This window comes from Sphingobacterium spiritivorum ATCC 33861, from assembly GCF_000143765.1.
GTDB lineage: Bacteria > Bacteroidota > Bacteroidia > Sphingobacteriales > Sphingobacteriaceae > Sphingobacterium > Sphingobacterium spiritivorum.
Genome location: NZ_GL379770.1, coordinates 1,817,646 through 1,875,316, shown reverse-complemented (window position 1 = coordinate 1,875,316; position 57,671 = coordinate 1,817,646). Strand labels below are relative to the sequence as shown.

At 38.7% G+C, this 57,671-nt stretch carries 49 protein-coding genes (1 of these 49 only partly in view); 36 read left to right on the top strand and 13 right to left on the bottom strand.

Going from position 1 to position 57,671, the window contains the following annotated elements:
- The 8 genes from HMPREF0766_RS08235 to HMPREF0766_RS08200 form a co-directional block, all read left to right on the top strand.
- Window positions 1-1,429, top strand: partial view of a TonB-dependent receptor gene (locus HMPREF0766_RS08235; protein ID WP_002995568.1) — the final stretch only. Its footprint begins 1,976 nt before the window's first position; the window shows 1,429 of its 3,405 coding nt (coding positions 1,977-3,405); the start codon falls outside the window, past its left edge; it ends in the stop codon at window positions 1,427-1,429.
- A gap of 12 nt (window positions 1,430-1,441) precedes the next feature.
- On the top strand, window positions 1,442-2,872 hold the full coding sequence (locus HMPREF0766_RS08230) for a RagB/SusD family nutrient uptake outer membrane protein (protein WP_002995567.1): 1,431 nt from the start codon (window positions 1,442-1,444) through the stop codon (window positions 2,870-2,872).
- A gap of 18 nt (window positions 2,873-2,890) precedes the next feature.
- A complete protein-coding gene (locus HMPREF0766_RS08225; protein WP_002995566.1) occupies window positions 2,891-5,284 on the top strand; it encodes a PDZ domain-containing protein in 2,394 nt (797 codons plus the stop codon).
- 652 nt (window positions 5,285-5,936) lie between these two features.
- Window positions 5,937-6,482, top strand: coding sequence for a sigma-70 family RNA polymerase sigma factor (locus tag HMPREF0766_RS08220; protein WP_115388702.1), 546 nt, complete (start codon window positions 5,937-5,939; stop codon window positions 6,480-6,482).
- Window positions 6,483-6,574: 92 nt separating this feature from the next.
- Window positions 6,575-7,696, top strand: a complete 1,122-nt coding sequence (locus HMPREF0766_RS08215) for a FecR family protein (RefSeq protein WP_037460027.1) — start codon at window positions 6,575-6,577, stop codon at window positions 7,694-7,696.
- Window positions 7,697-7,880: 184 nt separating this feature from the next.
- Entirely contained in the window at window positions 7,881-11,372 is a 3,492-nt protein-coding gene (locus tag HMPREF0766_RS08210; RefSeq protein ID WP_002995560.1) for a TonB-dependent receptor, read from the top strand.
- Window positions 11,373-11,443: 71 nt separating this feature from the next.
- Window positions 11,444-12,958 carry a RagB/SusD family nutrient uptake outer membrane protein gene (locus HMPREF0766_RS08205; RefSeq protein ID WP_248676717.1) on the top strand — a complete coding sequence of 505 codons (1,515 nt, stop codon included), beginning with the start codon at window positions 11,444-11,446 and terminating at the stop codon, window positions 12,956-12,958.
- A gap of 579 nt (window positions 12,959-13,537) precedes the next feature.
- Complete coding sequence (locus HMPREF0766_RS08200) at window positions 13,538-14,185, top strand: LuxR C-terminal-related transcriptional regulator (protein WP_002995556.1); 648 nt, start codon at window positions 13,538-13,540, stop codon at window positions 14,183-14,185.
- A 19-nt stretch (window positions 14,186-14,204) separates the two neighbouring features.
- Here HMPREF0766_RS08200 and HMPREF0766_RS08195 read toward each other — a convergent pair whose 3' ends face one another.
- The 7 genes from HMPREF0766_RS08195 to HMPREF0766_RS08165 all read right to left on the bottom strand — a co-directional run bounded on the left by HMPREF0766_RS08195 (window position 14,205) and on the right by HMPREF0766_RS08165 (window position 20,859).
- The gene (locus tag HMPREF0766_RS08195) at window positions 14,205-15,701 is read right to left on the bottom strand and encodes a carboxypeptidase regulatory-like domain-containing protein (protein WP_002995553.1); all 1,497 of its coding nucleotides are present in this window, start codon (window positions 15,699-15,701) and stop codon (window positions 14,205-14,207) included.
- A gap of 1 nt (window position 15,702) precedes the next feature.
- Complete coding sequence (locus HMPREF0766_RS08190; RefSeq protein ID WP_236590495.1) at window positions 15,703-17,064, bottom strand: CsgG/HfaB family protein; 1,362 nt, start codon at window positions 17,062-17,064, stop codon at window positions 15,703-15,705.
- A gap of 82 nt (window positions 17,065-17,146) precedes the next feature.
- On the bottom strand, window positions 17,147-17,572 hold the full coding sequence (locus tag HMPREF0766_RS08185; RefSeq protein ID WP_002995548.1) for a curli production assembly/transport component CsgF: 426 nt from the start codon (window positions 17,570-17,572) through the stop codon (window positions 17,147-17,149).
- A 113-nt stretch (window positions 17,573-17,685) separates the two neighbouring features.
- Complete coding sequence (locus HMPREF0766_RS08180) at window positions 17,686-18,447, bottom strand: CsgE family curli-type amyloid fiber assembly protein (RefSeq protein WP_002995546.1); 762 nt, start codon at window positions 18,445-18,447, stop codon at window positions 17,686-17,688.
- A gap of 14 nt (window positions 18,448-18,461) precedes the next feature.
- Window positions 18,462-18,893: a hypothetical protein gene (locus tag HMPREF0766_RS08175; RefSeq protein ID WP_002995545.1), complete on the bottom strand. Its 432-nt coding sequence runs from the start codon at window positions 18,891-18,893 to the stop codon at window positions 18,462-18,464.
- A gap of 94 nt (window positions 18,894-18,987) precedes the next feature.
- Window positions 18,988-20,004, bottom strand: coding sequence for a hypothetical protein (locus HMPREF0766_RS08170; protein WP_002995543.1), 1,017 nt, complete (start codon window positions 20,002-20,004; stop codon window positions 18,988-18,990).
- A gap of 150 nt (window positions 20,005-20,154) precedes the next feature.
- Window positions 20,155-20,859 carry a hypothetical protein gene (locus HMPREF0766_RS08165; RefSeq protein WP_002995541.1) on the bottom strand — a complete coding sequence of 235 codons (705 nt, stop codon included), beginning with the start codon at window positions 20,857-20,859 and terminating at the stop codon, window positions 20,155-20,157.
- Window positions 20,860-21,819: 960 nt separating this feature from the next.
- Between HMPREF0766_RS08165 and HMPREF0766_RS08160 the strand changes: the two genes are divergently transcribed.
- The 15 genes from HMPREF0766_RS08160 (at window position 21,820) to HMPREF0766_RS08090 (ending at window position 40,490) form a co-directional block, all read left to right on the top strand.
- Window positions 21,820-24,237, top strand: coding sequence for a TonB-dependent receptor (locus HMPREF0766_RS08160; RefSeq protein WP_002995540.1), 2,418 nt, complete (start codon window positions 21,820-21,822; stop codon window positions 24,235-24,237).
- A 236-nt stretch (window positions 24,238-24,473) separates the two neighbouring features.
- The gene (locus HMPREF0766_RS08155; protein ID WP_002995537.1) at window positions 24,474-24,932 is read left to right on the top strand and encodes a DoxX family protein; all 459 of its coding nucleotides are present in this window, start codon (window positions 24,474-24,476) and stop codon (window positions 24,930-24,932) included.
- A 238-nt stretch (window positions 24,933-25,170) separates the two neighbouring features.
- A complete protein-coding gene (locus tag HMPREF0766_RS08150; protein ID WP_236590496.1) occupies window positions 25,171-25,563 on the top strand; it encodes a hypothetical protein in 393 nt (130 codons plus the stop codon).
- 112 nt (window positions 25,564-25,675) lie between these two features.
- Window positions 25,676-27,061, top strand: a complete 1,386-nt coding sequence (locus HMPREF0766_RS08145) for a TolC family protein (RefSeq protein ID WP_002995531.1) — start codon at window positions 25,676-25,678, stop codon at window positions 27,059-27,061.
- Between the two features lie 10 nt (window positions 27,062-27,071).
- The gene (locus HMPREF0766_RS08140; protein WP_002995529.1) at window positions 27,072-30,251 is read left to right on the top strand and encodes an efflux RND transporter permease subunit; all 3,180 of its coding nucleotides are present in this window, start codon (window positions 27,072-27,074) and stop codon (window positions 30,249-30,251) included.
- 20 nt (window positions 30,252-30,271) lie between these two features.
- Window positions 30,272-31,396 (top strand): efflux RND transporter periplasmic adaptor subunit, encoded by a 1,125-nt coding sequence (locus HMPREF0766_RS08135; RefSeq protein ID WP_002995527.1) that lies wholly within the window; start codon window positions 30,272-30,274, stop codon window positions 31,394-31,396.
- Window positions 31,397-31,589: 193 nt separating this feature from the next.
- Complete coding sequence (locus tag HMPREF0766_RS08130) at window positions 31,590-33,074, top strand: hypothetical protein (protein ID WP_002995524.1); 1,485 nt, start codon at window positions 31,590-31,592, stop codon at window positions 33,072-33,074.
- A 27-nt stretch (window positions 33,075-33,101) separates the two neighbouring features.
- Window positions 33,102-33,734: a hypothetical protein gene (locus HMPREF0766_RS08125; RefSeq protein WP_002995523.1), complete on the top strand. Its 633-nt coding sequence runs from the start codon at window positions 33,102-33,104 to the stop codon at window positions 33,732-33,734.
- A gap of 56 nt (window positions 33,735-33,790) precedes the next feature.
- Window positions 33,791-34,372, top strand: coding sequence for a hypothetical protein (locus tag HMPREF0766_RS08120; protein ID WP_236590497.1), 582 nt, complete (start codon window positions 33,791-33,793; stop codon window positions 34,370-34,372).
- A 116-nt stretch (window positions 34,373-34,488) separates the two neighbouring features.
- Window positions 34,489-35,016 (top strand): hypothetical protein, encoded by a 528-nt coding sequence (locus tag HMPREF0766_RS08115; RefSeq protein WP_002995519.1) that lies wholly within the window; start codon window positions 34,489-34,491, stop codon window positions 35,014-35,016.
- A 41-nt stretch (window positions 35,017-35,057) separates the two neighbouring features.
- Window positions 35,058-35,921 (top strand): DUF4303 domain-containing protein, encoded by an 864-nt coding sequence (locus tag HMPREF0766_RS08110; protein WP_002995518.1) that lies wholly within the window; start codon window positions 35,058-35,060, stop codon window positions 35,919-35,921.
- 52 nt (window positions 35,922-35,973) lie between these two features.
- Window positions 35,974-36,531, top strand: coding sequence for a DUF4303 domain-containing protein (locus tag HMPREF0766_RS08105; protein WP_002995515.1), 558 nt, complete (start codon window positions 35,974-35,976; stop codon window positions 36,529-36,531).
- Window positions 36,532-36,600: 69 nt separating this feature from the next.
- Complete coding sequence (locus HMPREF0766_RS08100; protein WP_002995513.1) at window positions 36,601-37,341, top strand: DUF4274 domain-containing protein; 741 nt, start codon at window positions 36,601-36,603, stop codon at window positions 37,339-37,341.
- A gap of 30 nt (window positions 37,342-37,371) precedes the next feature.
- Window positions 37,372-37,827, top strand: a complete 456-nt coding sequence (locus tag HMPREF0766_RS08095) for a hypothetical protein (protein WP_236590498.1) — start codon at window positions 37,372-37,374, stop codon at window positions 37,825-37,827.
- A gap of 182 nt (window positions 37,828-38,009) precedes the next feature.
- Entirely contained in the window at window positions 38,010-40,490 is a 2,481-nt protein-coding gene (locus HMPREF0766_RS08090; protein WP_002995510.1) for a toxin-antitoxin system YwqK family antitoxin, read from the top strand.
- A 106-nt stretch (window positions 40,491-40,596) separates the two neighbouring features.
- Here HMPREF0766_RS08090 and HMPREF0766_RS08085 read toward each other — a convergent pair whose 3' ends face one another.
- The 3 genes from HMPREF0766_RS08085 to HMPREF0766_RS08075 form a co-directional block, all read right to left on the bottom strand.
- Window positions 40,597-41,076 carry a nuclear transport factor 2 family protein gene (locus tag HMPREF0766_RS08085; protein WP_002995508.1) on the bottom strand — a complete coding sequence of 160 codons (480 nt, stop codon included), beginning with the start codon at window positions 41,074-41,076 and terminating at the stop codon, window positions 40,597-40,599.
- Between the two features lie 155 nt (window positions 41,077-41,231).
- Complete coding sequence (locus HMPREF0766_RS08080; protein WP_002995505.1) at window positions 41,232-42,104, bottom strand: cation diffusion facilitator family transporter; 873 nt, start codon at window positions 42,102-42,104, stop codon at window positions 41,232-41,234.
- 212 nt (window positions 42,105-42,316) lie between these two features.
- On the bottom strand, window positions 42,317-42,697 hold the full coding sequence (locus tag HMPREF0766_RS08075) for a hypothetical protein (RefSeq protein WP_002995502.1): 381 nt from the start codon (window positions 42,695-42,697) through the stop codon (window positions 42,317-42,319).
- Window positions 42,698-42,890: 193 nt separating this feature from the next.
- Here HMPREF0766_RS08075 and HMPREF0766_RS08070 point away from each other — a divergent pair, with 193 nt between their 5' ends.
- The 6 genes from HMPREF0766_RS08070 to catB all read left to right on the top strand — a co-directional run bounded on the left by HMPREF0766_RS08070 (window position 42,891) and on the right by catB (window position 46,527).
- A complete protein-coding gene (locus HMPREF0766_RS08070; protein ID WP_236590499.1) occupies window positions 42,891-43,553 on the top strand; it encodes an Imm19 family immunity protein in 663 nt (220 codons plus the stop codon).
- A 46-nt stretch (window positions 43,554-43,599) separates the two neighbouring features.
- Window positions 43,600-44,052 (top strand): hypothetical protein, encoded by a 453-nt coding sequence (locus HMPREF0766_RS08065; RefSeq protein ID WP_002995497.1) that lies wholly within the window; start codon window positions 43,600-43,602, stop codon window positions 44,050-44,052.
- Window positions 44,042-44,614 carry a hypothetical protein gene (locus HMPREF0766_RS08060; RefSeq protein ID WP_002995494.1) on the top strand — a complete coding sequence of 191 codons (573 nt, stop codon included), beginning with the start codon at window positions 44,042-44,044 and terminating at the stop codon, window positions 44,612-44,614. Before HMPREF0766_RS08065 ends, HMPREF0766_RS08060 begins: the two co-directional genes overlap by 11 nt.
- Before the next feature lie 34 nt (window positions 44,615-44,648).
- Window positions 44,649-45,134 carry a hypothetical protein gene (locus HMPREF0766_RS08055; protein WP_236590500.1) on the top strand — a complete coding sequence of 162 codons (486 nt, stop codon included), beginning with the start codon at window positions 44,649-44,651 and terminating at the stop codon, window positions 45,132-45,134.
- Window positions 45,135-45,187: 53 nt separating this feature from the next.
- Complete coding sequence (locus HMPREF0766_RS08050) at window positions 45,188-45,751, top strand: hypothetical protein (RefSeq protein WP_002995489.1); 564 nt, start codon at window positions 45,188-45,190, stop codon at window positions 45,749-45,751.
- A gap of 143 nt (window positions 45,752-45,894) precedes the next feature.
- Window positions 45,895-46,527 (top strand): type B chloramphenicol O-acetyltransferase, encoded by a 633-nt coding sequence (catB, locus tag HMPREF0766_RS08045; protein ID WP_002995486.1) that lies wholly within the window; start codon window positions 45,895-45,897, stop codon window positions 46,525-46,527.
- Window positions 46,528-46,587: 60 nt separating this feature from the next.
- Here catB and HMPREF0766_RS08040 read toward each other — a convergent pair whose 3' ends face one another.
- From HMPREF0766_RS08040 to HMPREF0766_RS08030, 3 genes are all read right to left on the bottom strand, one after another.
- Window positions 46,588-48,456: a M60 family metallopeptidase gene (locus HMPREF0766_RS08040; RefSeq protein WP_002995484.1), complete on the bottom strand. Its 1,869-nt coding sequence runs from the start codon at window positions 48,454-48,456 to the stop codon at window positions 46,588-46,590.
- Window positions 48,457-48,786: 330 nt separating this feature from the next.
- Window positions 48,787-49,308, bottom strand: coding sequence for an NADPH-dependent FMN reductase (locus HMPREF0766_RS08035; RefSeq protein ID WP_002995482.1), 522 nt, complete (start codon window positions 49,306-49,308; stop codon window positions 48,787-48,789).
- A gap of 118 nt (window positions 49,309-49,426) precedes the next feature.
- Complete coding sequence (locus tag HMPREF0766_RS08030) at window positions 49,427-50,503, bottom strand: hypothetical protein (protein ID WP_002995480.1); 1,077 nt, start codon at window positions 50,501-50,503, stop codon at window positions 49,427-49,429.
- 364 nt (window positions 50,504-50,867) lie between these two features.
- Between HMPREF0766_RS08030 and HMPREF0766_RS08025 the strand changes: the two genes are divergently transcribed.
- The 7 genes from HMPREF0766_RS08025 to HMPREF0766_RS07995 all read left to right on the top strand — a co-directional run bounded on the left by HMPREF0766_RS08025 (window position 50,868) and on the right by HMPREF0766_RS07995 (window position 57,662).
- Window positions 50,868-51,167 carry a hypothetical protein gene (locus HMPREF0766_RS08025; RefSeq protein WP_002995478.1) on the top strand — a complete coding sequence of 100 codons (300 nt, stop codon included), beginning with the start codon at window positions 50,868-50,870 and terminating at the stop codon, window positions 51,165-51,167.
- A gap of 3 nt (window positions 51,168-51,170) precedes the next feature.
- On the top strand, window positions 51,171-51,809 hold the full coding sequence (locus HMPREF0766_RS08020; RefSeq protein WP_002995477.1) for a hypothetical protein: 639 nt from the start codon (window positions 51,171-51,173) through the stop codon (window positions 51,807-51,809).
- A 44-nt stretch (window positions 51,810-51,853) separates the two neighbouring features.
- A complete protein-coding gene (locus HMPREF0766_RS08015) occupies window positions 51,854-52,540 on the top strand; it encodes a hypothetical protein (protein WP_002995475.1) in 687 nt (228 codons plus the stop codon).
- Window positions 52,512-53,684, top strand: coding sequence for an outer membrane protein assembly factor BamB family protein (locus HMPREF0766_RS08010; RefSeq protein WP_002995473.1), 1,173 nt, complete (start codon window positions 52,512-52,514; stop codon window positions 53,682-53,684). Before HMPREF0766_RS08015 ends, HMPREF0766_RS08010 begins: the two co-directional genes overlap by 29 nt.
- 9 nt (window positions 53,685-53,693) lie before the next feature.
- Window positions 53,694-54,278, top strand: a complete 585-nt coding sequence (locus HMPREF0766_RS08005) for a hypothetical protein (RefSeq protein WP_002995471.1) — start codon at window positions 53,694-53,696, stop codon at window positions 54,276-54,278.
- Window positions 54,279-54,755: 477 nt separating this feature from the next.
- Window positions 54,756-56,204 (top strand): DNA/RNA non-specific endonuclease, encoded by a 1,449-nt coding sequence (locus tag HMPREF0766_RS08000; RefSeq protein WP_248676715.1) that lies wholly within the window; start codon window positions 54,756-54,758, stop codon window positions 56,202-56,204.
- Between the two features lie 45 nt (window positions 56,205-56,249).
- A complete protein-coding gene (locus tag HMPREF0766_RS07995; RefSeq protein ID WP_002995468.1) occupies window positions 56,250-57,662 on the top strand; it encodes a fimbrillin family protein in 1,413 nt (470 codons plus the stop codon).
- Window positions 57,663-57,671 lie beyond the last annotated feature (9 nt).

Sequence of the window (57,671 nt, the reverse complement as noted above, 5' to 3'; positions counted from 1 at the left end):
TTCTAATATACAATCTGCTATTACAAAGGCACTTCCTTCTTCTACATTTGGAGACAACAGATTACTCTCTTATATGGCGCGGGCGAATTATTCCTATGCAGATAAATATTTTTTTACGATATCCGGCAGAAGGGATGGTTCATCCCGTTTTGGAGCAAATAACAAATATGCTTTTTTCCCGTCAGCTGCAGTTGCCTGGACAGTTTCTAAGGAGGATTTTTTAAAAGATAACACTACCTTATCTCTCCTGAAAATCAGAACTTCCTATGGAGAATCCGGTAATCAGGCTATAGCTAACTATCAGACTTTGGCAAATGTGTCTGATAGGGATGCAATATTTAATAATCAGATAAATACAGGGTTTATTCTGGCTGCACTTGAAAATGCGAATCTGAAATGGGAAACAACCCGCCAGTATGATATTGGAATGGATATGGGATTGTTTAACAACAAAATTCAGATCGTAGCCGATTATTATAACAAGCGTACTAAAGATCTGTTGTTGAATGTCACTTTGCCTGGATCCGGTGGATTTGGCTCTGTATTGCAGAATATTGGAGTGGTACAAAATAAAGGCTTTGAATTTCAGATTTCTGCTCAACCACGATTGGGTGAACACCTGAGGTGGAATCCTTCTTTTAATATCTCCCTTAACCGCACAAAAGTTCTGGATATGGGCGTAGACGCTTATGGTAAACCGGTTACATTCAAAGAGATCGGAACTGGTGGCAACTGGTTTCCGACTATCGTGGGTCAGTCTATGATGCAATTGTACGGATATACGGTAGAAGGAGTTTATCAGACTGATCAGGAAGCCGTTGCTAACGGAGAACCATCAAAGAAAGCCGGAGATTACAGATTTAAGAACTGGGATGGACAGGGAACCGTTAATGATCAGGATGACCGTACAGTTCTGAGCCGGTTGGAGCCTAAGTTTACGTTTGGTTTTAATAACGGGTTTACCTATAAGAATTTTGACTTTTCATTTTTGATGGTAGGTAGTTACGGAAATGATATTGTAAATGAATTCAGAAAATACAATATCTCACTTAATGGTAGTTGGGCACCTACTCAGGAAGGTTTTGACAATCGGTGGAAAGGAACAGGGCAGGGCAATACATTTGACAAACCCAGTGCAAAGAGTGGTAGTCCGATTCGGGATTATGCAAACTCTCTATGGGTAGAAAACGGATCGTATCTGCGTCTTCGTGATATTACACTGGGATATACCTTACCTTTAAGCGTCACAGACAGGCTGCGCATTTCAAAGGTTAGAGTATATGTAAGTGCACAAAATTATCTGACCATAACCAATTATAGCGGTTTTGATCCTGAAGTTTCCTGGGCGTCAGCATCAGTAAACGGATGGGACAGAGGTAATTATCCTGCTACTAAATCAATTACGGCTGGTATTAGAGTGGATTTTTAAAATTTTAAGAACATGAAAACGATATATAGCATATTTATATTACTTTTTACACTTCTGGTACAGAGTTGTGAAAGTACTTTAGTAGAAAAGCCTCAAACGATTTTAAGTCCGAATCAGTTTTTTCTGAATCCCGGAAACTATGAGGCCTCAGTAAAAGGTATCTACAGTGGCTTGCCCATGTATATTCCTTTTACATATGAAATGATTACAGATCTTTATGCAGCTCCTTCTGCACAGGCAGAACAGGCTTTACCGATTTATAACAATCAGCCTACACCGTCTTATTATAATGCGCGTGATGCATGGAACGGCCCGTATGCGGTAATCAAAAATGCCAATTTTATCTTAAAGTATCTTCCTGATGCTCCTTTGAGCAGTACGCAGGTCACAAATCTGACGGCTGAAGCCCGTTTTTTGAGAGGATATGCTTTCTTTCAACTGGTACAGTTGTTCGGTGATGTGCCGATGCCTCTGAAAGTGGCTGAAGATTATAGTAGTCTGCGCTTACCCCGTACGCCTCAGGCAGATGTATACAGTCAGATTCTTCAGGATTTGCTTTTTGCAGAAGCCAATCTTCCGGATAATGCTCCACAGCAAGGTCGTGTATACAAACTTGTAGCTACTGCTTTGCTGGCCAGAGTATACCTGACAATGGCCGGTAATCCGCTAAATCAGACACAATACTATGCAGATGCACTGAAAAAATCTACGGATGTCATCAAATCCGGTAAGTTTACACTGGTGGCAGATTATGCTAATGTATTTCATAAGCTTGCGTATACCACAGAATCTATCTGGGATAAACAATATGTAGCGGACCGGGGAGGTAATTTCCTGCATGGCAGCTCTTGTACAGCTCCCGGATTTACACCTACACTAGTGCCTTCAGATAATTTTATCAATAGTTTTCCGAAAGGAGACAGGCGGTTGTCTTGGGGAATTATGATTAATTACCCGGCTCCCGGCGGACCATTGGCGAGACCATTTTTCCATAAATTCGTAGATGAATCATTGATAGACAGGGGAGTATTGCCATCGGGATCACTTGTGTCTTATGCCATTCCTTTAGTGCGTTATGCTGAAATGTATCTGATAGCCGCAGAAGCAGAGAATGCGGTTAACGGACCTGCACAAGCGTATCAATATATTAATGAAATACGCAAAAGAGCGCGGATAGATAAAAATGATCCTACAAATGTCCCAGACTTGCAAAATCTGAGTAAAGAGCAGTTTCAGCAGGCAGTATGGAAGGAGTGGGATTGGGAGATGCATCAGGAAGGACTATCATGGATGATCATGAAGCGTACAAATACATTCAACCGTATACAAATTCAGCGAGGTAATACCCTGACAGTTCCTGTAGGGCCGTATAACCAGACATGGCCTATTCCGATAGAAGAGATAACGAATAATAATATCCCACAAAATCCTTTGTATCAATAAATATTTTTAACTTTAAGTATGAACTACGCCTTAACTTTTATTGCCCGCTTGTTAGTATTATATATAGTATGCACTGCCGGAGGAGCTGTGGCAGTAAATGCGCAACCCGCAAAAATTAAAAAAATATATGTAGCCAAATCCGGCCGGGATAATAATCCCGGTACAATAGCACAGCCTTATGCTACTCCAAATGCTGCATTGCAGGCAGTATCAAAGTTGAAAAAGAACGGATATAAAGGAACTGTTGATGTCATTATCAATGAAGGAACTTACTATTTGGATCGATCTCTGGATTTGAGTCATGAAGAATCCGGATCACAGCATGCTCCGCTAACGATCCAATCTGCTAAAGGTCAGCGGGTAGTCCTTAGCGGGGCAATACCTTTACTCCTGCAATGGAAACCTGGACAAAACGGGCTCTGGACAGCTCAGGTGCCTGAAGGAATCCGTTTCCAAAGTTTGTATGCAAATGGTAAACAGCTGATCCGTGCAAGATACCCAAACTACGATCCTTCAATCCTTCCTTTCAATGGCTATGCAGCCGATGCTATCAGCCCAGAACGTGTCAAAAACTGGAAAAATCCGGAGGGTGCAATTGTACATGCTCTTCATATAGGCAGATGGGGGGGATTTCATTACAAGGTGACAGGAAAGGATGCCAATGGGAACTTACAATTAGAAGGTGGACTGCAGAATAACAGACCTAGCAAGATGCATGAGACATACCGGTATGTGGAGAATGTATTTGAAGAGTTGGACGTAACCAACGAATGGTATCTGGATGAAAAGACATCTACCTTATATTACATGGCTCCCAAAGGCACAAATCCGGCACAGCAAAAACTGGAAGCTTCGATACTGGAAAATATTATTACCCTGTCCGGAAGTAAAGCAAAGCCGGTTCACGATATTCATGTGAAGGGTATACAATTTGTCCACACGGCTCCGACATTTATGAAGACAGCTGAACCTTTACTGCGTAGTGACTGGACAATATACAGACAAGGGGCTGTACTGATCAGCTATGCTGAGCGTTGTCAGTTGTCAGGATCAGATTTTTATGACCTGGGCGGTAACGCTGTATTTGTTAGTGACTATAACAGAGAAGTCATTATTGCTGATAATCTGATAGAGCGGATAGGTGCAAGTGCGATCAGCTTTGTAGGTAATCCGGATGCGGTCAGATCACCTGCATTTCGTTATGAGAAGTTTGTCCCGGAGACAGAGATAGACACAGTAAAGGGGCCGAAATCAGATAATTATCCTTCGGATTGTGAAGCAAGTAATAATCTGATCCGAAATATTGGTCTTATCGAGAAGCAGGTAGCCGGCGTGCAAATATCCATGGCATCGGCTATTCGTGTGCTGCACAATACGATCTATGAAGTACCACGGGCAGGAATTAATATCGGAGACGGGACATGGGGTGGACATGATATTGCACATAATGATGTGTTCCGTACCGTACTGGAGACCAGTGATCACGGAGCATTCAACTCATGGGGAAGAGACCGGTTCTGGCATCCGGACCGTAAGGAAATGAACAGACTGGCTGCCGCACATCCGGAATGGGTCACTTTGGATGCTGTCACGCCCACATTGATACGTAACAATAGATTTCAATGTGATCACGGATGGGATATTGATCTGGATGACGGATCTACAAATTACCAGATTTATAATAACATATGTCTGAGTGGCGGTTTGAAACTCCGGGAAGGATTTTACAGAAAGGTATACAATAATGTCATACTCAATAATGGATTTCATCCGCATGTATGGTTCAAAAATAGCCATGATGTATTTCGCAATAACATTGTGATGCAATCCCATCAGGATATTCAGGTCAACTATTGGGGTGATACTGTAGATTATAACTACTACACGAATGTAGCGGATTTGAAGAAAGATCAGGCCAAAGGTGTAGATGCACATTCCGTATTGTTTGACGGAAAATTTGCTAATTCAGCAACAGGCAACTTCAGTGTAACGGATCGTATTCCTGTAGGTTTCAAGAACTTTAATACTTCCGATGTCGGTGTTACAAGTCGAAGACTGCTTGCTAAAACTGTGAAGCCCGAAATACCACAAGTGAAAATACAGAAAGAAGAGCTAAAAAATCAGATCGTAAAATGGGGTGGAGGGGAGTTTAAGTCAATCGAGACATTAGGCGAACAATCAGCTGCGGGACTTCCTGAAATTGCCGGTGTATTAGTTGTAAAATTAGATGAAAACAGTACCGCTTTCAAAAGCGGACTTCGGATTGCTGATGTTATTGTCTCCTGTCAAAAAGAAACTACAAATACTGTTGCAGATTTTAACAGGATAGTCAAAAGAGATACATATGCCGGACAGCTAAACATAAAAATTTACCGGAATCAGGTTAAGCAGGATTTGGTACTTAAGTTGTGATATAATGAGTTGAAAGTTGAATAAAATCATAAAGTTTGATTTATTAGCTGACTGTTATTACAGTCAGCCCTTATAATAAAAGGCACGTTATTTAATCTGAAATAACGTGCCTTTTTTATGCTCTATGGATGGATTATCGGTGTTTTTTTTATTTATTAGCTATCTGAATATCTGTAAGATTATTGATGAACACTTTATTGGATATAATATCAGTTCTATAATAAACTCACAAATGGCAATTTGACAAAATACTTTATTTGATCATAATCTTAGTGCATACTGGTGGTAATATCTTACTTCAAAATCCAGATAGAATAAGTTAATTCAGATGTTACATTTTTACTTTTTCCTGATTTTATTGTAGTTTGATTTCTACATTTTTAAAATATTTAATCCTTTTGGGCCTGAGTGTATATGCCTCGGTTCTTATCCGTTTAATACTGTTGGAAATAGTGTCTATATATACCTATGCTGCTTTTAAGCTATTATTCTGCTGTAATATGATCTTCTAATACAGTCTTTTGGCTTTGCTTTTTACATTTCCTGATTAAAATATTATACAACCGGTTGCATATGTCTGTTGTTCATGGATGTAATATTTTGTTATTTCGAAATTATTAAATGAGGGAATAATTTTTTAATGGAAGTGGACATGGCAGCATTTGAAAATTGGGATGACCATAGGTTGATGACCGAGTTGAAGACTAATAGTGAATTAGCCTTCAATGTTATTTATTTTCGATATTCCATAATACTCTATCGCTATGCTTTTAATATTCTCCGGGACGAGGATGAGTGTACCGATGTTGTTCAGGAAATATTTGTTTGGTTGTGGGAGAACAGGGAGAATCTGCATATTTCTAATCTCAAGTCTTATTTGATGGCGGCTGTAAGATATAGAATGATAAGGGTGATAGCAACGAGTAAGCGTAAGGAAGAAATTCTGGCAAGATCGATTTCCGGTACAGCTTTACACGCAGATGATTTTCTTGAAGTAAAGGAACTAAAAAATTTTATTACCGACTTTACAGCTTCTTTACCACTGCGTGCGCGGGCAACTTTTCAACTTAGCCGGGAGCAGTATCTGAGTAATAGGGAAATTGCTTTAGAATTAGGTGTTTCAGAAAAAACAGTTGAAGCACAAATGACAATCTCCCTAAAAAAACTCAGACTGTATCTGAACAGAATGTTTGGATAAATTATTTTTTTAATTGTCTTAGGGGATGCTCATTCCTTATGTCTCTTACATTATATAACCAAAGTGCTGATCAAACTGTAAGGCATAAGATCATGACCGATAAGAACAAAATCAGAGCTATCATTTCCAGAATTCATAAAGGAGATTATTCGGATGAAGATCTGCTTCAATATAATGCCTGGTGTAACAGACAACAGGATGTTGACGAAGAGAGTGATCTTTCGGATAAAAGTGAGCAGATATTCAGGTCTGTTAAAAAAAGAATTAACGGAAGAAAACATCGAAATATTGTTGTCCGGACAGCAGCTGTTGCCGCCTCTGTTTTATTCTTCTTTTTACTGCAGTTGCTTTTGAAAAATGATAAAAATATTGATTCCGGAGGCAGCATAGCAATGATCCATGAGCATCAGATACCGAAAGGATTTCGTAAAGCTGTGTTGACATTGTCTGATGGAGATACCATAGATCTGATCAAAGACAGAGCACAGAATCGATTCATTCAGGATAATAGTATAACTTCTGTTTCCCCAGATAATATTGTCAGGATTTACGATACGCAATCAGACACTGATCGAATGGAGGTAAGCTATAATACGCTGGCTACTTCAAGAGGTCAGCAGTTTAAGATCATATTGTCTGACGGAACGAAAGTTTGGCTTAATGCAGCTTCCTCAATCCGATATCCGCTTAGTTTTTCACATCAGAAAGAAAGGAAAGTGGAACTGATGGGCGAAGCTTATTTTGAAGTAACGAAGAGTGAACAGCAACCTTTTATTGTGACTTCCCGTAATCAACAGGTAAAGGTTCTGGGGACACACTTTAATATCAATAGTTATCCGGATGAACCTCTTGTCAAAACAACATTACTGGAGGGTGCGGTAGAGGTGAATCAAGAAATTGTACTTAAACCGGGAGAGCAATCCCAGGTAGACAAGACCAATTATGCTAGTAAGATCAGAGTCGATCCGGAGATAGTCACTTCCTGGAAAAACGGATACTTTGAGTTCAGGAATGAAAATATATATGAAATTATGAGAAAGGTGGTACGGTTTCATGATATACAAGTCGCATATGAAGGCATTATCCCTTTAGATGGAATGAGCGGACAGATTCGTATGGAAGATGATATCGTAAAAATATTAGATATTCTCGGCTCTACCAGTCTTCTGAAGATTACACAAGATGATAACAGAGTTAACATCTGTAAATACTGATAAATAAACACACAACACACTTCACACTAATTATTCTAAAACTAAATTTAATCTTATATGAAACATAAAGACTAATCCCAATTCCAGGTAATGACCGTAGAAAAAGTTGTTTTCCGGTCTTAAGCATTCGCCCAGATGCAAGAGAATGCGAGTTAAATATCCAATTTTTAAATTATAAACCATTATGAGGAATCCTATATTTGCCCAAAAAGGACAGTATCTTAATTTGTCATTTACAGGCACACGTTTTTCAGGAAAGAAATATCTTATGAGCGTAATTGTCGTTACATCAGCGCTTCAGCTAACTGCAACTGCAAGTGCACAAAAGATATCACTTAAAGAATCAAATGCTTCGCTTGAAAAAGTCGTTAAGAGTCTTAAAACTAAAACAGGTTATGATTTTTTCTATGTAAACAGTCATCTTGAGGGAACTAAACCTGTTAATATAAATGTTAAAGACGGATCTATTAAGGAGACGCTTAATGAACTTGTAAGAAATCAGCCACTTACCTATGAGATAAAGGGTAGTACGGTCGTTCTGCGACGTAAGGAAAAGGCTGCTTCAACTATTGCTTCTGTAAAACAATCAAAGTCAGAAGTGGTTACGGGGATTGTTAAAGATGAAAACGGAAAGCCTCTGCCTAATGTCGTAGTACGTGTAAAAGAAAGTAATAAGGTTGTGCAGACGGACGCTTCCGGAAAATTTACTATTGAAGTGTTATCCGGACAGACATTGATCATTCGTCATGTGAGTTATCAGACTAAAGAGATTACTTATACAGGCGATTCTCATCTTGAGATATCGTTATCTGCAGCTAGTAATGAAATTTCTGAAGTTACTGTGATCGGTTATGGAGCTATTAAATCAAAAAATGTTACCGGTGCTATCGCAAAGGTTGAGGCAAAAGATCTTAATTTAAGCGTTGCTTCCAGTTTTCTGCAAACTTTACAAGGAAAAGCAGCCGGAGTACAGGTTATTCAGGAAACAGGTCAGCCGGGCGCAGGTGTGAAGGTGCAGATCCGGAGTAATCCATCTTCTGCTAATGCAGGTGTACTGTATGTACTGGATGGAGTACCTATAAATGATAATGCAGGGCAACCTAACATGGCCGGAGGAATAGGCTCCAAATATGTATCCGGTGGCGTAGATAAATCACCGTTAAACTTTATCAATCCCAATGACCTCGAGTCTATACAGTTTCTGAAAGATGCCAGTGCGGCTTCTATTTATGGTGCACGTGCCGGAGCAGGGGTTGTATTGTTGACAACAAAAAAAGGTAAAAATGGAAAGTCAGCACTTGAGTACTCTGGTAGTTACGGAATTCAAAATGTCGATAAAATGTATGAGGTCTTCGGCACTAAGGAATATATGCGACAACGTAACCTGCTGAAAGAAGAAGTCTGGTATATGAAGAATGGTGTAGGACCATATTATGGCAATAAAGATGCATCTGCTGTAAAAGATCCTTTTGTACCAATCTATACACAGCAACAGATTGATAATGCGGTCGATGCACAAACCGCTACAGAGGCTATTATCCGCAGAGGCTACACGCAGCAGCATAATATTTCCATGTCCGGAGGTAATGACAAGACTCACTATTTTGCATCGGGAAATTACTTTGATCAGCGGGGTGTACTGATAGGTACTGATTATAAACGGTACAATGGTCGCATAAATCTGGAGCATCAGGTATCTGATAAGGTGAATATAGGAGCGAATATCATAGTGTCCAACTCCCTTGCTAATAATACCGTCACGAATGGACAATTTGAAAATGGCGGTATAATTACTGCAGCTATTTACTGGTCTCCGGATGTACCGCTGCGCGATGATAAGGGTGGTTATCCGATAAGCCCATATTATGGAGCTATTCCTAATCCGCTGTCTTATGAGACGGTTACGGATCTTACCAAGTCAAATAGGGTGCTGACCAATGCATATGGAGAGTGGAAGATTATGGAGGGATTGAAAGCAAAAGCCAGTTTCAGCTATGATCAGTCAAATGCGAAACGCTCTAATTATTTTCCCAGAACATTTCTTTACGGTAGTCAGTCTAATGGCGCGGCGTCTATCGCCCAATCCGAATCACAATCCAAACTATTTGAATATACGTTGAATTACGATAAGAATATAGGTGAATTACACCATTTGAACGCTGTTGCAGGATATTCTTTCCAAAAAACAAACTGGGAAGGATTTAATGCCGGGAATCAAAATTTTCTATCGGATTTAGTTAGCTATTTCAACTTGTTCTTCGGACAGTCTGACAAACCCGTGGTAGGTTCATATAAAAGTGAGACAACCTGGGCTTCTTATTTTGCACGGGCTATCTATACTTACAGAGACAACATTACTTTACAGGCATCTGTGAGACGAGATGGGTCATCCATTTTTGCGAAAAACAAAAAATGGAGATATTTCCCTGCAGTATCTGCAGGGTGGGTACTATCTGATGAGAACTGGCTAAAAGACGCTACGGTTGTTTCTTTCCTAAAATTGCGTGCCGGATATGGCGAAACCGGAAACAGTTCTTTCGGTTCTTCAGCATTTGAACAATATTTATCAGGAGTAAATGGTTATTTCGGACCCAATAACGTAAGTTCAGGCCTTATAAAAACGCGGGATGCCAGCCCAAATCTGACCTGGGAAACTGCTGGAGAATTTAATGTAGGTACCGATTTCGCTCTATTAAACAACCGACTATCCGGTTCGGTAGATTATTTTAATAAAACCATTCGTAACCTGATTGTATTTATTCCTTACTCTAAGGGATTTATTATTGAAGGTGTATTTGGAAATGCCGGTAAGACCCGATCTACAGGATATGAGATCAGTCTGGAATCCAAAAATATACGGGAGGAAGATGAAGGTGGATTTAGCTGGTCTAGCCGTATAAATCTTTCTCATTACAAGAATTACTGGGTAGAGCGCACGGATATGGCTTTAAAAAGTCTTAAGGCATACGAGATCGCGACAGGCAGTAATGCCTTATACAATCCCATCTATGGTTTTGTAGCTGATGGTTTCTTTACTGGTAAATTTGGTGAAGCACCTGCGCATATGCCGGGAATGCTGCCGGGAGGAGTAATTATTAAAGATATTAATGGATTTGATACCAACGGTAAACTAACAGGACAGCCGGATGGAAAAATCACTGATGCAGATAAGATGTTATTAGGTAATGCTGAACCAACACTCAACTTTGGTTTGGGAAATACCTTTCATTATAAGGGATTTGACCTGAATATCTACCTTTCTGGTCTGAAACAAAAACGATGGTCTCCTGTTCCCGGAATTCGTGCAGGGGATGGAAGTATGAATGGCTTCGGATGGAATGCTATGCCTACACCAGAACCAGTCTGGAGTATTTTTAATACTGATGGAACAATGCCTACTTCGCTCAGCGATCCCTCTTATGGAGGATATCAGGGGGCATCCACATACTGGTTGATAGACGCTACTTTTCTTCGTGCCAGAAATATCACTTTGGGTTATTCATTTCCTAGCAACTGGATCAGTAAGCAAAAGGTGTTTTCCAGTTTGAGAGTTTCCTTTGATGTACAGAATGCTTTTACAATTACAAAGTATCCTGTTTTTGATCCGGAACTAAGAATGGATAACTTTTATCCGATGGTAAGAAGTTATGTCTTTGGTCTAAATGCTTCATTCTAATTAAAACATACAACGTGTTAACAGTCAGCAGGGTCAATCCTAATCACTATTTATACGTTTAAAATATATAAATGATGAAAACTAAAATTAACAGATACAGATGTTTCGCGGTATCCTGCCTTTGCGTCGGATTATCATTATTTAGTAGCTGCGAAAAAGGTTTAGATTATGTCTCCTATGGTGACTTGAATAATGTAGTAATGACCCCCGAAGGTATTGGTGCCGCAGTAACGACAGCTTACACAGGCTTGGTTGGTGGTACAGACTGGCAGGGAGGCTGGACTTCAGCATCTCTCTCCTGGCGTGCACAAAACTTTATTTCTACTGATGAGGGGGATTGTGCCTGGGGAGGAGACTGGCAGAGAATGCCTGTGCTTAACTTTTCTCCGGATTTTGCCTGGGTGACAGACCATTATGGTCGCTATCTACCGTTTATTTCACGTATTGCCATTACATTGGATGATATGGAAAAGGTCGCAATGGATGAAAATCTTAAAAAGCGTTATACAGGTGAACTGAAAGCACTCAGGGCGAATTACGCCATGATGCTGTATTTTGCTTACGGCCCCTTGACTATTATTACGGATGCGAAGATAGCTGCTGATCCTAAAGCAGCTCCTGTTCCCAGACCATCCAGTGCGCAGATGGTCAAGCAGATAGAAGATGATTATCTCGCAGCAGCAGCAGTACTCCCGGATAGATGGACAGGCGGAGACTACGGACGGTTTTCTAAAGCGGCTGTATTAACAGGTCTTATGAAATTGTATATGCATGAAAAACAATGGGACAAGGCTGTGGCCGCCGGCCAACAGATAAAAAGTATGGGCTATTCTCTTCAGCCCAATTATCAGGATTTGTTCAACATCAATAATAAAGGAGGAGCTTCTCCGGAAATTATACTTCCTATTGTATGTACGGCGACAGGAGGCGATCAATATACAAATATGTGGCTTGCTCATGCTTTACCAGCCGATTATAAAGATCCGTCAGGAATACCATTAACTGCCTGGGGAGGATATAAGATGCGCTGGACGGCATATGATAAATTTGATAAACGGGATAAGCGGCTTACACTAATATTGGAAAAGTATCCTATTGGCAAGGATGCCAATGGAAATATTATCTACAAAGATGCACGTGCTATAGGAGATCGTGGAGCTGTTCCGATGAAGTTCGCTCCGGATCCGTCTAAGATCAACTCGCAGAACAGTGCCGTAGATTTTCCGGTATACCGCTATGCGGATGTCCTGCTGATGCTGGCTGAAAGTATAAATGAAGATAAGGGAGGACCTACAGAAGAAGCATATACGGCAGTCAATCTGGTCCGTCAGCGTGCAGGTCTTCCGGATCTTCCTTCCGGCTTAAATAAAGCGCAGTTTCTGGAAAAGATACAGGACGAACGTTTGTTTGAGTTGTGGGCAGAGGGCTGGCGCAGAGATGATCTGATCCGTTGGGGATTATATATCAAAAGGGCGATAGATCAGGGATCTACAGTGGCTAAACCAGAGTTTGTACTTTATCCGCTGCCACGTGAAGCTATTAATCAAAGTAATGGGGTGATCAAGCAGAATCCCGGCTATAATTAGAAGAACTGTTCGAATCTAAACTTGAGGACAGCCTGCAGGCTGTCCTTATTTTTTTTATGTGCTAATGAATACCTTTTCTTAATAATTTTTAGATTGTGGCCATTTTTCTACATTTTAGGGGCAGTATTTTTCTTCGTATTAAATTATATATATTGTATATTGTGCTGGGAATGAATAACCAATATATTCGAAAAATATAAGGTTGCAAAGGTTTAAAATTAATTTTTCTGATAGCTGACAATCAGTGTTGGCTTTATGTCGTCCAGTAATAATTTATAAAAATTTTAGAGTACTGCTTTTCTTTACTTAAAGAATGTAATTTGTTTAAATTTTTATCGCTTTATTCTTTATTTTTCAATTCAAATCAGAATTATATTTTTGATTGGATTTTACATGTAAGAAACGATTAAGCGAATTTTCAGATTGAATTATATTTTGTTAAAATATTTACACTAACTATAGTATCGTTTTTAGCCTAAACAATTGCTATTAATTTATTCTTTATTATAATCAGGATCCGGGAATATTCCTTATGAGTAGATGTTGTGGTTTAAGTCATTAATATTGAAATTATAAGAAATGAAAATTTTCATTGTAGATCAACAATGTATTGCTATTGAGGGAGTCGCTAATGTATTGCGAAAAAATGGCTGGGGTAATATTGCAGGATTTGCAAATAATGTTGCCGAAGCTGTATTATGGCTTCAACAGAATGAGACTGACCTCATCATCACAGAGACAAGATTTTCAGATGGCAGTGTCTGTGAGCTTATTAAGTATGTCAAAGAAAAGTTACAACAGACTAAAATACTAATTCTGAGCGGAGAAAATAGTGTGCGTAAAGTAAATGAACTCTTTCGTCAGGGGATCAGCGGTTTTATAGATAAGCATAATAATTGTCAGGAAATCCTGCATGCTATCGCGTGCATCCAAAAGGGGGAAGTCTACATGGGAGAGGATTTACGCAGGCGTATTCTGGAAAGGTTTTCATATTCTTCAAATGATGCAGAACCTAAAGATGTGGCGACTATTCTGGGAAGACTTACTAATCGTGAAATTCAAATTATTCAGCTTATTTGTGATGGACACAATAGTAAAGTTATTTCGGAAAAATTATTTATCAGCTTTAACACTGTAGAAACACATCGGAAGAATATCTTTCAAAAGCTTAATATTAAAAATTCCCTGGGGTTACTTCGCCTGGCCATACAATACGATCTTATTTGAAGGAGTATATACTTCTTTGCTATTCCCAATCCGGCATCCAAGCATTTGTAAATAATAACTTTCGGGATGTTTCGTTTGTGATTGCAATCTTATAAATATCTTTCTGAGAAATTCCGTCATTGGAGGTCTGTGTGAAAATAACCTCTGCTTCGTTCGGCGAGAATCTGGCATCAAGATCATTGTATCCGGCAGGTATCTTTGTAAATGCTGATAAATCTGTTTTTGTATTATCAACTAAGTTATAGAGAAAAATATGGCTTTTCAATTGTCTGTAATCCTGACTTTCATATCCTGATATATCATGCGTATAGAGTATTTTGTCTCCGCTTACTGAAAAATTTATACCTCCTGCAGCTCCTTTTACATTCTCCAATATACTATGTTGTACATTTCCTAATATATCAATAACATATATCTTTGTTTTGTATCCATCTATATCGTTGGTTTTCAGTGCTATTTTGGAGCCGTCATTACTCCAGTCGCATTCTGATATAAAGCTTCCGTCTGGTGTGCGGTAAATCATCTCCGTACCACTTCCGTCCTTATTTACCCGATATAGTTTATCAAAATTCGGATACACTATTTCTTTACCATTTGCACTCCAGGCAAAATCCAGTTCAGTAATATTGAATCCTGCAATCGGGATAGTCGTAACTCTGGATAGTGCTGAGCCATCGGCTTTAGTTGTAAAAATATGCGCATTACCATCTGTGACCCGGATAAAGGCGAGCACTCCGGCAACATTACTTTTTCTGACTCGTAGTGAATTTGTTTGGTTACTTGTCAGATTAAAAGACTGATTGTTCTCATCAGATGAAACGATCAGATAATTATCACCCGATTTTCTGACATAATGAAATCTGTTCTGAGGGGTCTCCGAAGTAGTTAATTTATATGAAGGACTGAATACTTCAGCGTGAATACTGTCAGACGCAACAACCTGCCAAAAATAACTCGTACCATATTCCAGATTTTCCAGTTGATATGATTTATCTTTAATATTTTTAATATCGCGGATGTCTCCAGATTTATTGTTCTTGATAATCAATCTATAGCTGAGACTGTCTTCATCAGGATCTGTACAATTCCATGTCAGTTTGACACTAAGAGGTAAATTTATTGCGTTATCAGCCGGACTAATGAGTTGCGGTACTGTTGGAGGAGAGTTTAATGACTTGTCATCTTTCATTTCGAAAACCAGACTCACCGATTGATCTGCGTTTGTAAGGTTGGCTCCCTTTATTTCTGTTACATAGCCATTCAATTCTGCTTTTATTGCATAATCACCCAAAGGCATACCCTTAATTTCAAATGTCCCGTCAGAAGCAGAGAAGACTGTCTGTGTGGTTGGCGACGACGTAATTTTTACATTAGCAAGAGGTTCATTTGTTTTGAACTTTACGACCATTCCCTTGACGGTGGCGGTTACAGTTTTTTCAATGAGTTCTTCGCTGCAGCCTGTGCAGTAAAAGTAAATGATGAATATTGCCAGGCCGAGTTTTAGATATGTTTTCATGCTACTTAGGCTTATTTTTTTTAGTTTTTGTATCGAAATAGTATTGAATACCAATTCCGAAACGGAATATATTGTCTTTTCTTTTTCCGCCGACATAACCGTCCAGATTGTCTTTAAATCCGAAGTCGTACCCTCCGAATCCACGGATACCAAAGCTATGGTGCGGAAGATATTCAATTCCGGATCCGACATTAAAAAAGGGATAAACAGGGCTTAGATACCGACTACTGAGACCAGTCAATGCAAATCCGCTATAGATATAAGGGGACAGGTTATCATCCGGCATAAAAATATATTCCATATTGATATCCGTACTGTTAGATTTTTTCTTAAAAATTTCTTTATTTTCCAGATAAAAAGCCGAATGCGCTATTCCGAGACTGAGCCTGTCGTTAATAAACAGCCGTATACCTGCCTGAGGGCCTATCCGCGTCCGACTATTTTTATAATCACCTTTAAGGGTATGACCGCCGGCTCCAAGATAGAGCCCTATATTACCTCTTTTGGGATTTAATATTCTTCCGTCTATCCTGAGATTATCATTGAGTTGTTTTTCCTGCAGGTAAGATTCAAGAAGGTCGTTGAATTCAATTTTCTGCTGATCATTTACCATCCACAAATTCTCCTTATATCCTTCCATAATCAAGGAATACACCGCTTTCTCTATTGCTTCTTTTACAGCCAGATGCACAGGTTCATTTTTAGTAAACCCTATTTCGGCCTCCAGTAAACGTTCGGGATCGACGTAGCGGAAGAAAGAAGCGTTTACTGACTGTGATAGTATAGTTTTGGAAGTGTATACAGTCTTGAGTATCATGCCGTTATTGGTAGATACGGCCCGCAGATATACCGAGATACGATCCTGACGGTATTGAGTGCCGCCTCCTATGCCAAAGTAACGGGCACCGACTCCGCCTGTCACAAGATTAAAATCATAGGAAATAATACCTCCTTCGATAATCAGCCCTGCAAATAGAAGAGGGGGGAATATCGGGGAAGTCGCAGTGTTTTGATTCTGCAGATTTGCATATTCCTGCCGTGTTGATTTAATGATCTGCCGCTCATTGAGCAGATCACTTATATTTTCACGTTCAATGGTTGTAAACCACCTGGAATCTTCCAGCGCTTTGAGCAGGATGGATGTAGTACCTTGCGGAATAGCAGTACTCCAGTTTGATATATTATCGGAGGCTTTATATTGTCCGGTCTGATCTTTGAATTTGTATACGGCAACTACTGTTTTTTCTTTGGGGACAGGAAGCGTTCTTAACATTCTGGTATAGGGAGTCACTTCTCCAAATGTAGAAGGCTCCTGCCTGGTAGGCGCTTTTATTAATGCACTGCAACCAGATATAAAAAGCAATATAATAGGAAAAAAATATAGACTTTTTGTGTGTTTACATTTAACATGCATATGCTATGAGGCATTAAAAGTAAGAATGTGTTTATGGTATATTGGGAATATTTATGACTGTTTGTTCTCCTGTATTGATATCAATGATGTTTATATTGAGCCCTCCGTAATATTCAGCTATGGTGATATTCATTGTGCCGAGTGAGTAAACACCCGGTTTCATCGGTTTTTCGCCTGTTTCATCTCCGAATAAATCTCTTGAGATCTTATTCAGGATTTGCCTGTTGAGGTTATCTGTAAAACTTCCTATAGCTGAAGCCGGCTTATATGATGGTTGTTTATAATCATCAAATTGATTTTGGGCATTTGCAGAACTTAGTAACCATTGATAGTTAAATGTGTCTCCTCCGAAAGCAGGATTAACAGGCTTATATACAAATTGCTGAGCATAAACCTCCTGTTTCCCCATGCCGTATAATCCTAGTATTAAGATTAAAAAATGAGTATATTTTTTCATGTGTAATTTGTTTTTTCATGTTTAATACCTGAGCTACATCTATAAATTCTTTTAAGTAGCAGAATTATCGTGTTGGTAATAACCCTTAGATGCTTTTATTGTATATGAACCAGTTAAATTCCTTTGTTTATCAGATTTCTGTTTTTATTATAATTGCTGATTTGCTGTAGGCAGAGTTGCAATTGCAAATTGAGATATTCTTCGTTAGGTATCGCTCTCAATGTAAAGATGGTCAGATCTTCTACTTCTATACTGATGATTCCATTATTGCTAAAGGAAGGTAATTCTCTGAGTGTAATTGTAAACGTATATTTTTCACTAAGTTGACTGTATTGGTTGAAGAGCATATCAAAAAATTCTTTTCCTATTTTGCTCTTTGTATTGTCTACCATAATACCTTTAATGGTATAATCTTCTTTGGCAGCTCTCTTTAAATTTGCCATATTGGTAGTTTGGATTAAATTTTGCGTTTGTGTATTAGGTTCAATATTTATAAAAACCGAATCTTTCGAGATTAGTATATTTTCTTTTTCATTTCTTATAAAAAGATAGATTTTTAACTGATCCTCTTGTGTAATATTTAGGGATATCCCTGAAAGAAGTTTTTCCTGATTTGGTTGAATAACAAATTTTCCTTCTTGCTTATTATTAGATAAATTTCCTGTTTTGGATTGTTTGATTGCAATCAAAAGGTAATTAAGGTCATAAATAATATCATCGTTGTTAATCGCTTTCGCTTCTATATTCAGTAAGTCTTCCGTCCGCTTCGTATCTATTGCAGCTTTAATATCAGTTACATTCGTATTGGGCTGCGCTGAAAGGATAGCGGAGAGACAATTGAAAATGATCAGTTGAATGACTTGTTTGATATTCATGCTGTTACCCTTTGCTATTTATTTAGCATCTGCAGAGTTTTATTATGCCCTGAAATCTCTACAGACATTCTGTCTGAAATGGAATTACTACCAACTATTTCGATTGTATTATTTTCCCCGAATATTGAAATATACATACGAGCAGGATTTGAATATTGACTATCCTGATAGTAAATGTTGTTTCCATTACCTTGCTGATGGCTGATTAGAACATCATTTTCCAAATAGACAGTTGTCGTGTTACTTAGCCCGTTTTGTATAATTATGGCTTCTGCATTCAAAGGATTTGACTCATGAGGCAGTATATTCAGTAACTCCATAACATTGGATGCGTTAAAATTCTCTATACTGTGTTTTTTGTTTTTTTCCTGTGCATATAAATCACTTATTCCGGAAAAAGAAATACCTGCGGATAACAATGCTACCAGATACATAGATTTTGGCATAATTTCTACAAGGCAGGAAAGACTGATGAAATATTAGAGTATAGCTATACAATAGATCATCAATCTTTCCTTTAGTTAGTGTTAAAGAATAGTGTTAGTTGCTTTGGAAGATAGTCATCATATTTCCCATACCTGTCTGAATGCCCATATGATAATTCTGATCCCCCAATTGTGTCACATAGGATGAATTAGCTATACCTGTTTGAAAGTCAAATGCAGAATTTGTATTTCCGGTTTGGCTCTGTGAAATCAGATTCAGCGAACCTGTCTGTGAAGCAACTGCAATATTTCCGTTTCCTGACTGATCCTGTAAGTTGAGATTTAAGAATCCGTCTTGTACTGATGTAGCATTATTTGCGTCTCCATTTTGAGTTTGGATGGATGCATTCGCAATACCATCCTGAGTAATAGCCGCACCATTATTAGTACCTGATTGTGTTTGTAAAGCAAGGTTGGCTACTCCGTTTTGCATGGACTGCGCTGATTGACCATCACCTGACTGTGTCTGGATTGTTGCGTTTAGTGCACCTGTCTGGTTTGCATAAGCTCCATTATTGCTACCTAATTGTGTCTGGACAGTTAAGTTCGCAATACCATTTTGAATAGAAGCAGCAGTGTTACCCATACCAATCTGATTTTGTACTGTCAGATTGAGTGAACCATCCTGATCGACAGTCGCAGTGTTTGAAAATCCCAACTGATTTTGAGCGCTGATGTTTAAAAATCCGTTCTGATCTGTTGCGGCATTATTAGACATCCCTATTTGATTTTGCCGTCCTATATTAGAAGACCCATCCTGATTGACAGTCGCAGTGTTAGTTATTCCTAATTGATTCGTGATGTTGGAATTTGATGCCCCCAGCTGAGTTACATCAATACTGTTGCCCAGCCCGATACTGTTTGATTCATTCTTGTTGTTTGAGCCGTTTTGATTTGTTTTTGCCAGATTTTGCGCACCTAGCTGATAAATCGTATTGTGGTTTTGAAGGCCTACTTGCGTGACTTGCGCATTGTTTGCGATACCAGTCTGGGTTGTGTAGTCCTGATTCCCTTGTGCTGCAGCAAAACTTACACTTGTAAGCGCACATGCTGTAATTAATAGCTTTCTCATAACGTTGTGTGTGTTTGGTTTTTGTTTTTTTCAAAACTATAAAACAAACTCTGTTGACAATATCACCGGTTTAGTGATATTGAAATATCACATAAAAAAGTGATGCCGTCAAATGAGCCTGAGAAGAATGCTTATAAATAACAGAAACGCTTATCGCCAGTTATAAAATGTACGTTTTTTGAAAGTATAGCTTACCCCCAGTGAGACTGTCAATGTTCCTTCTCCCCGGCGTCCACCAACCTCTCCATCAAAACTGTCCCCTACGAAATTACCACGCACATCAGCAGTGAAGTGTAAATTCTCCGTAAGAACGAATGTATTCAGTACACCTAGATTAGGACTTATTTTAGTAGCCTTAGGTTCATTTGCGGTCATCATTATTCCAATACCCGCATAAGGCACAAAGGAATATATACGTTCATTGTCATAGCCATCTATGACATTGTTCATGTTGACCAATATATCTGCGTGCGCATATAGGTACTTGAATTCTTGTTTTTGAAGCCTTTCTGCTGCATTATACACCTCTCCGGTTGAGTGGCTTCCATTCTGTGTGAGTCCTTTGATCTGAAAACCATTAATACCTGCACGAATACCTGTATTTGCATTAATCCACTTGCCAGCATACAAATCGAAATTTGGAGTGATTCGTTTGCCAAAAGGGAGCTGTTTGTTATGATCTCCGAAATATATCTGCCCACCTACACCTGCTCCGGCAAACCAGGGGTTATAAAAAGGGCTGTTTTTCCGTTGTTGGAATTTTGGTGTTATGGTAACAGGATCTGTTGTTGATGCGTAGATTTGTGTCGCAACCGACAACAATGAAACCAAAAGAATAGAATACTTTCTTCTCATGTTAGTGAATTTAGTGTGGATTTAGTTTTTGCTTAGGGGTGTTCTAAGTTAACTTTGTCCAGTGCGTTAGTGTGCTGTAAAATTAGTTTCTTTAATTTTCGTGATAACATTTTTTTAGGAAAATCTTTAAAGAAGTAGCTTTTAGGCTACAAAAGATAGAAAGAGTCACTTTTTTATCTTTTAAGAATGAAAAGAAAAGTCAGCAAGTTGAATTTTCATTAATCAAAAGAAAAAGAATAAAATGAGATACTGGTTCGTTGGATAAGAAAACAGTAATTAAACAGTCCCGTTAGCTATTTCAGGATTCTTCTGAAATACGAAATATAAAATAAAAGTTGCAATAAGAAGATTTCGTTTTATATTTGCGTTGTTTTTAATCAGTCTAAATAATTGGGTTTGATCTTGTATATGTGGTTTTTATCTACACGTTTATCTGAATAATAAATCCAATAGCTTATAAAAATAACGCCATGCACAAGACGGCAATCTTTTGCATGGCGTAAAAACTACTATCAGCGGCAACTGATTGTAGTTGATCTACTCAGCAAGCTGAGCAGATCACTCCCGATACTTTAACATATGGAAGAATCTGCAAGATAGAGAAAAATAAAAAATTAAACTATTTCTTATTCAAATATCTTCTTGTCATTTCTTTTCATAAAGAGTTGAAACAATAAATACATACAATATTCAACATATTATGAAATACTTACCTCTATTATCTCTTCAAATCTCTTCTGAGAGAGGAGTTGCTCTGTCTCTGCAGAACATAAGCGCCTTAAAAAAAGGTGCCTCAAATCCGTTTCGATAATATATTAATTCCGTTTGTCAGTCCATGTACAGATTGCCATACTTCTGTATCTTTTCGGGTATGTCAGTTTGTCAATGGAGATACTAAACTATGCTCAACATTTAATTCACATAATATAAACAACCACACACACATAATTCAGCACACTCATGAATAAACTATTACGTTTGTTATTTTTTTGTCTCCTTTACCTGAGCGGGTCAGCATCTTATGCTCAAAGCCTGTTTTCAGTTGAAGGAATAATTTTAAATGAAAATGATCAGCCTGTTTCAGGAGCTACGATCAAACTGGATCCTTCAAATCTGGCAACAACATCAGATACCGAAGGTCATTTTAAAATTGCCAATGTGAAATCAGGCAATTATGAATTACAAATAAAAGCCTTTGGATACAGTAAGTATCAGTCTGTTTTACTGGTTAAAAATCAATCACTGGATCTGGGACAAATCAAATTATCTTCAAAATCAGAATCTATTGATGAGGTCTCTGTTTACGGACGATATTATCAGCAATATAAACTGGACAGTATTTCAGGTTCACTCCGGTTAAAAACACCTATTCTGGAATTGCCTCAGAATATACAGATCATATCGGCGGATCTTATGGCGGATCAGCAGGTGTTTGATATTGTAGATGGTATTACACGCAATATCAGCGGTGCGACACGTCAGGGACACTGGGATAATCAATATGCCAATCTGAGAATGCGCGGATCAAAAATTCCTGCCTTTAGAAATGGTATGAATATAGAAGCTTCCTGGGGGCCTACAGCTGAAGATGCATCTATGATAGAACGTATCGAGTTTGTAAAAGGTCCTGCAGGCTTTATGCTGGCAAATGGCGAGCCGGGCGGATTTTATAACGTGGTGACCAAAAAACCTTCAGGTCACACGAAAGGATCTGCAAGTTTCAATATGGGGAGTTTCAGCACATACCGCGGCGCGCTGGATTTTGATGGTAAACTCAGTAAAGATGGTAAATTGTTGTACCGTCTTAACGTAGCCGGACAGCAGAAGGATTACTTTACCAAATACAACTACAGCAACCGTATGGTAGTTGCACCGGTATTGACCTATAAGATTGATGATGTGACTTCACTGACAGTAGAATATACTTATCAGGGATCTACTTACCTGACAAATGGTAACTATACCTTCTCTCCAAAACAATATGCAGATCCGGACATTGCCAACGATTTCTTCTATGGTGATCCGTCCTTTGAACCGAGTAAGATCAAAGATCACAGTGCCTATGTGTATTTTGACCACCAGTTAAATAAAAACTGGAAATTACATGCTCAGGTTGCTTATTTCAATTTCAATATGATTGCAAACAGTACCTGGTTAAATTATATGAAACCTAACGGTGATATGCCGCGCAATCTGAGTATTGCTGATGAGGCAGGAGAGAACAGATTTGCTCAGTTTTCATTCACAGGAGAGGAAAAGACAGGAGGAGTAAGACACCGTTTGCTATTCGGAGGGGACTTTGGAAACAAAAAATTCTGGGGTGACTTCAGAACATTACTGGATTCTATTCCGTTTGCATCCCTTAATGTATACGATCCTAAATACGGTATTCCTGGAGCTGTATTACCAGCTATAGACAGGTCTAAGAGTGTAAAATTGAGAGCCGGAGGAAGTAACTACGTCTCTTCTGTCTCTTACACCTCATTCTATGCACATGATGAGCTGGCCTTTTTCAATGATCAGCTTCGTCTTTCTTTAGGTTTACGATTCACAAATGCGGAGACTGTGGGTAAGACTAATGCCGCTGACGTGAAGGACAATGTATGGAGTCCGCGTGCAGGATTGAGTTACTCCATCGACAAATCGATGAGTGTATATACCTTGTATGATCAGTCATTTGTTCCTGTAGCGGGTGTAGATTGGGAAGGAAATGCATTTAAGCCGATCAGAGGTAATAACCTAGAGGCAGGGGTAAAGAAAGAGTGGTTTGGAGGTCGTTGGATTTCGACAGTAAGTGCTTACTCTATCAGAAGAGAAAATTCATTGGTAACAGATCCGGATCCGAATCACGTTGTTAACGGACAGACTTTCCAGGCACAATTAGGTGAAACAAAATCTAAAGGGATTGAACTGGATATTACCGGAGAAATCTTAAAAGGATTAAATGTCAATGCCAACTATGCACTGACCGACTCTAAAATATCGAAAGCAAGCGACGAATCAACAATAGGAAACATTACACCAAATACAGCAAAACATACAGCTAATACCTGGTTGCAATACCGTATCCAAAACGGAACATTGAAAGGATTTGGGCTAATGGGAAGTGTTCAGACAATGTTTGACAGAGCTGTAGGTACTACAAAAGAATCAAACTTCAAAAACTATGTACGCACAGATGGTGGTCTGAGTTATCAAATGGGAAAATACAATATTTCCTTATTGGTGAACAACCTGCTGGACAACAGAAAGCTACTGACAGCAGGATCTTTTTCAAAGGCAAATGCTGCAACTCTTGCTAAGGGAGGAGTGGACTACTATACTTACATTGTAGAAGCAAAGCGCAATATGAGACTTGGTGTCACCTACAAATTTTAAGCAAAAATAGTAGATTTCCAATTAATTAACCCTGCAGCGTATCAATGAAAGTTGATACGCTGTATTTGTTTTGGTGAGTATTACATTTTAAAATTTCTGACTAGTAGCGGAATGTAAACTTTCAATTGTACTTCTAATAATATCTGCAACATTTGACTTGATTATTTGTTATCAATGTAATATACTCTTCGGGAATCATATCCCTAACAGGGTGGTACAAACTTATTATAAAGCTTATGAAATTACTAATCCTTTTATTTACCGCCTTTTTTATCGCTTTGTTGGGTTCAAAGTTTATGTATGGATTTTGGGATTTTGTGTTTGCCGGAAATCTGGGCATGAGTGTATTTATCATCTTTACGGGATTATCACATTTTAGATTTCAAAAGGGAATGGCTATGATGATGCCCGATTATATACCGGCAAAAATGTTTTTTGTGTATCTCACCGGTATTCTGGAAATCGCTGCCGGTATAGGGCTGATGATCCCGCGGTTACGTGCGTTGACAGCTTTATTACTTATTATATTTTTGGTAGTGGTGTTTATAGCCAATGTCAATTCTTCCAGGAAGATGATCAATATTTTCAAAGCCGATTACACAGGTCCCGGCATGAATTATCTGTATGCGCAAAGGCTTCCTATGCAATTGATCCTTATTGGGTGGACCTGGTATTTCGGACTTTATTTAAAATAACATATTCCAAAGAATATAGTAGAGGTTAACAAACATATTATTGATTATAACAGGTTGATCTTGAATACAATGTTCGTTCATAAAGACTGCAGGATAATCTGGTGTTTATAATATGTCTACACCAAAATTCGTAGTTTTCTGTATGTAAAATAGCATAAAACAAATACAATTGTTTGCTTCCCTTACTTAATAAAACTACTTTTGTTTATTGATGAACAAGATAATACCAAATATTTCAATGCATTATAAGCGATATTTTTTCGTATTCGCCGCTATACTTTTGGTATTACTAACCTCATGTGTCGTCAAAACAAGTATCAAAAATCTGGCAGGTATTCCTGTTAAAACAGAACAGAGTATACCTAAAGGCACCCAAAATTTTTCTGCAAATGCAATAGAAAAATGTGCGCAATCCGATGCTTCAGATAAGCAAATCGTTCAAAAGAAATCTTTTGATGCGAACGATTTACTGCCTGCCGTTATCTTTACGATTACGTGTCTTTTTCTATACGCCTTACAACCTGTAAGCAAAGAAAGTAAGCACCCGCTTTATAGTGATAGCGGGAAAATCCACAGTTCTATTCCTATCTTTCTCGAATACCGGAAACTTATTCTTCATTACACTTGCTAATTCCCTTTTTTCCTGTTGACCGCACCTGTTCAATGGGTTGTATTTCTATTGATTTCATTTTAAAATAATCTATGGTCGCCCTTTGCGACCTGTCCAAAATTTGTAGAGTAATATGATAAAACATATTATGGCGACCGCATTATTCTGGTCGGCCGTTGTTGTTATGTTTCCAATACATGCACAGCAACAAAAGGAACATACTTTAGGCAGCCTATGGTCTGAAGTTGAAGAAAATTATCCGGGCGTTAGTGTAAGAGCTTCAGCAATTGCTGCTGCAAAGTTCAACCAACGAGCCGTCAAAGGCAATATGCTCCCACAGATAAATGCGCAGGCACAGAATACATACGGAACTTATGAAGGAAGTGCCGGAGCATTTTTTCCACAGGCAGGTTTTTTCAATGTAAGTGGTTCAGCTATACCACTTGGCGGAAGTTCTGTGGCCGCCAATACCTTTGGTTCTGCTACTATCCAGTGGGAAGTATTTTCCTTCGGAAAGCTTAGCAAGCAGAATGAGGCTGCAGGAGCGTTATATCACAAATCGGTCAGTGAGAAAGATGCGTATTTGCTCAACCTGAAAAAAGCGTTATCTGAACGGTATATCATTCTCCTGTATAATAATGCCAAGCTGCAGTGGGTAGAAAAGAACGCCAAACGCCTCAACGATATACGCAAAATAACTTCCGCCATGTCCGCTTCCGGCTTGCGACCTGCAGCAGACAGCCTGCTCGCTTCATCCTCGTATGTACAGGCTATGGGTGAACATGATAAATGGAAGGGCTTTGTAAAGGCCGCTTATATCAAGCTGTTGGATTTGTACGGTCATGATACCATTAATTATACCGCATCGGCCAACCGATTTGAGAACATGGCAGAAAATAGATTCGGCAAAAGCAAGATTATAAATGTCTCGCACCCTGTTTTAGATGCTTTGGATAAGCAATCTGAGTATTACATGTTAAGCGGAGAAGCACAAAAAAAATCTTCTTTACCTTCCATCAACCTGCTGGGCGGATATGCGTATCGGGGCACTGGTATCAGTCCGAACGGAACGGTATCAGGAGCCTGGAAAGATGGATTTAACAATACCACCAGCAACTTTTTGGCAGGTATCGGTATCACATGGAATCTGACCAGTCTGTATACAAATCGTATGAAAGGTCAGCAGCTTTTTAAAGAAGCGGAAAGCAGCAGATTTTTACATGCACAATATGAACAGGCTATGCAGGCTGATTTATCCGCTGCGCAGGCAAAAATCATTCAGCAGTATAGCCAACTTCAGAAAACAAAGCTTGCTGTGCAGCAGTCTAAGGATGCATACCATATGTATCAGGCAAGGTATAAAAGTGGATTAATCACCTTGAGCGAACTGTTGCAGATACGCATCTTACTCGAACAGGCGGAGAACGCCCATATTGAGGCTTCCCGTGATTACTGGGTATTGCTGGCTTACGAGGCAGAACTGACTGCTGATTTCGACTTTTTGTTTAACAACCTTTAATTAATCGTATATGAACATAATAAGATTTGCGTTAAGAAAACCTATTGCGATTATGGTTGTCGTACTGGCAATAGCTTTCTTTTCCTACAATACCATAAAAAAAATAAACATAGATATATTTCCCGAAGTGGAATTACCTGCGATGTATGTTGCTATGCCGTATGGCGGATTATCACCGGCATATATGGACGGCTTTATGGCAAATGAGTTCCAAAAGGTTCTCCTGTTTGTGAGCGGTGTCAAAAATATTGATTTTAAAAGTGTACAGGGCCTAACCCTGATGAAGCTGACCTTTTATCCGGGGACGAATATGGCACAGGCTGCCGGGGAGGTGTCCACATCCGTTTCCCGGGCAATGGGCTTTTTGCCACCCGGAGCCGTCCCACCGATGGTGGTACGTTTTGACGGAAGTTCGCTTCCGGTAGGTAATCTCGTTTTTGAAAGTGATCAGCGTTCTGTTAATGAAATACAAACATTGGCATTGACCAAAATCAGGCCGATGTTTGTACAAATTCCGGGTATTACCTCTCCTGCACCTTTCGGTGGCAATGTGCGTTCCATCGTTATCAACATTGACCCCGACGCTATGCAGGCGAACGGGTTAAGTCCCGAAGATATAACGGTTGCCATTACCAGAAACAGTCTTCCGTCACCTGCCGGAAATATCCGGATAGGAGAGGAAAACCTGATGGCACCCATTAATTCCATTGCGAAGGGACCGGAAGAGCTATTGAAAACCCCTGTCAAAACAAGTGCTAACCGCACCATATATGTAGGCGATGTTGCCCGTGTAGAAGACGGCGCAGACCAGACCGTAGGTTACGCTTTGATAAACGGCAAACGTTCGGTTTACCTGCCCATTATTAAAAAAGCAGATGCTTCCACACTGGATGCTGTGGAAAACCTGAAAAATGCCATTCCGATGCTGAAAGATCAATTGCCCGAAGATGTAAAGGTCAGCTATGAATTTGACCAATCCAGCTATATCGAACGCTCTCTTTCCAACCTTATCCACGAGGGGATTTTAGGAGCGGTTTTCACGGGGTTGGTCATATTATTGTTCCTGGGCGATACACGGGGAGCTATCATTGTTGTATTTACTATTCCGATTGCCGTTCTTTCCGCAGTTACGACCTTGTACCTTTTCGGGCAGACCATCAATATCATGACCTTGAGTGGTCTTGCTCTGTCTATCGGTATTCTTGTCGATGAAGCTACGGTAACGATAGAGAATATACATCAGCATATGGAAATGGGCAAGCCCAAACAGCGGGCGATTGTGGATGCTTTGTTGGAAATCTCTATTCCTAAATTGCTGATATTGCTTTGTATTCTTGCGGTATTGACCCCAGCCTTTATTATGACAGGCATTCCAAAAGATATGTTTATGCCTTTATCGATGGCAGTTGCCTTTGCCATGATAGCTTCCTTTCTGGCTTCGCAGACTTTTGTGCCTATACTGGCAAACTGGATGATGAAGAACAAACACAACTCAAAAACCATTTCAGCAAGAAAACGGGCATTCTTTGACAAATTCCGTGTCAATTATTCCTACAGTATGCGTAAATGGTCAACCAAAGCCGTACCGCTTTTTATCGTGTATGTGTTGGTTGCTTGTGTTATCACAGGTTTACTTTTGACTGTTGTGGGTACAGATGTAATGCCTGTGTCCAATAATGGTGATTTTCAGTTACGTATACAGGCTCCACAGGGAAGCAGAATTGAAAAAACAGAACAGATTGTCAAAGATATTACCAATGAAATCAAAGCCGAACTGCCTGAAAACGGACTGAATATTACTTCCGCATTTATCGGGATGCACCCCGCAGGTTCGCCCATCAACCCGATATTCCTTTTCAGTAATTCTTCCCACGAAGCGGTATTGCAAATATCCGTTAATCAGAAGGTGTACGGCGGATCAATGGAAGAATTTAAAGAGAAAGTTCGTAATAAGATAACTGAGAAGCATCCTGAAGTTGCTTTTAATTTCGAACCGATGGAGCTGACCGAAAAGATCATGGGACAGGGCGCAATGACACCGATTGAAGTTAAAGTAGGCGCAGGTCAGGTAAAAGGTGCTTTTACACATGCCTCAAAGATTGAAGCTAATCTGAAAAAAGTTCCGTATCTGCGGGATATCCGTATTGCAGAACCCATTACTTATCCGAATATGGAAATTGAAGTAAACCGTGACCTTGCCGGACAGTTCGGACTGACAATGCAGGATATTACCCGCAGTCTGGTTACGGCGACCTCATCTACCCGTTTTACGGACAAAAACCTTTGGATTGACCCGAAATCGGGATTGGTATTCCAGACTCAGGTACAGATACCGGAAGGTATGATGTCGGAAGAAAGATTGCGGTCACTTCCTTTGAAAGCGGGAAGCCTTCGTCCTGTACTGGAAGATGTAGCGACTATACGCAGGGTGACGGCTCCGGCACAGGTAAACCGTAAGGGGCCGAACCGTTATGTAACCATTGTTGCCAATGTATACGGGAAGGATCTGGGTACAGCTTCCCGGGCAGTGAAACAAGCCATTAAAGATGCAGGAGTACCGCCGCGTGGTACGACTATCTGGACAGAGGGAACATTACAATTGTTGAATGATACATTAGGAAGTCTTCTGGCTGGTTTGGGTGTGGCCATTATGGCCATATTCCTGATGCTTTCGGCTTATTACCAATCATTCAAAGTTCCTTTGATTATCCTTTCAGTGTTGCCTGCCGTAATTGCAGGCAGTCTGATTATCCTTTTCTTTACAGGCAGTACGCTCAATCTGCAATCTTATATGGGTATTATTATGTCACTCGGGGTATCGGTTTCCAATGCGGTACTATTGGTCAATCAGGCGGAATATTACCGTAAAAAATTACTCTTGAAACCAGCCAACGCTGCAAGACTTGCCGCTTCCTCAAGGCTAAGACCTGTACTGATGACTGCTGCAGCAATGCTTGCCGGAATGTTGCCGATGGCAATGGGTTTAGGCGAAGGAGCAGAGCAGGTAGCCCCTTTGGGCAGGGCGGTTATCGGTGGTCTGATTGCATCTACCATAACCATCTTATTACTTGTACCACATTTCTTTTCTTCCCTGATGTCAAGGACTAAAGTTATTAGCCCGTCATTAGACCCTGATGATTACGAAAGCAGGTATTATGCAGAACAGTCCGGTAAACAAACGATATCATAAACTTTAAAATTAGCATTACAATGTATCACAGCATTTCAATAAATAGAAAAAAAGCAGCTCTATTGGCATTGACCATATTATTGGTATTGTTACTTTCGGCTTGTTCGCAAAAAGAACAGGAAAAGACACAAGCGAAAAAAGAGTATGCAAAATCCATGAATTATAAGACAGCACATGTACAGGTTATTAATCCCGAATATGAAATATCCGTTCCGGCAGAACTGAAACCCTATGAGCAGGTCTCCGTGTATGCAAAGGTTACCGGATTTGTACAACGGTTGTACGTAGATAGAGGGGACAGGGTTAGGAAAGGTCAGCTTTTGGCCGTATTGGAAGCTCCCGAAATGCAGCAGCAATACCTTTCCGATAAATCTAACGAGCAAAAGGTTTATAGCGATTACCTTTATGCAAAACAGGCGTATGACCGATTGATAACGGCTTCCAAAACAACCGGAGCCATTGCAGATATTGAACTCGACAGGGCTAAAAGTGTAATGGAAAGTGCCAAATCTACTTATGATGCTTCCAAAGCAGGCACAGCTCATTCATCGCAATTACAACAGTATCTGCGCATCACCGCACCGTTTGACGGTGTGATAACCCAAAGGAATATTTCAGTTGGTGCATTAGCAGGAGCAGGAAGCAATATACCCTTGTTTATGATAGCGCAGAGTAATAAGCTCCGCCTGACGTTATCCCTGCCCGAAAAGCACGCATCATCTGTTCAGCAGGAGATGAACGCTACGTTTACGGTCAGCTCTCAGCCGGGTAAAACATTTGACGCCGGACTTTCCCGTACCTCGGGACTGCTTGACCAGCAAGACCGGTCGCTTACACTGGAGTTTGATGTAAACAACCCGTCGGACGAACTGCAGGGAGGAGATTATGCACAGGTCAAACTGAAATTAAAACGTAAAAACCCTACTAATTGGGTACAGACAAGAAGTATATTAAATACACAGTCGGGAACCTATATTTTGACATTAAATAACGATGAAGTAAAACGGATTGCTGTACATGAAGGTATTCGTTTAGATACACTGACGGAAGTTTTCGGTAATCTGGATCCGGAGGACAAAATTATCATCAAACCATCGGAAGAGATTAAGGAGGGAAGAATAATAAAACAGGACTCTTTGAAGTAAAGCAGGCAATAATATGTAAAAGAAAAACATCCTTACCAGCATTATGGTAGGGATGTTTTGTTTGAAATCAGTGTCAGATTGTTTTTGAAGGTATTCGTATGATGAATGACCCAAAATATGGCTGATAACAGGGATTGTTTTATTCTTCACTTCTCTCTAATATTGAAAAGTACGACGAGTAGAGATTTGAAGAATGAAAATAACAGTATTGTATATCCTTTTTATGCTGACTTCAGTTACCGCCTGCACGCAGGAAATAAAAGACAATTCTTCATTAGTTTCTACAAAAATGAAGACCATACATACGGTTCCTTATCTCACCCGGGAGGATAATTTTATCTATGTAGATAAAACAAGTTTGAAACCTGTTATCGAACAGAAATTCAAGACTGCATCGTTATTTACACCTACAGGCTTTGCAATTGTAGGAAATGAAAAGGGGGAATCTTCAATCATAGACGAAACAGGAAAAATAGTTTTGCATTATTCCGCTGATGAGATCAATATCGATGTTATCAATGGTCTTACATTTTATAAAAAAGAAATTGAGTACGAAAAGAAAATGCCCGTCTGGAAATGGGACTGGAATATCATGGGAAGTGGTGTGAAGAAAGAGCAGACTTACCATAAAGTTGAGATTGGTGTTTTAGAAACCAAACAAGTCTTACTTAGCGAGGATGTTCCATACCTGGAAGATGAGTATTCCCTGAATTTTGTTTCAGTAGATGAAAACCATGTTTTTTGGAATAGAAGTCTTTACGAAATCAAAAAAGGACGCCTAAATAAAATTGAGAATAACATTACTGAATTATTAGAAGATAAACGCTTTATTAAAGCTTCAAATGCAACATTTTCGGTATATGAATTGAATCAGAAAAAAGCAATTTATAATAGTTTGAAAGGTACCGAAGCCCTTTCATTCAGATTTGGAAATGAAACTATAACATTGAAAGAAGTAAACAAAGAGCGCTTTGAACCAGAAGTTCCTAAGCTCCTGTCAAACAGCAAAACCAATGATGTATATGTTTTTCCGCAATATGAAAAGGCATTTCCTAAACAAATTACAAAGGCTACGGCTTCACAGATCAATTTCATTAAAAAGACCTCTTTGGTTTATTCTATAACCAATTCTCCTTACTTTCTGTTGGGGGTTTTTAATTACGATAATGATGTCTGGGCGTACGACTGGCTTTATATAGATACAAAAGGAAATGTTGCAGATACTATAGACCCCTATAATTTTAAGGTCTTGGATCAGGTTGGATATCTGGTTTGGCCGGACAGAAAAATGATTTTACCCAATCAGTTCAATAAAAAAAACTGGAAGTTTGGGAAAATAAGTTATTATCAGGGGATGAATGATTTATATCTTATCCGGATTGAAGACGAAAAAGAAGTGAGAACAATGGGCTTGTGGAATAGCAAAACAAAGGCCTGGGAGATAAAACCTGAACACAATGATATTTCGGTTTTGGATACCGAAAAAGAAATCTATGCCCTTCAAAAAGAGAAAGATGGTCTGTATACACTTTATGATAATAAGAATAAAAAGAATATAGGATCGAATGCTTATAAATCCATTAATTCGGATGGATTAGTCAATGCTAAGCTCCACGAAGGCGAAACCATTTACTATTATATAGATATTTATTCCGGAAGAGAATACAAAGAAAATTAACAATACATTTCAAAAAACTCTAAAACTATGATTTTTAGAACGCTATTTGCTGTTGCAGTCTTTATGATGTCATTCTCATCTTTTGCACAAATAAGAACAGGAGTTTATTTTTCTTCTGATAAAAAATACAATGAGATTATTGAAGAACTTGGAATTCCGGTGCCGGGAAATCCGGTGATGATTGTCACATCCTTTGTTCCAAACAATGGAAGTTATGTCTGGTATCTGAATGAAAGCAAAGCTAAAGCAGGCTCTTCTTTAGTAGATAATCCCAAAGATTTACATGCAGGTATTTTTCTGGAAGATCACGGCGGATTAATTCCGCAAATAATTTTTAAAGACTTTGCAAAAGGTCTTGCACAGCCCCGATATCTCATTAATTTCTGTGAGGTTGACGATGCGGATAAAAACGAGTTTCCGGAGTTTTACCTTACTTATTTTGAAGAATCAGACGGGTTAGATGCCAAACCCCTGAAAGTGATTGTGTATACCAATACGGGCGGAAAAAAACTTTCAAAGTCCAAGATTACAGGATGGATTCCTTTTCAGGAGGAAGATCAGTATCGTGAAGAAAGAGATGCAAATTTCAAATTATTGCCCAAAGCGATAAGACTGAAAGCTGAAAAAATATTGAAAAATGCTAAAAACGGACTGAATTAGCCTATATATAAATGATAACCACATCAAAAAAATTACCCATACTAAATAAAAGATCAATGAACAAAAAATATCTGTCAATTTGTCTGTCTCTGTTTTTGTTAAGCTCATGCAATCAAAAAAACAAGGACAATCCTAAATCACCGATGAATGATTCGTTGCAAAAGACGGTAGATTCTGTGATTATTCAGAAAGAAAGCGCTTCATTATCCAATCAAAAGGATACTGCTGAAGAATGGTTGAAAAACATATTCAAAACAAAAGAATCTGACCGATATTTCCCGGATTACAACATAGAAGAAAAACTATGTACAAAAAGGTTTCAGGAATTTATAGCTGAATCAGGTGAACTATATGGTCCTTCCAACTTAACAGACGCAGAATATCCTGCTGCTGAAAAGAAATATATAGCCAAATGGTCCGGAATATATCCTATTGAAGAACGCGAAATGTGGCTTTTTGGAAGAGGGAATGGGGATATTGGAGAACTAAAGCAATTAAAAATAAATAAGGTTAAAGAGGGGATATACGATGTGTTTATTGATTATGGAAACGGAATAAAGACGCAAAATGAAGTTACGTTAGTTTCTGAAAGCGGAGCCTACAAAATTGATTACTGTAAAACTAAATTTTTAGAATAGGAGAACCTTTATGCCTGACAGCTGTTAGGTATAAACCAAAAACCACTATTATCAGGGATATTCTCATCCAGCAGCTTTGGTTATCTTTAATTCAAAGATTATTTAAAAATAAGACAGTGAAATATTGCATCATTTTAGCTTCTTTTTTGGTACTGTCTGGTTGTAAAACCAATGCTCAGAAACTGAATGTTACGACTATTTACTCAGAGACCGATCGGGTTACAAAAGAAGTTCCTGAAACAGGCGCAGTACATACTTATACAACCCGTAAAGAAGTTACAAAGCGCCTTAATCCTATGATTGTTATGACTTCCAAAAATGCTGAAATACTGAAATTCCGGATACAGGGAAATATCAGTTCCGGTGGACTTAACATTAATAAGATCAGGAAAATTCGTTTTGAAAAAGGACAGCAGAACGGTAATAACATAACGCTGAGATACTTTGCAGAAGTCAAAAAGATTCCAGGTAAAGAAGGCTCTGATGTAGTGGGTTATAATTATACAAAAGATGAAACCTATAAAATCCCGGGCGACGTTAAAATAATAAAAATTGAATTGTACGAAGACCGAATCAAGAATACATCTGGTACAACCCCAAAGCTTATTGCTGAACAAACCTTTAATTTCTTTGCAAAAATATAAACAACTGGGGACTAATTCGAGGAATATTAAAGTAGAAAAACATGAGTAAAAGCAATAATAAAATAAAATTGAGCGAAGAAGAGGCTTTAAAAATAATTGTTGATCTCGATCAGATTGTCGTTTCTCTCGATAAAATAAAAAGTCATTTTGCAGAAGACAGCGATTTTCAGAAACATGACAAAATACTTAGTGATTATATCATAAATGAACAAGTTAATCAAACACTGGCACAAATCAGAGGATTGTTATCCTCCAAATTTTCACTGATTGTTGGTGAGGATGACATGGATGATCTGGAAAGAGCTTGCAGCACCAATAGATATTGGTGTCCGGAAAGTAAAGAAACTGCTGTTCCGACAAACCCTGAGAATTGGCATGAAAGAAATCTGCCGGTTTTATCCGGTTCAATTATAAATGAATTCGATTTTTTCTATCAGCTTTTCCGGAAGAACAAACAGAGCATGTATGCTTTTGCCCTGATACTGGACGATGATTGCCTTTCCGCTTATTCAGCCGTTTCTACAATCGAAAGCTTAAATAAAATCCATAAAAATAAAGAATGGGATGCTTCTGAATGGTGTTTCTGTGTTAGCCAGGGCGCTGTAAAAGAAGGTGTAGACACTTTTACCAGACTGCTTTTGGATCGCTATAGAAAGGATATTGTTCCGTTATTTCAGCAAGGCTTTGACTATGCACCCGAACGGCAAAAAAATCTGCAGTTATTTACAGATGCTATGCGCATTGCCAAACAGGAACTGGTGAAAAAATATGGAAATGAAATAGAAGAAATGGCTTTTTACCTCAGTATACCGGGAGAGCCAATTGTAGAAAAGAACAGTGTATTAGCCATCAATAATGAAGGCAACACGAAAGTAAAAGAACTATTGGATAGTCTATATATTTAGAACGGAGTAGGGGGCCATAATGTTAATGATAGCCTGTTAAACAGAGATTATAATGAATTTAGATTTTGAGAAATTAGCCATACAGATTGAGGCTGCAACCCGAAAAACATTTCAGGAAATGGTCGCTAGTCATGCCGGTGAGAATATTTATGCTTTTGCATTATACAGTGACGGGGGTGCTATGACAGTATGTCCGTCAATCAATACAATGGATTTTTTAGCCACCAGACCTCAGGACGACTTGACCTATTATACATTTGAGCCAGCAGAATGGTGCTACGAAGGTAGCAGACCTGGCGATGGATTCTCTGCAATATCCCATCAACTGTATGAAGCAATTGAAGAGGATCAGGAAGAGGTAGATGATGATGATAATGACGAGGAATTCGAAGAGTTTCAGCAAACCTTGTATCAAACCTGTTTTGACGTTTTACTCAAATTAAAACAGGAAAACTTCTTTAAAAATCTTGTCAGAAAAGATATTTTCCTAATGTTTTCCGTCACTGATTATGAGTTTGACCGAAATAAGCTGAAAGAGATGATTATTTTACTGAATGATAATCCGTATCAGCAGGAATATCTGGACTGGATGAAGACATGGCGCAAATAAAAGAAAAAACGCTATACGAATATTCCACAAAATGGAAAACATTCATATAGATAATACAAAAAAGAATTTATGGATCAATTAGGAGAGCTCATTAATGATAAAACCTCGGAAGAATTACATTACCTCGCCACCCGTCACAATTGGGACAATGGTGTGAAAGTTTTACAACGGATTACAGAAAGTTCTGCTTGCAGTGAAGCGACCGCTCTGGAGTTATTCTGGCTGGCACAGCCACAGGATTTTCAGCAATATAAATTGGATATAACGCTAAAGGACGAATACCAGAACGAGGTGTTTGTGTTGCTGAAAATAATTTTAAGGAACTATCCTGATAGCTTTTATCAAAAAACAGCTATTCAGTTTGATCCGGCACCATTTTATGAAAATGAACTCACAGTTCCGGATTGGATTTTTCAGAAAACCAATGGTGAAGACAGCTATATATATTATGAAGAAGATGAGATAGAAGATTGGTTTGATACGGATTGGAAAAGTAATATCCAGCGTGCAGAATCTGCGATTGAATTATTCAATATAGCCTGGTTTATGGACGAACCAGAACAGGCAGCGTTGATTTTAGAGCATCCTTTATGTGATAAAGGAATTGCAGTTCTGGTATTTTGGAGACTGTACAACGAATGTGCTGTATATACCGAAACAAACGGAAAGCTAAAAGAGATAATTCAGGATATTCTGAACAATGCTTATCCTGAGGTGTTGAGCTATGATCCTAAAACGGATGAAAAAGTTGATTACAAGAATACGAAAATCGTTTGGGAGATTCCCGAAATATTTAGAAAAGCGGTTTAAAACATGCATATAATGATAAAAAACGCCATGATGAAAAAGAATTTAGCATTCCTGATTTTGAGTGCGTTGCTGATTGTGTTCTTCAGTTGTAAAGAGCCGGAAAGAAAAAAAACAAACTTTCCGAATTATCTGAAAAATACAAGCTGGATTGTTAATGAAGGAGGACTTATCGCTCCGGATGGCGGGAAAACCTATTATCTGTCTCCAAGAATAGACACCGCAGTGATTTTCAACTTTCATGCTGTCAACTTTTTAGATGAAGAAGAGTTCAGCAGTTATAATAGTTGGGAATGTGGAAATGATTGTTTCACAAAAGTATACGGGAAGTATTATTTTACTGAAGCTAACCAGATAAAAATGGATGTTGATAGTATCAGCATGTCAGGAACCTGTCTTGCTCCGACACAGATTTTCAAACCATCAAAAGAAATGGTTTTCGATCTTGTAAAAGAAGGAGAACAGCTAAAACTCACAAGAAAGGAATAAGGTCACAGGAATTTGTACACAATTAAAACTTCCTCTGGAATAGATTGTTCAGAATGAAATTATTGGGAAAGGTCGAAATTTGATGTTCAGTCTATTTTTATGATAGCCTCTAACCGGAAATATGGGGTTTGATAATTTTATTTTGTTTATCTTTTCTATCTAAAAACTGATTTACATAAAGTATGAAATACTTCTTTTTTCTGATACTGGGGCAATTTCCCCTTTTATTGTTTGCGCAGGATACGCTGTATTTTGACAGAGACTGGAAACAGACAACACGTGATAAGCATGAATTTTACCGCTTATTGCCTATGAAACGCTCCGGTGAACTGGTATTTATACAGGATTTCTATAAGAACGGACGTATGCAGATGCAAGGTTATGCGCTGGCGAGTGATGAACAATCTTATGTAGGAGATTCATACTGGTATGATGAAGATGGCATTGACAAAGAACTAAAACAGTCTGTCAACAAGAGCAGTATAAAAGAACTAGACTATTATCATCCGGATGGAAGCTTATGGCAAAAAATTGTTTACAATAGCAATGGCAAAAAGGAGAAAATCAGTGTTTATCTTAAGAATAAAGTTATTTCAACGGGTCTTATAAGTGAAGACAATGTATTGTCAGGTGTTTTTAGTCCAAATGCTCCGCAATTGTATTATGATGAAATTCATATAGAATCTGATCCTATGATAGATTCTGCTGCTGTACTGACTGATGGTGACGAACTTTTAATAGATTCTGCGGCTGTAGTAGTTGATGGTGAAGAACCTACAATGGTAGAATCTATACCCGTTATTGTCAGCCCTGCAAAAGTAAATTATACCGAAATTCTGTATTGGTCGGATGGGCAGAAAGCACGAGAGTTTACCTATGGAGATTACGGAAGTTTGATCAAAAGTAAGTATTACAGTGAAAAGGGACAGTTGATCGATGAGTTTTCAGGAAATGAATCCGGCACCTCATTCACGTATTATAAACGAAATGGTTTTGCTCTGGCCATAAAAACAAAAGATGTTCGTACACCAGGCAACGATGCCGGAAGAATCGAAACTGAATATAATCTGAAAGGACAATTAACTAAAAGATCCACTTTCCATAAAGGAGAACTGACTGAGGTCATCCTTTATGATGAAGGAAAGCAAAAGTCGGTACAGAAGTATAAAGATGGTGAGCCTTTTGATGGTTTCTTCACGAATGAACGATGGGACAAAGTAACGTCATATCAGCTTTTCAACGGACAAAGGGTAGGAAAGGAAGAAACGCATAATATGGAAACAGGAGATCTATTTGCATCCGGAACATATAAAGATGGTGAACCCTTTGAAGGTTATTTTTATACAGGAGGAGAAGATTATCTGCTTTTACACTATCAAAATGGAAAACAGGATGGCATACAGCAGCAATTTGTAGATTCAGAATCTACCCGCCTGCAGGAAGAATATGAGATGAAAGCTGGAAAACGCGATGGATTCAGACGGATTTACAGAGACGGAACAGTGGAATTTGAAAGCGAATACCGCAACGATGTACCTGTTTCAGGCACTATAGTAGATGACGGTGCCCAGTCTATATATGAAAATGGTGCAATCGTCAAAAAGATCATATTTCCGGAATACAACATGGATAATCCTTCGTCAATCGAGAATTACAGCAATAATAAAATGACAAGTATAGAGTATTTTGATTTTACCATTTCCGAAGATCCTCAGGAATCCTATGTGGGTGAATATAAGGACGGAAAGCCCTTTGACGGATATTTCAAGTCAGATACACTGATCGATAATATTCAATTGATCAGTTACTATGAGAAGGGGACATTAAAATATAAGTATTCCTTTGAACTGCTGGAACAGCTGGAAAATTATATGCATTATACATATGACCGCAAATCGGAATATGTAAATGGTAAAATCGTCAACGGACCTGAATATAAGCTGGCAGATCGATATGCGATGATCACCTCGCATTATGAATCCGGAAAGGTAACCGCTTTTGATGTCAATCTATTTGCCATGCATTATTTCAACCGGATTATTTTTAAATATTCCAATGATAAGCTGTCTATATCCGAAATGACAACCCCGTTGCGTATTGTCGCTTCTGTAAAAGATAAGAATATCGTAGCCGAACTGTGGAAAGACGATACGTTGATTAAGAAAAGCCGGGGTATCACCATGCCTGAAGAGGGAAGTCGTAATTCGATCACTAGATTCTATGTCGATAATCAGCAAATCAAAAAATATATTATGGCTGTGGATACTCTGGACGAACAGATTGACGAAGAAGATTCGAATTCACTGGTAAATAAACTGTTTTATCAATTTCCTGTAGAAAACAATACCGATCTGGAGAATGTTTTCAAACGGTTTTATGATAATTTCAATCAGGAGGATCTCAACAGGGTGTTTGAAATGAGTATTAATGAAAATTTCCCGATTAACGAGACCAATTATCTCGGAGATCTGCAATATGACGAGAATGCAAAGGCTGTAATGGGACTTCGGATCCTACAACAGCCTGATAAAACAGTCCTTGTAGAAACAATAGTAAACGGGAAACTAAAAGCTACAAATAAGTTTAAATCTGTAGCTGCTCTCCTGGAGAATGACAGAGCAGAATTAAAAAAACTGGAGCACAAAATGTTAAATGAATACTAACATTTACAGTATCCTTTAGCTTAGCTGGAACGGATGTAAATCCGTTCCAACTGAACAAGGAAAGCTAGCAGGGAGATAATACTGACTTTACGGACAGGATACCTGATCAATGATCATAGCTAATTACCCGCGATATTTTCCAGCCCTCATCGGTCTTCTTCCAGATATGCATAAATTTGAATGTACCGCAATTGACCAATGTTCCGTTTACTAACTGGCAAAACCGGTGCTCCCCCGTTTGAATAGCTCCGTAATCTTTAACAGGGTATACCTCAACGCTTTCTTTAACGAGTACTCTTCGTAACGACGTGTTGCTGCTGGCCATGATTTTAAATTTTTCAATCGTTCTGTCATAATTATCAAGGCCACCTTTATCATGATAGAATTCCAGATCTTTCATAAAAAATGCACTTTCCTTTTCTACATTTCCGGTATTTACAGCATCGAAAAGCAGGCTATCCATTTGGAGAATAGTATTATACAGTTCTGGCGATACAGGAGTATAAGGCTTTGACTGAGCGGATACATTGATCTGTGAGGCTACCGCCAGTACGAACAGTATCAGTTTACTATATAAATGTGTCATGTTATTGGATTTTATGCACCCAAGATAGTAAGGCACATATTCATTCCATATATTTATTCTGTTAATGAATGAAAGGGGTAGGTTAACAACCTGTTTTTACCGGTAGATGCATCAATAATGCAGGGTCACCCCCTGCATTATTGAATGCTGTTTTTTTAATAACTGTTCGGTTCTATATGTATAAGTACATGGCCCAGCTGAGGCATTTTTGCTCTTAGAAAATCTTTCAGTTTATGAGCTATCCGATGCCCTTCTCTGACTGGAATATCAGCCTCGACGATAGCATGAAGATCTACATGAAAGGTTGTTCCGGACTTGCGTACAAAACACTTTTCTGTTCCTAATACACCTTCGACCAATATAGCATTCTCTTTAACCTGCTCAATTATATCCTCATAAACGTTTTCATCCATTATTTCACCAAGGGCAGGTCTGAATATATGATAACAATTGTAGAGAATAAATCCGGCAGCGAAGAGAGCCGCAAAGTCATCAGCACTTTCATACCCTTTGCCCATAGTGAGGGCTATAGAGATGCCTATAAAAGCCGCTACAGATGTAATTGCATCACTTCTGTGATGCCAGGCATCCGCTTTGAGTGAAGAGCTGCCGGTTTCTTTACTCTTTTTGATTACGATACGGAAAGAAATTTCTTTCCAGATAATAATACCTGCTAACACTGCCAGCGTCCAGGGTTTGGGAAGTTCATGAGGAGTTCCGATATTTTGAATGCTTTCATAAGCAATGATGGTTGCTGAAACAATCAGAAATCCAACTACTATAAACGTGATCAAAGGTTCTACACGACCATGCCCGTAAGGATGATTCTCGTCAGCCGGCCTCTTGGCATATTTTAGTCCCAGCAGCACCAAAAAAGAAGAAAGGATGTCTACAGTAGACTCTATGGCATCTGCAATCAGGGCATACGAATTACCAAAAAAACCTGCCAGCCATTTCAATAGCGCCAATGCGGTATTACCTGCTATACTGAAATATGTGGTTTTTATTGCTTTATCTTCACTTGTCATTATCAATTCGCTTTATTTTTTCAATTCTATGAAAGGGGTAACACCCTTTGTATAACAATTTGTCTCCAATTTGGATTTGGTATTGTACCTGATTTTGAACACTTAATCTTTTGTAAACTTTATATTCTTATTCTCTTATTTAAGATATTGTTAATAAGAAAATTATGGATTTCAAAAGTTGTTTAACAATAACGTCTAAGAATCAAAATCTGCTAAACAAATTGCGGAGGCTGCCATACGGCAGAGGGATTGTAAGAGGGTATTTCCTTATTGAGATAAAAGATAAGGGTTTCCGATGCTATCCATACAGTTTCACCTTTGGGTAGCGTGACCGGTGTAAATGGAAGGCAGACTGTGAATTGAAGGAGATTGATATGCTTTACAAAGGGCAACTTCATATCAGTATCCCAGTCGGCATCTTTTTCGTGGCCTGCATAATGATGAACCAGATAATCAATAATGCTTAGCTGATCTTCGTATTGCTTGTGTTCTGCATAATGCTGTATCAATACAGGAATCTTGAGCACTTGTGCAAGTTCCGTTGTCGAAAACAGATAAGCAGAAAGAAATAACAGGACAATACTATTTTTCATCGTCACAAATGTAGGATATTTTTATAATCCATTACAAGGACAACGTAAATCATAAGAAGACGAAGTTATAGGCTTGATAAGATAAAAGCTGATGTTCAGCGAATATAGGTTCCAACTCTACGGATTACAAATGCTTTTTTGTACAGACCATAAATTATCGTTTATTTGGGGCAGTACTTCTAAAATAAGAGTTATGAAATTAGATTTATCAAATAAAGATTTTTGTCTGTTCTTAATGACAGAGTTTCCTTTTGGGTCTAATGAAGAAAAAGAAACTATGCTTTCTGACTATATCGTTGAAAATTTTCAGATGCCTTCTGAAAGCTGGTTTGAGGAACTGGCGGGCAAAACAGATGAAAGTGGACAGGAAGTACAACCCTGGAATGGTTACACCTGGATGTATCCGATTAATGACAATGTGACTTTTTACGCTGAATTTCACCCCAATGAAACGATTTACTTTTTCAATGATACGTATCTGGGAAACACGGGCGGGCATTTTCACCTTTCTTTATTGCGCTGGACCGAGCTGAAGTCAATTATTGCAAAGGAAGATAAAGATTCTTCCTTATTGTTTTTTATGCTGCTTCCGTTAACAATGGGTGACATTTCCGAACAGCAAGATATCAGATCCGAAATCGCTGTTCATCTGGCAAAGACTTCGATAAAAGCGGATGATCTTATAATGCATGATATTACAAACTTTTTGACCAGTCATGTTGTTGCAGACCAGGGTTTTGAATACAGGAAGGGTGTGGGGTTTGTTACGCAACGCAATCATTCCGAAAGAAATCATATGCATAGTGAAGAAGATCTCAGGACTATAAATGAGATTATTAGATTGGCAGTGAAATAATAGTACAAAAAGCACTGTACTTATACAATAAACAGCATATAAAATAATGAATAACGGGTCTATCAAATTACTGCAGGCATGTCTGCTCATCTGTACCGTAATGATATTGACGATCATGCAGGGATACTGGGCCTTATGGGAGTACAGAACTGCGCCCTCATCCAGTTGTCTGGATTGCAGTTTTTTTCCTGACCTGATGATATCTTCTCTTTTACCTTTGCTGGCAATGGCTGTAATACATCTGGCATTTGTGTGGATAAAACCGCGTCTGATCATCAAGGCAGGCACAGTTGCGCTGACCCTTATACTTTGCTGGTACCTCATCGATACTGCAATTTTTGACGAAAGAGAAGCCTCGTGGAGTACCTACACAGAACTGTGGTCTGTGAGCTTGTATATGTGTGCTTTGCAGATCATTACATTTGGATTGATTGCTGCAGGAGTATATTATAAATTGTATTCAAAGAAAACACCTGTTAAGAAAACGTATGAAGAATAGTATGCTAAAGATTTACGGGATCATATCCTTACTGCTGTTGATGGATATTCTGGCCTATTGTTTCTTTAAAATAAGTCTGAGGGGATATTACAGTGATGTAGTGCTGGTATGGTTGTGGTTTACAGGCAGTTTTACAATCATTATCTTATTCTGGAAAAGAATATTGGCTAAAATCCTGCTTGGAGCCATTACAGGAGGTTTGATATTAAGTATACTGCCTATGGCTATGCCATTCTATGCTCTGTTATTTTCTAACACACCTTTCGGATTATGGCTGGATACAGATTTGAACGCCAACTATCGGGCACAAATAGTCGGGTACAGTGTAATGTCGCATCCCGTTTTACAGGTTATCGAAAAAAAGGGATTATTGGAGAAACAAATCTTTCAATGTAATGATCGTGATCTGCTAAATGACAATTATGAAGTTAAAATCCGCTATGCCAAAGATATTATTTTTGAGCGCGAAACAGATAATACGCTGACATTGACGTTATTCTATGGCGGATCAAATAAGACATTGACATTTGATAAATCCACCGGAAAAATTATCAGAAAATAATCTTCTCAGAGGAAGACATACAGAAGGAACAAAAATGGAAAATAGCGGAGCCTCCAGGAAAAATTTGCTGCTGCACAGTTTGTTATATGCGGTAATATGGGCTGTGTATATGGCTGTAATAATGCCTTTGGCAGATAAGGTAACCGGACCATGCGAGGGTACGCCCGGTCATGATTATACGGGTGCATTTATTGTACTGCCGCTTTATTTTGTTTTGTTTGCAGGTTGGATATATTACATCAGCAGAAAGATGATAAAGATGGTACATATATGGCTGCTCATTCTGATGATATTGTTTGTAATACCTGTAGGCATAGCAATTATAGTTGCCGGTATTTTTTATATGGATAGTATGATTTCGTTTATACAGGATTCAGAATGGTTTTCATATTTTTACGAATATGGATGTTATGCTGACCTCGAGGTGCGTGAACTGCCCATACTAACCGGCACAAGTATAGGGCTTGGGCTGTCTCTATATGCGCTGTTACTCGTATTTAATAGAAAAGAAGGGAGATAAGTCAGGGGCGATTGTGAAATTTATAATGTATTTATTTTGTAACTAACCTTATTATGCCGGATATAAATAATGTACCGGATCATCTCATTGGGCTGATTCAGAATTTTGATTACAACAGTATCAGATATTTTAAAAATAATCAGGTCTGGGTGGAGCGTCTGGATTGGGTAGGGGAGCTAAGCTGGAATCACCAGACTATGTTTAACTTGTATTATTCAGGCATCAGAGACGATGACGGAACGATACGGAATGACAGAAATATTCCGCTGGTCATATGGGCACAATTACCGGAAGGAAATCACCGAATTTTATTATTTGATGAGCGGATACATGGTTATAATGCACTTCTGGTCGAAAAGAGCAGCTCTGATCCTGTACAAGCTGATCTTTATGCAGACAAGGATGGAAACACAGTGTTTAATATCCTGATGTGGGCTAATTCAAGTATAGATTTTGAAGATGAATTTGACTTGAACAAGGATAAGGAAATAGTCACTGTTGATGAGGAATACAGGAGTATTGACTATTTGAAAAGAAATGCTTTTGATTATATGGGTATTCTTATCAGAAATGCACATAAGGATGAAACAATATGTTTAGATATAGAATTAGCTTAGTGATACAGATATAGATTTTATTGTTTTTAGTATATTTGAACATGAAATTATCAGATTAGCATATTATTGAAGCTTGATTTTCAGGGTAGAAAAACAAGCTGCCCTGTTATTGTATTAGATTTAAAAATAAATATGCTATAGAAATGAATAATTTTTTCGAAAGCCCATTCAAGGGCAAAATCATAAAAGATCATATCACCAACCCTAATATTATTGCCGGTAAGTATTCCTATTATTCCGGTTATTACCACGGCCATTCATTTGACGATTGTGCACGCTATCTTTTTCCTGATAGAAAGGATGTGGATAAATTAATTATTGGTTGCTATTGTTCTATTGGCAGCGGAGCAAGTTTTATTATGGCTGGAAATCAGGGACACCGATATGACTGGTTGTCAAGTTTTCCATTCTTCTACATGCCGGATGTGGAGCATTTCAGTGCAGGCATTGATGGATTTCAACGTGCAGGAGATACTGTGATCGGTCATGATGTATGGATCGGAAGTGAAGCGATGATTATGCCGGGGATCCGGATCGGTGATGGGGCCGTTATCGGAAGCCGCGCTTTAGTGACAAAGGATGTGGAGGCTTATGCTATTATTGGCGGAAATCCGGCAAAACTAATAAAAAAGAGATTTAGCGATGATCATATTTCACTGTTGCTGGAGATGAAATGGTGGGATTGGGAAGATGCTGTTCTTAAAGAAGCCATACCATTTCTTTGCTCAAATGATATAGATGCACTTTACAGCTATTATAGACAAAGAATCAAATAGAATAAAAAGCCTGTCTCAGATCAATTTCAAAGACAGGCTTTAAATTTTTATATGGGTTTTCTATTGTTTTATCAGTTTAAACTTTTGTGAATTTCCTGTTCCGGAAGTCCATATCTGCATCAGGGTACCATTGGCGGTGGCTCCGTTTTTGACATCGAGCGACTTATTAGCTCCAACGGCAGATTTCAAATATACATATCCTGCACCTGCGTCTGCTACATCCCAGCGTTGTGCATTACCGCCGTGATATCCGTACACAATAATAGTTGTGCCATCGGCTGATCCGCCTCCCTGTACATCCAGTACTTTGGTAGTATCTGCCATCGATTTAAAGACATATTGATTTCCGGATACTTTTCTGGCCAGAAATTTCTGGTTATTACTGGCTGGATTATTTTTCGACCATAAGGTAACCGGAGTCGAATTAGCAGGTGTATGACTGTTGACATCTACTACACTGCTATTATTTACTGCAGAAACAATCTGATAAATGCTTCCATTCTCTATAAGAGTCTGTCCCGGAGTATAAGAATCTGTCAATTGAGAAAGATCATAGGACGGAGACGGCAAATTGAGTGCAGCTACGGCATTATAGATATTGAGGCTGTTGTCCTGAATGCCCCAGGCCTGAAAAAAGCTGGTCAGATTATAACCCGACTGCTGACAGGCTTTAAGTATAAAGTTTTTCTTCTTGGCATCACTTGAACTGTAGGTACCTGTATCTTCACGCACAGAACGGTATAGATTGGTGTAGAAGGAGTCGCCATATGCAAGCCACAGCTGGTGAAACATAGCCAATTTAACCCATACTCCCTGCGAATCAAAATTCTTTGTTCCTGTACTGCTGAGATACGTATGTACCTGAGGCCACACATTATCTTTAGTCAACCTCGTCGGCGTAATTCCTAAAGCACGTTCTGCTTTCAGACTGAAAATATTGACCGTAACCTCACCAAGTCCATCCCAGTCTATAGGTTGCATTTGCATCAAATGCCCAAACTCATGCCACACTCCCCAATTGGTTACAATATCTTCACCAAAGACTTTATGTGCATCGTAATTAGCATACGCTGTACGATAGAAAAAAGCATAATACAAGCCAAACGGTACTTCTGTCTGCACCATCAAATGTGGGATCACTGGTCTTGTATGCTGTGTGCTGCTATTATTTAATCCTGCATATGTATAATGGTTATCCCATACAGCATCAGCGTTATTAAGGATCAAATCATTATTTTGCGTAGAAACTGCAGAATGCAAATTCTTTGCATATACCATATATACATTTTGCCCGACCATCAGTACATCTGTAGCATTGTTGTAGGTGAGCAGTTGGTTTTGCCAGTTACTCAGCGTTGTAGAATTCTTGATGTATACAGGTATCCGGGAAATATTTCCGGAGAACGACAGTAATGCACTGGCAGCCGGAGCCGTTGTGGCATTGGTGGGTTGTTCGTAAGTAATCCAGATAATACCACCATCAGCATTTGCGGTAATGGTATTGCTTCCTGTAGAAAGATTATAAACAGGCGGGTTATAAGAATAATCATGATTTCGGGAATGGGTACCTACCTGTACTTTAGGAAGAGTAGAACCTTGTTGCAGATTGACATTAATGGTAAAACTCTGATTAGGAGCGACGTAATAACCGGTCGGAAGAATCCTTGTCGGCTCATAACTGGTTTTTAAGCGGTTTTTTAATGTTGTGGAATTGATCGTCTCTCTGAAAATTTGCTGAGGTTTACCTATGGAATCCAATACATAGTAGGGGCTGGCAGGAGCAGCTGTACTGGTATTAGCCATATCCAGCGTAGTTGGATTTTCATCCGGCTTTGCATTAAGGATATCCTTTTGACAGGAACTTAATAAGGAGGCTCCGAAGAGCAGTCCACTCATGACCAGAAGGACCGGGGTAGTTCTGTTTTTCATAATCTGATAGAATTGAGTTAGACTAATCTGAAAGCCAAAACTGTGCCTTTATTCCTACAAAGAAAAAATACCAACAACTGAATCTGCTCTAAATTCTTTTATATTCATTTTTTTAATTTACGCAATCGATTGTTCTATTTTTTTTATTGTCATGATAGCTATATCTGTCAGATATACAGCTTAGTAGAGAAAATATGAAGTTCGTCTGTATATGAGGACAACAGAATTAAAAGTAAAAATTTGATTCACAACTATAAGGTTATTAATTTTCGCTCAGCGTTCTTCTTTATAAAGAGCACTGTAAGCTTTATAAAGGAAAAGAGGGAGCGACTAAAGCGTTTCCTGTAAAGCTGTTGCCAGGCAGGTAAGGGCAGCTTGTGTATCCGGATCCGTAATCTGACCTTCCTGATTTATTTTACTCTTGACAGCCGGTATATGAAGACAGGTATTTGCCTCTACAGAAGCGCCTAATGTGCGTAATAACAACTGAAGTTGCTTATGCGTATGTTCTCCATCTGTGGAAGCCGTGATAATAGCGACCGGTTTATCCATCCATATGGTGGTAGCAACAGTCCATTCCAGAAGATTTTTTAGTCCGCTCGGGATACTGAAAATATACTCCGGTGAGCAGATCAATACTGCATCAGCATCCTGTATAATCTGTCGTAGCGCAATGATCTCAATAGGTGGACGCTCTGTACTCTCTGTCGGGTCAAAATGCGGAAGTTCCTTGAGCCGGTCAAAAACCAAAAGCCGGATTTCATCGTCCAATAGTGTTTTTAAGAATCCGACAATCTTGTGGCTTGATGATGCTGCAGCAGCACTTCCAACTATGGCTATTATATTTTTCATATACGTATACCCGACTTAGGATGCGAAGGTAACATTTCCTGTTATCATTTAAAAAAATCACCGGCCATTTGAGTCAAATCAGAAGGGGATTAAAAAGCACACTGACCAGTCCACTTACTTACAGCAATTCCTTACTTTCCATACTTTCCCAAAAATCCATAGCTTCCTCCAGTTTTGATCTTTCATAACGAATAGTAATAAAACTGCCCTGCTCTTCATTCCCGGATACAAAAAGATAAGCGACCCACTTATCAGGCAGCACGAGTTTAATTGACGTTCCGCCATGTTCATCGGTCTCAATCAATTCTTTATCCATATTCGTCAATTGAGAATAGGTATGGGTTAGTACTGTTTTGAAAAAAGTATTTTCACGCAGATACAGAATATTAAGCAGTAACTCTTGTTTTATAGCCGACCTGTTCGATTCTAATTCCATCCTGAAAGGTATGGTACGGCTAAAGTAAAGTTCAAGATCTTCGCATCCGCTAAGTGAAGCTATATATTGTGTGCTGTCTGTTAAAGTAATCACTTCTGTATATTCTTCATTGAACTGATCGTCTGGTTGTAATGTAGGCTTTATCAGCTGACGATCATTAGGTATGAATATTTGCTTTTTCACATCTGCCATAGGACAACGCTGATAATGCTCTTCAACAACTTTATTATCCTGAAAGGAGAATATGAGGTTCACCTGTTTTAATTCTATATCATCTTCATCGTAAGCAGACCGTGACATGGGATTTTCATTGTATGTGGTATATATTTTTCCCTTTTCTACACGATCAATGGTCAGATGACCATATGAAAATTTACCACCTCCGAATATAGAATACTGGTTGAGGATATGATGCTCTTTATCCAATAATACAAGTAGATAATTATATCCATAGGCATTGCCACCTCCGCCAAGACCCTCATCCATAAACTGGAAAACAGCATCCGGAAATCCATCCTGATTAAAATCATCCACCCAAAGGGGAGAAGATTCGGCAGAATAACAGGAGAGAAAATTTCCGTCTTCATCCCTGACACAGTTATCTCCGGCTGTCGTCATGCCTTCTGCCTGCTGCAATTTGAGCTGGACAAGCTGATCTCCGATTTGTTTCAATATGACCGAATCTAATGTGTGGGCATTGGCGCAAGTCGTGCTAAACAATATAAAAGCGAATATTAAACGGATAACTATTGACTTCATGTCTTTAACCTTTGTGAGCCAAAACTAAATAAAAGAATGTCTGATAACCAGCCCGGATTCAAATTCGTTTATGAAGATCTGTAATTCGCCATAATTTATCGGTAATCCGTATACATTTGCCCGGGTCCATGCTTTATACAATGTTGCTACAAGTAATACCCGTAAGCAAATAATGGCCGGATAGATACAAATCTGGATTGAGGGTCTGCAAATGTGGATTTACACTTCGTATTAAAAACAACATGATTATTTTTGTTGTTATCTGATACCTTATCATCTGCCAGGTAAATAGCCGTGTTCAGAGATAAGTTGTAATAAAAGAAAAGTGAAATGTTAATACAGAAATATTTAAATTAACAAAAACATGCAATCTACTGAAGAAATAAATACATCAAGATCTCTGAGTGCAAAGCTCTTAGCCCTTCTGTATATACTAGTCTTAATCTATTTAGGGCTTATTTTACCTTCGGAAAATGATCAGTTTTTTATACCCGTTATTTATTTAGTCGTAATTGCTGTACTGCAGTTTAGCTTTGTAGTCTATTACAGATTGCGGTTTAAGTCAGCAGCAGTTATTTTCTTAATCCTTGTCGTTGTATTACTCAGCCTGTTCGCCGGATTTCTTTATTATATCAGCGGATTGGCAGCAGCCTATAAAAACTAAACGATGAATATCCTCAATAAAATATATAGCCTGTTGATTCTGATCGTTATTGTGTTAGCAGTGATCGCATTTATAGACCGGAGTAAAAAAATAGATTACAGTACATTGCTGTTTACCTCAGAGCCGCTCAGAGTAAGAGAAATTTATCTCAAGAGTGGGAATAGTGATGACTACGGAAATTTTAATTATCCAAATCCGGAATATTTCGCATGGAAACAATCCGAACCTTCATCTGATAACCGTTTTTTGAATTTTCCGGATTCGCTTTCTGTTACCTATTTCTCTTACACGGATAGTTTATTCTATCACAGCAATGTTTCGATCAGGGATTTCAATCCTGAAGCCTGGAAAGAATATAAGAAAGCCGGAGAGTACAATACATTTAGCTTAGGTATAGCCAATAAAGGCTGGATAATGTTGTGGTGTACGAATGATAGCAAGGGAACCACATTATTACTGAAAACTCAACTCAAGCCTGTTGAACCAGGACCACAGGATCTGTATTATATCAAACAGTATAATAAACAGGACTATATAACAGAGATGTTTGACAACATTAGTGACAGTATAAGGTTAAATATTAAAAATCACTATTATAATACGGATTATCAGGACAGTACGGATTACAGTCTGAAACCATAACGACTAAAAACATATATTTAAACATATAAATCATCCATTACATTATGAAAGGAAAAAAACGCACCATGTTGATTATAATTAGCAGTATTATTCTGTTTATCTTATTATTTCTTCATTTTGTGGTTGGCTGGCATCATATTCCGCACCATCTCCGGGAATTAAAAGATGAGTTTCTGAGCAACTCATCTTCGTCAGATATACATAATGGTGAGGCTGCAGGAGCAGATACTATAAGCGTAGGGGTAGATTATGCTACCCGTGCTATTTCTGAGCCCCTGGATACGTTGATGTGGGGAAGGCAGATAAGAGCAGGCGAGTTTGTTCCTGAAGGTGTAAAGGAAGAATATAATTACATTAAAAGCATTGATTTTAGCAAATTATCGCCGGCAGAAGATGTTCCCACAGATGAAGAGGCACAGTTTGCTATTGTAAGACACTACAAACAAGAGGTTGTCAACTTATTGAAATCCAATGATGCTCATATACGTATAGGAAAGGGGTATAATGCACCTCTTCAGAAAAGAGATGATAACGAACAGGAAATCGCACGGGTGACTGCCATGGTATCTGCATTCAATACAAAAGGTATAAATCTGGGTAATATCCAGATGCCGCTGGGTATAGTTTATGACTTTGTCAAATTTGCATCCGACCCGAATACATGGTATATAACAGATTTCAGTCAAACCATACCTTACGATTATGAACTTAATAAAGATCGTCTTGACTAAATTATTCCTTTTTGCAAGTGCCGTACTTTCTCTTTTTGTCGGATGTAAGGATAATAAAGGTGAAAATAAAGCGAAAACCAGTCTTTTTGTAACCACAAATGCAGGAAGTATGTATGCATTTGATATTGTTGAAGACAAACTAATATGGGAGAAAGAGGTCAGAGATAGCAATATAGATGAACTGACCTATTTTTCTTTTTATAAAGATGAAGTTATTAAAAGCTATCTGGACGCCCGTATAGTAGGCCTGGAAAGAAGTACAGGGAAGGAAAAATGGACCTTTGAAGATAAAGTTTCACCAGATCAGCAATATTATGACTATAACTTTTCGGATGTAAGATTTGTACATTTTTATCAGGAACCTGTCATTTACCAGAATGCGATGTTATTTGCAAATAGTCATGGCGAGATCAAATCCGTAGACATTCCTTCCTTAAAAGAGAACTGGGTATACCAATGTGAAGTTCCGTTACTCAGTGCTCCACAAATTCTCGGAAGTTCAGTCTACATGAATATCGGTTACCGGGTACTGAAGTTATCCGTCACAAACGGAAAGCTGCTGCAGAGTTACAATTTTGATGAAGGTTCATCTTTTCCGGTTAAAACGGATGAGAACAGAGTTTATCTGTTGACAGAAAGAGGAACAGTAATTTGCTGGGATGATAATCTGCAGGCTGTCTGGACCTTTTCGCCCCAAGATGAGGACTTGCATATCAATAAGAATCTGCTGATAAATGACGATCAGATCCTGATAGGAAGTAACCGGTTATTAAGTATAGATAAGACGACCGGAAAATTATTATGGAAGTTTGACTTAAAGGAGCCCGGCATATTTACCGAAGAAACAACCAATTATGAAACAGATATACGTTCTCTTGTGACTACAGATGAAGGATTTGTATTGAATACAAATTCCCATATTGTGACGCTCAGTAAGAAGGGAAAGGTAATGCAGTTATATAAATGGCCAGAGTCGGATATCCTGATGGGCTTATCATATGAAAACGGATTTTATTATGTTGTTACGAAATCCGGAAAATTATTTAAAACGGATCAGGATTTTAAAGAACGTAAACTGTTAAAAGAAAAGATAAATTTCAATTTTGAAAGAGGTCTTGAAGATGTATATTTTAGATTTGATTAAATACTTCATATGAGAAATCTGACGCTGTTGATGACTATCGTCTTTCTTTTCGCATGTAAAGGTACGGATAAAGGAAACTCAGATACAAAAGAGTATCTCAGTCATGAAGATATGCCTAATGCAGCAACAGTTTATGAGACTATTGCAACTACAAATGTTACCGACAATACAGCACTTCTTACTTTTTTGCAGGAAAAATTAAAGAAATCAGGTTTCCGTTTTGAAGAGGCAAAGGATCGGGGAGGTCGGTCTTACAACAATTGCGAGGACAATAAAATCATCTCAGTCGGAGGAAAAGGCATCCGTTCCTATTTTTCAAGAAGTAACAAGCCGGAGAGTGGCACAAAAGACATCTATCCTGATTTTTACATCCTTATCTATGAATTTCCAACAAAGGATATTGCGCAAGAAAACTATGCAGCCATTTACAATGCCTTATACTCCGGAGGAGCATTCTGTAATGGCAAAGCTCCGGAAAAACTGGTTATCAACGGAAACGAAATATATCATTTGTCCACATGCGCTGAAATGTTCAGAACCTACACTGAACGATATGGGGACCTTATCCAAAACTTTGGAAAAGGAGTAAAATAAAAATAAACGCAGTAAGATAGAAAACAAGTTAAAGCTATTTAATATGGGCTCTTAAAGCTTGTCTAAAAGATATCTATAGCGATGCTTACCGATTTTGCTATCCGGGAATCTGATAATTTAGTAAAAAGTTCTTTTTTATAATACCTCAACAGTATGTTAATTCATTTTTATTATGAATAAGCTATACTTAATAAAAAATTAAAAATAGATTAACCATAGGGTTTTATTGTTTAGCTAACTTTGGTTAACTTTGGAAATCTATCATTCACTAATGAAAAGTTTTAAGATCCTAAGGGATCGACCGAATGATTATTTCTATAAGTTTTTAATATTATTAATCTAATTAAGTTGATGAGAAAGAACTGGCTTTATTTGCTGGGATGCGCAGTTTTAATGTTTTCTTCCTGTCGTAAGGAAACTGATCTAAATTCAAAAGGTACCTCAAATCAGGTATATTTTTCAAGTAAAATTGCGGGTTTGCCGCAAACAAGAGCTCAGGGGACACAATGGAGCGCAAACGATGCCATTGGTATCTTTATGTTTCAGAACGGTGTGCCGCTTAGTGGTACATCTGTCGTTAATAATGGGTTTAACAAACCTTACAGCACCAATGGTAACGGAAATTTTTCGCCATTAGATGCTCAGTCTTCTCTGGAATTCCCGACAGGCAGTAAAGTGAGTTTTGTTGCCTATTACCCTTACCAAAGCAACAGCACACTTACTCCGACACTGAATATTACCAATCAGGAAAATCAGCCAATACTTGATTTCATGATTGCCCGTAATACAACAGGTCTTAGTGCGGGACAGGGGCCTGTAGCCTTAACTTTCGAAAGACAAATGACGAAAGTAGAACTCAAGCTAAAAGGAACTGATCTGAGTGGTCTGAAAGCAAATTTTACTGCTCTTTCTTCAACTGCTGTTGTCGATCTTTCTTCAGGTCAGTTAACTCCCGATAATACACCAAAAGATATTCCTGCAAAAGTATATCTGAATGCTTCTAATGAGACTATTGTAGAGTGGACTATATTCCCCGGAGTACTTACTGCACAAAACAAGATTGTCTTCACTAAGACAGATGGAAAAACATTTACCTGGACGATAGGTGCCGGAACAACTTTTGCCAAAGGACATCGCTATCAGTATGATATTACACTGGGGCAGGATGGAGGAGTAACCCCTCAACCCACAGCTTCTTATATGGAACTTCCGGTGATAGCTGAGCAGACCAATATCAAGTATAACCTCAAAATGTCTACCGCAACCAGAAGAAATTACTCTATGTTATACGATACACAGTATAAAGTAGCGTATTGGGTTGCTTATCCATTAAGTAATGACTATCTGGGAAGTCAGGACCGCACGGATAAATGGGCATATGATCCTGCATTTTTATCAAATTTACAAGCCAATCTGGAAAGCGGATATCCTAATAACGCCAGCCTGCAGATTGACAGAGGACATCAGCTGCCAAGCGGTGACCGGACTTATAACCGTGCTGAAAATGAGTCCACCTTCTACTACACCAATATGACGCCGCAAAACAGAAGCCTTAATCAGGGGGTGTGGGCTAATCTGGAAAATAAAATCCGTACCTGGACTACTCAGGCCGGAGTAGATACGATGTACGTAGTGACCGGAGCCATGGTGACTACTGCAACTGATAAAGTCGTGGAATATGTACAGGATAATTCGGGTAAACAGGTAGCCAAGCCTAAATATTATTACAAAGTATTAGCCATGAAACAAGGCTCCAATTATTATACAATAGGATTCCGGATGAACAATGTTTCGCCTTCCAATACCGATTATATGAATTATACGGTAACCGTAGAATCACTGGAAAAGGAGACCGGATTTACCTTCTTCCCTGCATTGAGCAAGGAAGCCAAATCGACCATTAATACACAGATATGGCGCAAATAGTTATTAGTCAATAAAATATAAAAACCATTTATTCTTTAACAAAACATGAAAAAGAATCAATTTCTAGGTGCTGCTTTAGCACTGATTGTTCTCGGACATTCGTGCAAGAACGATGACTACCGCGATTTAGGAACGAAAGAGAATTCGCAGGTACAATTTACTTCTGCTATTGCAGGAAGTGTAGGTACACGTGTCACAGGTAACGCCTGGGATGGAAATGATGCTATCGGTGTATTTATGAAGCAAGGTAACGGATTGGCAAATCCTTTAGCTGCAAATAAAAAATACACAACAGGTGGCAACGGTAATTTCTCTGCACAGGGGACAGAGATCATTAACTATCCGGAGACCGGATCGGTTGATTTTATTGCCTATTATCCATACAGCGCAAACCTTTCGGGAACAACATTGCCGGTTACAGTAGCTAATCAGGCTACACCTGCTGCTATTGATGTATTGTATTCCAACAATGCTACAGGACTGACCAAATCCAGTGGAACAGCTAATCTTAATTTTAGTCACAAACTGGCTAAAGTAGAGCTGACGGTTAAACCTGGTACCGGTGTGACAGATGTCAACGGTCTTCAGGTGGCGTACAATAATGTAAATACAACAGCATCTTTGGATCTGGCTACAGGTACATTGAGCGGAGCTGCTGCAGCACAGAATGTATCGGCTAAAACTACAGCACAGACTGGTGCGCAATTAGTAGAAGCTATCTTACTTCCTGGAGATTTCTCTTCAAAAGAAGTCGTATTTACACTGGCATCCGGTACATTTAAATGGACTATGCCTGCAAGTACAACATTCGAAGGTGGTAAGAAATATACATATGATATCGTTTTACAGACAACTACCACAGGTAATCAGGTGGCAGTAACCGGTGCCGGCACAATCACAGACTGGACAACTGTACCGGGAGGATCTGTAAATGTAGGTGTTGATGGTACTACTCCGACAAATCCGGGTACAGGTACTGAACAGACATTGTTCTTGGAGACTTTTGGTACTCCTGATCCTAAAGCAACAACCAAGGATAGAATTGAAACTTATAAGGGTTACAGTGCAACCGGAGTAACTTATACAGATATGTATACTGCTACATATGCAGATATCCGTGCTACTTCAACTATGGACGGACATGTTTGGTTACCTTCTGCGAAAGATACAGGAATCAAAATTGCCGGAATCAATACAACAGGAGCTACAGATCTTAAGTTATCTTTTGATGTAACAGCAAATGCGAATGGTGCACCTGTTACAACAATTAAGGTACGTGCTAACGGTCAGGATATAACAGTTCCTACAGGTACTATAGCTACCTCAAACACTTATGTTCCTGTTAATATTACCGGAATTGCGAACAGCAATAGTGTTACTTTAGAAATCTTCGCAACTGCTACAGATAATAAACAAGGTTATCGTATTGATAATATCAAACTTGTAGGCACGAAATAATACTTAATA

What these genes read in the sequence shown, in the direction of transcription:
- HMPREF0766_RS08060 (WP_002995494.1), top strand. Translation starts at nt 44,042, where the DNA reads ATGAAGAATAGTATGCTAAAGATTTACGGGATCATATCCTTACTGCTG.
- HMPREF0766_RS08220 (WP_115388702.1), top strand. Translation starts at nt 5,937, where the DNA reads ATGGCAGCATTTGAAAATTGGGATGACCATAGGTTGATGACCGAGTTG.
- HMPREF0766_RS08120 (WP_236590497.1), top strand. Translation starts at nt 33,791, where the DNA reads ATGAACAAAAAATATCTGTCAATTTGTCTGTCTCTGTTTTTGTTAAGC.
- HMPREF0766_RS08050 (WP_002995489.1), top strand. Translation starts at nt 45,188, where the DNA reads ATGCCGGATATAAATAATGTACCGGATCATCTCATTGGGCTGATTCAG.
- HMPREF0766_RS08180 (WP_002995546.1), bottom strand. Translation starts at nt 18,447, where the DNA reads ATGAATATCAAACAAGTCATTCAACTGATCATTTTCAATTGTCTCTCC.
- HMPREF0766_RS08080 (WP_002995505.1), bottom strand. Translation starts at nt 42,104, where the DNA reads ATGACAAGTGAAGATAAAGCAATAAAAACCACATATTTCAGTATAGCA.
- HMPREF0766_RS08005 (WP_002995471.1), top strand. Translation starts at nt 53,694, where the DNA reads ATGAGAAATCTGACGCTGTTGATGACTATCGTCTTTCTTTTCGCATGT.
- HMPREF0766_RS08185 (WP_002995548.1), bottom strand. Translation starts at nt 17,572, where the DNA reads ATGAAAAAATATACTCATTTTTTAATCTTAATACTAGGATTATACGGC.
- HMPREF0766_RS08155 (WP_002995537.1), top strand. Translation starts at nt 24,474, where the DNA reads ATGAAATTACTAATCCTTTTATTTACCGCCTTTTTTATCGCTTTGTTG.
- HMPREF0766_RS08175 (WP_002995545.1), bottom strand. Translation starts at nt 18,893, where the DNA reads ATGCCAAAATCTATGTATCTGGTAGCATTGTTATCCGCAGGTATTTCT.
- HMPREF0766_RS08090 (WP_002995510.1), top strand. Translation starts at nt 38,010, where the DNA reads ATGAAATACTTCTTTTTTCTGATACTGGGGCAATTTCCCCTTTTATTG.
- HMPREF0766_RS08010 (WP_002995473.1), top strand. Translation starts at nt 52,512, where the DNA reads ATGAACTTAATAAAGATCGTCTTGACTAAATTATTCCTTTTTGCAAGT.
- HMPREF0766_RS08130 (WP_002995524.1), top strand. Translation starts at nt 31,590, where the DNA reads ATGAAAATAACAGTATTGTATATCCTTTTTATGCTGACTTCAGTTACC.
- HMPREF0766_RS08140 (WP_002995529.1), top strand. Translation starts at nt 27,072, where the DNA reads ATGAACATAATAAGATTTGCGTTAAGAAAACCTATTGCGATTATGGTT.
- HMPREF0766_RS08210 (WP_002995560.1), top strand. Translation starts at nt 7,881, where the DNA reads ATGAGGAATCCTATATTTGCCCAAAAAGGACAGTATCTTAATTTGTCA.
- HMPREF0766_RS08055 (WP_236590500.1), top strand. Translation starts at nt 44,649, where the DNA reads ATGGAAAATAGCGGAGCCTCCAGGAAAAATTTGCTGCTGCACAGTTTG.
- HMPREF0766_RS08215 (WP_037460027.1), top strand. Translation starts at nt 6,575, where the DNA reads ATGACCGATAAGAACAAAATCAGAGCTATCATTTCCAGAATTCATAAA.
- HMPREF0766_RS08170 (WP_002995543.1), bottom strand. Translation starts at nt 20,004, where the DNA reads ATGAGAAAGCTATTAATTACAGCATGTGCGCTTACAAGTGTAAGTTTT.
- HMPREF0766_RS08030 (WP_002995480.1), bottom strand. Translation starts at nt 50,503, where the DNA reads ATGAAGTCAATAGTTATCCGTTTAATATTCGCTTTTATATTGTTTAGC.
- HMPREF0766_RS08020 (WP_002995477.1), top strand. Translation starts at nt 51,171, where the DNA reads ATGAATATCCTCAATAAAATATATAGCCTGTTGATTCTGATCGTTATT.
- HMPREF0766_RS08065 (WP_002995497.1), top strand. Translation starts at nt 43,600, where the DNA reads ATGAATAACGGGTCTATCAAATTACTGCAGGCATGTCTGCTCATCTGT.
- HMPREF0766_RS08205 (WP_248676717.1), top strand. Translation starts at nt 11,444, where the DNA reads ATGATGAAAACTAAAATTAACAGATACAGATGTTTCGCGGTATCCTGC.
- HMPREF0766_RS08200 (WP_002995556.1), top strand. Translation starts at nt 13,538, where the DNA reads ATGAAAATTTTCATTGTAGATCAACAATGTATTGCTATTGAGGGAGTC.
- catB (WP_002995486.1), top strand. Translation starts at nt 45,895, where the DNA reads ATGAATAATTTTTTCGAAAGCCCATTCAAGGGCAAAATCATAAAAGAT.
- HMPREF0766_RS08165 (WP_002995541.1), bottom strand. Translation starts at nt 20,859, where the DNA reads ATGAGAAGAAAGTATTCTATTCTTTTGGTTTCATTGTTGTCGGTTGCG.
- HMPREF0766_RS08110 (WP_002995518.1), top strand. Translation starts at nt 35,058, where the DNA reads ATGAGTAAAAGCAATAATAAAATAAAATTGAGCGAAGAAGAGGCTTTA.
- HMPREF0766_RS07995 (WP_002995468.1), top strand. Translation starts at nt 56,250, where the DNA reads ATGAAAAAGAATCAATTTCTAGGTGCTGCTTTAGCACTGATTGTTCTC.
- HMPREF0766_RS08100 (WP_002995513.1), top strand. Translation starts at nt 36,601, where the DNA reads ATGGATCAATTAGGAGAGCTCATTAATGATAAAACCTCGGAAGAATTA.
- HMPREF0766_RS08135 (WP_002995527.1), top strand. Translation starts at nt 30,272, where the DNA reads ATGTATCACAGCATTTCAATAAATAGAAAAAAAGCAGCTCTATTGGCA.
- HMPREF0766_RS08070 (WP_236590499.1), top strand. Translation starts at nt 42,891, where the DNA reads ATGAAATTAGATTTATCAAATAAAGATTTTTGTCTGTTCTTAATGACA.
- HMPREF0766_RS08015 (WP_002995475.1), top strand. Translation starts at nt 51,854, where the DNA reads ATGAAAGGAAAAAAACGCACCATGTTGATTATAATTAGCAGTATTATT.
- HMPREF0766_RS08040 (WP_002995484.1), bottom strand. Translation starts at nt 48,456, where the DNA reads ATGAAAAACAGAACTACCCCGGTCCTTCTGGTCATGAGTGGACTGCTC.
- HMPREF0766_RS08025 (WP_002995478.1), top strand. Translation starts at nt 50,868, where the DNA reads ATGCAATCTACTGAAGAAATAAATACATCAAGATCTCTGAGTGCAAAG.
- HMPREF0766_RS08035 (WP_002995482.1), bottom strand. Translation starts at nt 49,308, where the DNA reads ATGAAAAATATAATAGCCATAGTTGGAAGTGCTGCTGCAGCATCATCA.
- HMPREF0766_RS08075 (WP_002995502.1), bottom strand. Translation starts at nt 42,697, where the DNA reads ATGAAAAATAGTATTGTCCTGTTATTTCTTTCTGCTTATCTGTTTTCG.
- HMPREF0766_RS08105 (WP_002995515.1), top strand. Translation starts at nt 35,974, where the DNA reads ATGAATTTAGATTTTGAGAAATTAGCCATACAGATTGAGGCTGCAACC.
- HMPREF0766_RS08230 (WP_002995567.1), top strand. Translation starts at nt 1,442, where the DNA reads ATGAAAACGATATATAGCATATTTATATTACTTTTTACACTTCTGGTA.
- HMPREF0766_RS08145 (WP_002995531.1), top strand. Translation starts at nt 25,676, where the DNA reads ATGATAAAACATATTATGGCGACCGCATTATTCTGGTCGGCCGTTGTT.
- HMPREF0766_RS08225 (WP_002995566.1), top strand. Translation starts at nt 2,891, where the DNA reads ATGAACTACGCCTTAACTTTTATTGCCCGCTTGTTAGTATTATATATA.
- HMPREF0766_RS08095 (WP_236590498.1), top strand. Translation starts at nt 37,372, where the DNA reads ATGAAAAAGAATTTAGCATTCCTGATTTTGAGTGCGTTGCTGATTGTG.
- HMPREF0766_RS08125 (WP_002995523.1), top strand. Translation starts at nt 33,102, where the DNA reads ATGATTTTTAGAACGCTATTTGCTGTTGCAGTCTTTATGATGTCATTC.
- HMPREF0766_RS08195 (WP_002995553.1), bottom strand. Translation starts at nt 15,701, where the DNA reads ATGAAAACATATCTAAAACTCGGCCTGGCAATATTCATCATTTACTTT.
- HMPREF0766_RS08085 (WP_002995508.1), bottom strand. Translation starts at nt 41,076, where the DNA reads ATGACACATTTATATAGTAAACTGATACTGTTCGTACTGGCGGTAGCC.
- HMPREF0766_RS08150 (WP_236590496.1), top strand. Translation starts at nt 25,171, where the DNA reads ATGCATTATAAGCGATATTTTTTCGTATTCGCCGCTATACTTTTGGTA.
- HMPREF0766_RS08160 (WP_002995540.1), top strand. Translation starts at nt 21,820, where the DNA reads ATGAATAAACTATTACGTTTGTTATTTTTTTGTCTCCTTTACCTGAGC.